Here is a 57,262-nt window from a genome sequence, read left to right on the forward strand (position 1 = left end):
AGAGCTCCGGACACCCCGGCCCTGTTTGTCTACGACGTTTTTTGGCTGCTGTCCTTCGGATTGTACGTGCCCGCTCCGGCCCCTCTAGCCCCTCCGTTCCTCCGGGGCCTGCACCCCGGAAATTCTTCTCCGGCGCTCCTTCGTCGCTGATTTCCTCCGAAGATTTTCCGTGTCTTGCCCTGCGGGTAGACGGGACTCCACGGGCACAGCTCCGCAAGCTTCGCCAGCAGCCAAAAAACAACTGTGAGTCTTTACGTGGCTGGTCTGGGACTAGCTGGCAGTGTTGATGCCGGTCGTTCTGCCTGGCGCGTGACTCGAAAAAACAATTGCCCTTGAGGGTGCGTTTCCCCCGATTTGTCCGCGCTGGGTGGAGCGGCCGGCGCTGACCTGTCCCACGTCGGTGGCTTGATTAGAAGCTTGCCCAGCCGCTGAGGTTGTGGCTCATCACAGTTTTGCCTCGAAGTGACTCTTCCCAGGTCCGGCGCCGGTCGCGCTGCGGCCTGTCTTGTCCGTTCGAAAGGAAGGAGCGTGGCCGCGTTGACTATCGTTGCGCAGACCCGCCCGTTCGTCATCGGCGTGGACTGTCACGCCCGCACCCACACGTACGCGATCATTGAGGCCGGCACTAAGCGACAGGTCGCGTGCGAGCAGTTCCCAACCACCTCCACAGGGATTTCACGCGCACTTGCCTGGGTAGGCCGACGAACAGACGGTGATATGGGGTGTCTATGGGCTATTGAGGGTATCGGCTCATATGGGGCCCGTCTGGCCGGGCAGTAACGGACGCCGGTTACGACGTCGCCGAAGCTCCACGCATGAACGCTCGAGGCCGTCGGGGGCTGGGCAAATCGGACCCATTGGACGCCACCGCCATCGGAGCCGCTGTCCTGGGCTTGGAGGAGTGCCAACTCCGGGTTCCGCGACGGGACGAAGGAACCCGTGCCGGACTCAGGATCCTGAGTGCAGCCCGGGATCAACTGACGCGGGAACGAACAATGAATGTAAATGCACTCATCGCACTCCTCCGGGCACATGACCTTGGAGTCGACGCCCGTAAGCCTCTGGTTCCTGCCCAGATCAAGGCGATCACCAGATGGCGGGAACGGCAGGAGCAGATCGAACTAGCGATCGCGCGCGAGGAAGCGGTTCGGTTGGCGCGCCGCGTTCTCGAAGTGACCACTCAGCTGGCCGCTAATCAGAAGCGCATGACTGATCTAATTCAGCAAAGTCCCGCCGCCCCGCTGCTGGAGGTCGTGGGCGCCGGAGCCGTTTCAGTCGCTGCCGTCCTGACTGCTTGGTCGCATCCAGGAAGGGTTCGCAGCGAAGCTGCCTTCGCGTCACTGGCAGGGGTAAATCCCTTGCCGGCCTCAAGCGGTAACACTGTCCGTCACCGACTCAACAGGGGCGGTGATCGGCGACTTAATCGTGCCCTGCACACCATCACCCTGACCCGGATGGTTCACCACCCTGGAACGCGGGAGTACGTCGCCAAACGCACCCAAGAAGGCCGTAGCTACCGCGAAATCCGAAGATCCCTCAAGCGCTACCTTGCCCGAACCCTCTACCGTCAGCTCAACACCCTTTACGCCTCTACGGATCCAGCCGGCCCACGTGTTTCAGGGGCAGAGCCCAGCCAACTCGTCGGAGCGTATCGCGATTCCGCGCCACGCCTAGGCCTCACCGCCGCCCCAGCGCGCTAGCGCGATGATCGCCTCGCGCAAGGCGAGCCCGCGATCGGTCAGCGCGTAGGCCCTGGTGTTGTGCCGGAGGGGCAGGCGGGACAGTACGCCGGCGGCCTCGAGCTCGCGCAGGCGGGTCGCGAGAATGTTCGTCGGCACTCCGAGGTCGCGCTGCAGATCGCCGTAGCGCTGGGGCCCGTCGAGCAGGCGCTCCACGATGAGCAAAGCCCACCGTGCTCCAACGATATCGAGGGCCGCGGCGAGGTTGCTCACTCGGTCGGATCGGCGTCCGGCTTCATCCAAAACGGCGAGTAGTGGTAGCCATCGGGGTCGTCGAATTGGCGCTGGTACATGAAGGGGTAGTCGTCGGTGTCACCGATCCGCCCGCCGGCGGCGCCGGCGCGTTCGGTGAGCTCATCGACCGCCTCGCGGCTGCCGAGGTCGAATGAGACCGTGACCTTCGATGGGGTGTCGGGTCCGCCGACCAGCTCCTCGGCGCCGCCGACGCTCGCGTACATCTCGCGGCTGCCGAGCATGACGTACTGCTCGGGCGCGATCTCGAAGCACGACACGTTGTGATCGGACATCTTGGCGTTGAGGGTCCAGCCGAGGGCGGTATAGAAGGCTGTCGCGCGCTCGACGCTCTCGACTGGGCAGGTGATGAAAAGGCTCATGCAGCTCATACTTGCAAAATGCAAGTGTGACGTCAAGATCTCGGCCGCGCGGTCCACAACTTGCAGGCGTCTAGGAGCACGTTCAGAGGTACGGGCGAGTAATAGGGACCAGACCGTCCGTTGGGCATTGGTGCAGAGAGGGATGGCTTACGGACAGCCGAACCGCTCCTAGTCCAAACGGATGTGTGGTCATACCCGCGCGCTGGCGGGCGACAACCGATGCGCTGCGTCTGGCAGTGCGTTACTGCCGGTACTTATCGACTAGAAACTTGTCGATTAGACCTTGAATGCCGGTGAGGGCGAGGATCAGGGCCAGCATGAAGAATAGCTCAATCCCAGTGTGACCCATTGCTAGGAGCAAAACGAGAACGGACACCACTGTAAAGAGCAAGAACCCGAACATGGTACGGGTTGATTCTTCTGATCGACGTCGCATCCGGGAAGCCCTTCCGTGATCTCTCCCATTTTATCCCTGCGTCCTGCGAGGCGTCCAAGAAAGCCCCGTCGAAACCGAGCTCACCGGCCAAGCCACGCGTCTCACAACCTCTGCGCCTCAAATCCCAAGGATTCTGCGAGTCCTGAAGGCGAACCCTGACCGGGCCGAATATCGGCTCGACGGGCGCGTGAGTGACAAGAACGGCGAGGAAGAGCCAGCGAGAGGAAAGCTACCCTCAACGGGCCGCAAGGGGTGCTTTTCATGCGGACGTTCCGGTCGCTTGTCTGGCCAGAGCCACCCCGGATTCGCTCATTTCGTCCGCGAGCTTCAACACGTCGTACATCCCCAGCTGAATTTCGCGGCTGAACGCGGTAACCCGGGTTCCGTTGTCGGTGGCATCAACGACGAAACGGATGTGGGGCCGTACCTTCAGGTGTCTGGCAGCGTCGTGGTGGCGCCATTGGCCCTGCCACTGGCCGCTGATTTCCACCCAAACGTCCGAACCCGTGATTTTCGTGGTCAATCCGGGCTGGCCGAACACCCGGGCCATGGCTTCCACCGCGTCTTGGGGGGACAAAGCGGTGAACCATTGCTCCTCGTTCTGGAAGTGATGCCGGCCGGGCCCGAACTGCAGCATGATTGCTATGCCTATCAAGTTGGGCCATGACGCGGCTAGCACCAGGTGGCGGGGATCATCGATCAGCTGCCACACAATCTGCAAAACGCCGAGTAGAACAGTTATGAGGAGAAAGATTCTCCTCCAGATGCCGGGAACCGGAACCAGGTCCGCCGTGCCGCGTTTGCCGGAGGCAAGCCACGCTACGAGGACGAGAGTAAGGAGCGCTTGGACACTGGCGACGATGATCGGAACCATGTCAGATATGGGGTCCGGGGCGGAAACCAGAACAATGATTACCGACGTGACGGCGAGTCCGGCCATGACCAGTCCCGCGCCGATCCGAATCCTTCTATCCCGCGCCGATGTGTCCATGGACCACTGTCAGCGAGCCTTCGTCCACTTGTCAACGAACACCGAGAGCGGCCGTTCCGTAAGTCAATCTCAGCTTGGGCTGGCGGTTCTCCAGTCCGTTCAACCGAACCTTAAGCGGACGGCTTTTTGCCCGAACAGAAGCTGCATGTTCGTTGTACGGCCCGTTAGGATTCGCAGTACCACCGCGGTTCAGGGATGTGTCGATCCGTGCAATGTGACTGTGCCGAGACAAGGGGATCCCGATGGAGAGCATCTACGAGCTAAACGAATCAATTCCAGTCCGAACGACAGCGCCAGAATCGATTGCGGTCCTGATGGCGGGATTGAGGGCTGCGGGCTACAACCCGCGCAACGAAGGCGCCTCGGTCTCCGTGCGTGAGGGATCGAACTTTCCTGTTCGTTTATGGGGCACGATGCTGCCGTGGGGCCGAAGGAGCATTCCAGTGGGAATGACCGTCACGTTCAAGGAGACGACCACGGGTACTGAGGCGGTTGTTCATGCCTATGACCGGCTCGGCTGGTATCTCGATGCAAGAATAAACCCGGTTTTCAAAGAGGAATCACAGCGAAAAATGGCACTTCTCGTCGAACTTGCTCGGAACATTCTTAGTACCTGAAGTCGCTGAACAGAGCGTTGCGCTCCGGTCCGGGGTGTTGACTCGTCAGGCGGCCCGTGGTTGTCCTCGGCCGGGACTGGCGTGTAGGTGGTGCCGTCGCGGAGCATGGCCCAGACAACGGAAGCCATTGGCGCATTGTGCCCAGGTGGGGATCGTGAGCCCAACCCTGACCGGGCCGAAAAGGGGCCGTCTCATGCACCGGACCCAGTAACCGCGAAGAATGCGCGGCCCGAGGGATAGCGACCCCTTGCGGGCATTCCCACGGGAAGGCAGTGGGGTTCACGAATTATCCTGCAGCCTTGTTGGCTGAGGAAGACTCGCGGCGGCCGTCGGTGCTTTCCGGGATCTTGAGAGGTAATCGTTGACACTGGCGAAGCGCGGGCGTTCGATGATCTCACAGGGTCACACCCTGCGAGGAGGCGACCGTCGATGCGGGTGGTTAGCAAGCCTAAACGAGTGGCCGTGATCGTCGGCGGTGCTTTGGTGGTTGCCGGGTGTCTCGGCATATGGCATGCCGCCATAATTTCGAATGGGCTGGAGAGTGGCATGAGGATCGGGCTGTCGTTTTTCTTGGCCATCTTTGCCTTGGTCCGGGGCGTCGTCATCCTGTCCTGGAATCGCCGGACTGAGCCCATGGTCCTTATGCGCGTGCAGGCAGCGGATGCCCTTCTAGGGATTCTTCCTCTGGCCTTCTTCGCTTCCAGTCTTCTGTCCATGCCCGTGCCTGAGCTCGCAGATCCTGCCCAACCGTACTTGTGGATGGCCGGCCTGGTTCTGGCGTCGGCTGCCTTTTCAGTGGTACCGGCGGAAGAGGCGGCGCTCTTGGAGATCCCGCCACTGCGTCCCGGACGTTACCTGGACTGGCTCAGATGGCAGAACTTCGGCGCTGGCACTCTGCTGTTCTCGGTTCTCGTTCCAGTCATGTACTTTTCCTATCCACTGCAGTCTTACGCCTTTGCACCACTGATCGTCGTGTTGGCCCTGGCCCAGGCGACTGTGAGCGTCTGGCGCATCATCGAACACCGCCAGCTTTCAAAAGCCGGGGTGCACCTGTCCGGGCTGCAGATTAGCTGGCTGAGAGTCATCCATATCAAGCGCGGACACGAGGCGGCCGTGAAGGAGCTGCGCACGATGTATCCCAAGATCAGCCCCCTCCAGGCCGGGACCATCATCGAAAACCTTTACCGCACGGAAGAGCAACCAACGGAGGTCGCATGACGGAAGGGGAGCCGGGATGGCCAAGCGGCGGATGCGCGATAACTGGGTGGTGTATTTAATACCACCCGTCGCCGTTGCCGCCGTCTTGGTTTGGCTCATGAGGGACGTCTGGCGCTGGTTCTGACGGCCCGGTTTCGTTATAAGGGAGCATTAAGGCCACAGGGGTCGGCCTGATGACCCTCAAGCCAGACCCTCAGTGAATGGGGTTTCCATGGGAATCTATCGGCATCTTTTCCGCCCCGAACAGCAGACCACGATATAGCTCGGCGTCGTGGACCAGATTGGGCGGCCACACCCCGGGGTTGTTGCTGTAGGTGATGTAGCTGGACGTGTACATAATCTCGGTGTGCATTTTTGCGACTCCAAGCTTGCGCCAAGTGGTTCTCCCGTCCACCATTGCCTGCACTTGGAACGGCACTGATTGGGTGAAGACTGGCATCGCATCCATTGCAAAGTGGGCATGCTTGGTAACGACCTGCCGAGCGGGTATTGCGTAGGCGTGTGCCATATCGTCCATGTCTTCTGCTCTGGGATCGATGGTCTTCCTGAACGACTGGCATTCCAAAATGACCTCTTTGCCGCGTTCATCTGTGGCAACCAGACGAAGCGCTGTCACCACTCTTGGACGGGCGCCTGAGTTGAAGAGGATCACGGGGATTCGCAGGACCATTCGGGTCTTGGTGATGTACCCGCTGAACGTGACCACTGGATATAGTTTTAGACGCCCACGACGCGCCTGCAGCCAGTAAAAAGAGCTGATAGTGAATACCAGAGCAAGAGACGCAATGAACACTGATTCAGTCATACCCAGACGGTCTCACGACTCCACAGCCTTCGTGGGCATCTCCGTACTGCGTGGTCGTGTGTCAATGGCCATTAGGTTCTGCCCATGGGCGGTCAGTTGATGTGCCCGCTGGTGGCCAGTGAAACTGCCCGGTGATGGCCAACAGATCTGCCCACTGATTGGTTTCGGCGAGGTTGGCCATCGTTTGGGTTGGTCAGTTTAGTCGGGTGACTCCTTTTCCGGCGAGGGCCTGGGTGAGGCGGACGGAATCGCCGCTGGTCTGGCAGACGTGGGCGTGGTGCAGGAGCCGGTCCACGGTGGCTGTGGCGAGGGTTTTGGGCATGAGTTCGTCGAACCCGGCCGGGTGAAGGTTGGAGCTGATCGCGACGGAGCGTTTTTCGTAGGCTGCGTCGACGACCCGGTAGAGGCCTTCGGCGGCGTCCGTGGCCACCGGTAAGAGGCCGATGTCATCGATGACCACGAGCTCGGCGCGCAGGATCCGGGCGACGGCGCGGGTGACGCTGTCGTCGGTGCGGTGCGCGCGGATGAGGACGCCGAGGTCTTCGAGCCGGAACCAGGCGACGCGCATCCCGGCTTCGACGGCCTGCTGGCCGAGGGCTTCGAGGAAGAAGGTTTTTCCGGTGCCGGAGGGCCCGCAGAGGACCAGGTTCTCCCTGCGGGTGATCCATTCCAGGGTCCGCAGCGCCTGCTGGGTCGGTGCCGGGATGGAGGACGCTGCCGGGTCCCAGGCGTCGAAGGTTTTCCCGGTCGGGAAGCCTGCGGCTTTGCGGCGGGAGGCGAGCATGGACCGGGCCCGTCCGGCGGCCTCTTCGGTGAAGAGGGCTTTGATGATCTCGACCGGTTCCCAGCGTTGGGCGCGGGCGGTCGCGATCAGGTCCGGGGCCAGGGCCCGCGCGTGGGGCATTTTCAGGGACCGCATCAGGGCCTCGAGGTCCGCCGGCAGCGGCGGGGCCGCGGTGTTGGTGGTGGTGACGGGGCTCATCGGGCGTCCTCCGGCGTGGTCTTCAGGGCGGGGTTGCCGATTGCGGCCCAGGCACCGGTTCCCTGGGTCAGCGAAGTCGACTCGTTGGCGGCGTGCGTGGTGGTGCGGCGGATGTTGGCGTTCAGGATCGAGGCGAGGTCCGGGTGCGCGAAGCGGCCGTGCAGGGCGGCGTCGCCCAGGGCGCGGTCGACCTGGTCGGTGCCGGCGATTTTGGCCAGCGTGACGGCTTCAGCCATTTTCACGTTCATCCGTGCCGTTCCGGCCGCGGCGGCTTCCAGCAGCCAGGTCCGGGCGCCTTCGCCGATGGCCAGGAACGCGGCCTCGTCCGCGCTGCGGGCCCTGACCTCATAATCGCCAGGGAGCTTTGCCCTGGCTCCGGGAAAGTGGTCATCGTTGATGGCGGGGCTGCCGGGCCGCGCCCGGTCATGGCGGGCGACCTCGACCGGACCGGCGGTGCCGTGGTGGACGATGATGACCTGCTCGTCCGGTCCGGTGCCGTGGGTGCGCACGAACACCCGGGCCCCGAGCAAATGCGCAGGGACCGAGTACTGGGCGTTTTCGAAGGTGACCATCGGGGTGTTTTCCGGGACCGTGCGGGCCAGCCCGAACGCGACCGTGTGGGCGGCATCCGGGATCCGGTGCAACCGCGGGGCTTCCTCGGCGAGCATGGCCGCAGGTTTGCGCCGCGTCACCCGGTGCTCACGGTTGTTCACTTCATCCATGAACGCCTGGCAGGCGGCCTCGAGTTCCGCGAAGGTGCCGTACTCGCCGCGGAGGTTGGTGTCCTTGGGGACGAGGTCGGCCTTGGCGAGTTTCACCGACGCTTCGACCCCGCCCTTGGTGGCCGGGTCTGCGGGCTGGCAGGTCAGCACGGTGATCCCGTAGTGCCGGGCGAAGTCCAGGGTCTGCTGGTTCCTGACCGGGACACCGGCAACATGGGCCGTGGTCACGGTCTTTTCGTTGTCGGTGAGCACGTAGGTCGGTGCGCCGCCGAGGATCCGGAAGCACCGGTCCAGGGCCGCGAAGACGCTCGGCGCGGTCCGGTCCCTGAGCGGGATCACGATCCGGAAGCGGGAAAACGCCAGCCAGGCCACGAACAGGATCGTCTTCACCCCGCCGATCCGGGGCCCGTCGCCGAAGTCGTACTGCAGCCACATGCCCGGCTCGGTGATCCAGGGCCGGTGGACGCGGGTATGGCCCAGCCGCCACGCTGCTTTGACCTGCGCGATCGCCCGGCGGGTGGACCGTTCCGAGCCCTCGTAGCCCAGGGCGAGGAGCTTCTCGTGAGCCCTATCGGCACGGATCCGGCCTTTGGAGGTTTCGATCCATTCCTCAATCTTGGGCAGGAACGCGTCCGTGACCCGGCCCCGGGCCGCTGGTTCGCCGATCGGCCGGCCCGCGTCCCTGGCCTGAACGTGTTTGGCAACGGTGTGGTGCGAGCAGCCCGTGAGCTCCGCGGTGGCGCGCAACGACCCGGTCAGATCGTAGGCAGCAAGAATTTCCATGATTTCTCCGTCAGACTTCATACAGGGCCTCTTCCTGGTTCGCTTTTGGTGCGCTTAGACACCGTCATCAAACCCCAGGGAGAGGCCCCCACCGCATAAGGACGCGGTCGGTTCAGTAAGGAAGTGGGCAGATCTCATGGCCACCGGCGGGCAATTCTGCTGGCCGCCAGCGGGCACTTTCGTGGCCGCCTATGGGCAGTTTTTCACGGCCGCTAACAGTCGTGAATCAATCCCGACCGGGCCGAAAATTGGCACCGTATCGCACGATACGCAAGGTCATCGCCGACCTGGGCTTGGAAGCGTAGCAACAGGCTGCGAGCGAGAGGCTCAAAACCATCGTCGCGAATTGGCAGTAGGGGCAAGTAGCGTCCAGCTACAAATTCAGTGCCGGCAGTGCGAGGCTAAGACCTACCGCCGTAGCCAAAAGGATTCCCGCAATAACCCAGTTGCGTGTTGGAATGTGTTTCTTGTCGAATTCTCTTGCACGAATCACGGGAACGAAAATTAGGGCCAGGGCGCCAAAGGCCAACGAAATTAGCAGCAGTACTGCGAAGGTAAACAAAGCATCTCATTGCCTGTGGGCATGTCTTCGGTGCTGTGAGTATTCCCCTCGGGGCCGCACGAAACAATTCACCCCAACGATGGCTCAGCATAACCGGTTGCGGCAACAGGAGGATGTTTGTCGCCCCACAGTTCTGCAGGCTTCTCGGTCCGCTCAAGCTTCGGGACGTTCCGGGCCACAGCCGGAACGGGGATCGAGAAACGGCCGGAAACACCCGAGGTACCCTTCCGGGCACCCGGGCGGGCCCACCACCCACGAAACAGTACGAAACATTTCTCGCATACCCGCCCGTACAAGCTGTCCCGAAAGCCGGTCGATCACCGTACGGGGGAAGCTAGCAGCCACTTCCTGTCGTTTTCAGAAGACGTCTGCACCCCTTCATGGGGAAGTATGGTCCCGGTGCACGGGACTGTTGACAACCCCTTGTCAGAAGTAGCGTGCACTGCCGGCATTTTCATCAGAAGTCGTCTGCACTAGCCTGAATCATGGTCAAGAGTCGTCTGCACCGTCAGCGCCCGTAATGACATCGGATGACCCGCAGATCCTCGAGCGGGGGGTGCTGGGTATGTCGGATAGGGCGTGGGAGCGCCTACGCCGGCAGGACGAGGTAATCGCGCCTTTGGCAGCCCTGGCCACGGTCACTCACGGCGCGGCGGACAGCGCGGCCGAAGAGTTGGGATTGTCGCGGCGGCAGGTCTACATCCTGATCGGCCGACACCGGAAGGGTACGGGTCTGCTGACGGATCTTGCCCCGGGTCGCTCCGCTGGCGGCCGGGGAGGCAGGCGGCTGTCGGAACCTGTGGAAGCCGTGATCAGGGAAGTCATCCGGAGGACTTACCTGACGAAGCAAAAGCCGTCTCTCGCGGTCGTGCACCGCCAAATTGTGCGTGAGTGCAAGACGCTGGGATTGACGGGGCCGGCAAGGAACACTGTTGCCATCCGGATTGAGGCGCTGCATCCGGTGGAAGTCACGCGCAGCCGGGAGGGTAGCGACGCCGCCCGGCCCTTGCAGTCGGCCGGCGGGACGGTGCCGGAGATCATGGCTCCGTTGGACCAGGTCCAGATCGACCACACCGTGATTGACTTGATTGTCGTCGATGACCGGGACCGGCAGCCTATCGGTAGGCCCTACCTGACGGTTGCTATCGATGGTTACAGCCGGTGCATCCTGGGAATGGTTGTGACTTTGGAGGCGCCGTCTGCGGTTTCGGTGGGCTTGTGCATCGCACACATGGCCTGCGACAAGCGGCCGTGGATCGAAGCCTTGGGTGTGGACGCGGCCTGGCCAATGAGCGGTAAGCCCAAGGTTTTGTTCCTGGACAACGCTTCGGAATTCAAGAGCGAAGCGTTGCGCCGCGGTTGCGAACAGCACGGCATTAAGCTCAGCTACCGGCCACTTGGGCGCCCGCACTACGGCGGCATAGTGGAGCGCATCATCGGAACGGTGATGCAGCGGGTCCATGAACTGCCGGGGACGACCTTCTCGAACCCGGGACAACGTGGCGGTTACGATGCCGACAAAATGTCCGCCCTGACGCTTACGGAGCTCGAACGCTGGCTGACCTTAGCGGTCGCCAGCTACCACGGCAGCATCCACACATCCCTGAACCAGACACCCGCCGGGCGCTGGGACGGGGGCGTAAGAGAGTTCGGTGAGCAGCCCGTGGTCTCCCACCCGGCAGCATTTCTCATCGATTTTCTGCCGGTCATCCGGCGCCAAATCACCCGCACCGGTTTCGTCATCGACCATGTCCATTACTTCGCAAACGCGCTCAAACCCTGGATCGCACGGCGGGACCGGGACGAGAAGTTCGTCATCAGGCGGGACCCGCGCGACATTAGCAGGGTCTGGGTGCTGGAACCGGAAGGGACGGCATATGTGGAAGTCCCGTACCGCACCATTTCCCACCCTGCGGTCACCTTGTGGGAGCATCGGCAGGCACTGGTGCGACTCCGTCAGCAGGGACACGATCAGGTCAATGAGGAAGCACTGTTCCGCACGATCGATCAAATGCGCGAAATTGCCGCCGCGGCGCAACGGGCAACCCGCAGATCACGCCGGGACCTGCAGCGAAGGCGCCACTTGCAGGCCTCCGAATCCGTGGCGGAAGCGTCGGCTCCGCCTGATGAAATGCCTCCGCCCGACCGTGACGCGGCGACTGCCCGTCCTTTTGAAGAGGTGGAGCAGTGGTGACCAGCGATGACTACCCGCCCCCGGATCTCTCCCATCTCCAGCCCTGGGCCCAGACCATGGCCCGGCTGCCGGCGGAGGAACGAATCCGGCGCATCCGGGCGGACCGCTGGATCGGCTACCCCTTGGCCGTCCAGACCCTCACCCGGCTAGAAACGCTCTATGACTGGCCCGGCAAACAACGCATGCCTAACCTCCTGCTGATCGGACCGACCAACAACGGCAAGTCCATGATCATCGAACGGTTCCGACGCCAGCACCCTGCGCACTCGGACGACGACCAGGAGCACATCCCCGTACTGTGCGTCCAGATGCCCTCCGAACCGTCCATCCCGCGGTTTTACACGGCCGTACTCGCCGCACTCGGCGCGCCCACGGTACCGCGCCGACGCGTCGCTGACCTGGAACAGCTCACCCTTGCCGTGCTCCGCCGCGTGGGAGTGCGGATCTTGGTAATTGACGAACTGCACAACGTGCTGGCCGGCCGGGCCGACGTCCGGCGTGAATTCTTGAACCTGCTGCGCTTCCTGGGGAACGAGCTGCGGATCCCGCTGGTGGGGGTAGGAACCCGTGAGGCCTATCTGGCCATCCGTTCCGATGATCAGCTCGAAAACCGGTTTGAGCCCGTCACGCTGCCTTTGTGGGAGGCCAACGCCGACCTGTCGTCGCTGCTGGCCAGCTTCGCCTCATCTTTCCCGCTTCATCAGCACTCGAATCTGGCGACCGATGATATGGCCCGTTACCTCCTTACCCGGAGTGAGGGCACCATCGGGGAACTTACATTGCTCCTGACCGAAGCCGCAGTGGCCGCTGTGGACAGCGGTGAGGAATCCATCAATCACCGGACGCTGACGCTTGCCGAATACGACGGCCCCAGCATCCGGCGCCGGAAGTTCGAACGCGAGCTCAGGTGAGACCGCCGGAGCGCTGGCCCTTGCACCCCGCGCCTGCAGAAACGGAATCGTTGTCCTCATGGATGCGGCGGATCGCCGCCAGCTACAGCATGTACTCCTACGAACTGCTCGAACACGGACTTGGCCAGCAGGAACTTCGCGACGCCGAGCTGGACCTGGACCCGCCGGTGCACCTGCTCGAAGTGCTCGCCAAGCGCAGCGGGCTCGATCAACACCGCGTCAGCGCCATGACCATGTCCGGATGGGTGCCATGGCTCTTCGACACCCTCACCCCTGCACCCGATACATACGAAACCTACGTGCACCAGTTCTCGCTGCTCCTGTCGCCCGGGCGGCGAAATATTTATGCTCCGCGAAAGTGGCTGCCGTGGCTCTCGGAAACCGCGGCGAAGCGGGGATGCCGTGAATGCCTGGAGTCCGGCTCGACGCTGCTGCTCTTCTGGCAAGTGCCGGTCATGGCCAGCTGCACGGTCCACCGGCGCCGGCTCGAGACCTATGAAGGACACCCGGCGGACTACATCATGTGGACAGCTCCCGCCTATGACCAGCGGGCGCTTCCGGACTCGTTGTCCATCATGGACCGGCGGACCTGGCAGGCGATAACAACAGGATCCGTTGACCTTCCCCGGTATCCGGTTAACGCCGGCGTCTGGTTCCGGCTGCTGCGGACCCTCCTGGACGAACTCAGCACAGCTCAGGGACGTTACGGGAGGCAGCTGGATGACGTGCGCCGTGTCTGGGAACACTGCGGCCACCCGTTCCGGGCTGGCCTGCATTCATGGCAACCGTTCGAGACCCTGAACTGGACCGTCCAGCAGCAACTGCTCGAAGCGGCCGCCGCGGCGATGGAACTGATCGAGGACGGCTCCCTGACCGCCCGGGGTACCTCCGGGCACCTGCTGCGCCCCGAACCGGACACCGCGATCAGCGATGGAACCCCACCAGGATCACTGATAGGCGCCGACGGCGTGCAGAAGCGGCCGACACTGGATGAACTCTGGAACCAGGCGACGGCTACCTTGGACTCGTGCATCGAAGCAGCCAAGACGGATCCCGTGGTCGCGAAGCACCTCTTCGACTTCGCACGCTACGGGTGCCGCAGTGAAGAATCTCTGCGCGGTCTTCGGGACACCTTCGCCGAGCTTCAGATACCCCTCAACTTTCTGTCACAAACAGAAGGATGACCACCCTTTGACTGACGTAGAATAAATCACGGGTTAAGTGTGACTGTTAGTTCGGAATGGCGGCTTTTCTGCAGGTCGGTTTGGCGGTTTAGGTGATTCCGATGACGAGTGTTGAGCGTGCAGCTTCGATGACGTCGTCGGTGATGGTGTTGAGCTCGTTGATTTTCATGACGCGCTCGACCTGTATGAAGAGCCGGTCGATGAGGCGGAAGTTTCCCCTGGTTATGCGGGCGACGGCGGCAATGGCCTGGGCGTCAGTGAAGTCGTCAGGGTCCAAGGCTTGCCCTAGCTTGTGCCAGCGGCGCTGCAGGACGAAATGCAGTTCTTCCTGTTCGAGGGGCCGGTATTCGTGGGCGAATCCGACACGGCTGTAGAGCTGGGGGTAGCGGCTGAACCATTTTTCGATCCCGGGCATGCCGATGAGGATCAGGGCTACGTTGTCGCGGTCGTAGCGGTCGCGCAACAGTTCAAGGGCTGTGGCGTTGAGGCGTTCTGATTCGTCAATAATGAGCAGCTCGACATATTTATTGACGCGGGTGTGGGGCCCTGTCCCCTTGCCGATGTCTGACAGGTGTTGGTCCACGCAGATCGACACGCGTGTGCTGGTGTGCTCGATGTCCGCGTGTATCTGTTTGGGGGTGGTGAGCACGGCGGGGGTGTAGAAGACGGTGCGGGAGCGGGAGAGTGCGGCGTAGACCTGGTGATCGGATTCTTCCCGGGGTCCCCACTCCTCCAGTAGCTTCTGTGCCTTGTGCCAGTTGGCATAGCGTCTGGCGGAGAGGGTCTTTCCGATTCCGGCCTGCCCGTAGCAGATGCCGATCGTGTGCTGGCGGCGCACCGCGTCCGCGAACTCCACAAACCGGCGGTGCTCTTTGGTGGCGATGAAGCTTTGCGTGGTCACAGGTCATCCTCCAGGTATGTGCGTAGCTTTGGGCGCTTCGTGGGTTGCTCGACAGAGGGCGGCGCCGAAGCTGGCTTCGGTGACGCTAAATCCGGTAAGTGCCGGGCCACGACGGCGATGCGCTGGTTTATTTGTCCGCGCAGTTCGCGGCGTCTGGCCGAGCGTGCGGCCTGGATGTCCTTGAGGGTGAGGGTTGAGGTTTCGTGGTCGGGGTCTACGGCTTTGCAAATGAACTGGTTCTTGTGGAAGATGCGGATCTCTGTGATGTCCCGGGGGTCGTAGCGGACAATGACGGGTTCGCGGACGTAGGCGGCCAGCAGTGGGGAGACGTACCTGAGTCCTTGGAAGTGCACGCCGTCGCGGTGGACGATCCGCGGTTTGGCAACGGTCAACAGGAGCAGGTTCAGTTCGTCCATGGTTGCCGGGAGCCGGGGCAGCCAGCCGTCCCCTACCCAGGCTTGGTGCGGGGTCGCCTTGATCTCTGGATGCTTCCGCTGGTGATAGTCCTCGATGATGAAGCGGCCGATGGCGGCATCCAGCTCTTTGAGGGTCAGCACCGGCGCGGGCGGCGTGTAGCCGCGGGTCAGGTGTCCGGGCAGTTCGGCCAGCAGCTCCGTATTGACGGTGCCGAAGAAGCGTTCAATTTTTCCGCGTCCCTGGGGTCTGGCGACTGTTGAGTAGGTGATTTCGAAGTGGAGGTCCTTCGCCGTCTGGGTGAGGTGGTTGCTGGTGAAGTCTGAGCCGTGGTCAACGTAGAGAACGTCGGGGATCCCGCACATCGGCCACCCTGTGCCGGCTTTGGGCCAGATGGCCTGCCGCAGTGCCAATGCGGTGTTCAGGGCCGATGGCGCCCCGAGGAAGATGGTGTAGCCGCAGATCGCTCGGGAGTAATCGTCCACGATGGTGGTGAGCCAAGGGCGCGCCGGTTTCATGTTCGCGTTCAGCACGAGGATGTCCAGTTCGGTGTGGTCGGCCTGCCAGATCGCGTTCGGCCCCTCGGCCCGGTGCCGCCATGCCAATTCATAGGTGTCACGGTAAGCGGCCGTTCCCAGCTGGGCGAGTGTCTTCATGCCGGGGTCAACGCCCGCAATGATGGAGCGGACGGTGCTGTAGGAGAGGGGTGGCCAGCCGTGGTCGGCGGCGACGCGGTTGGCTTTGCGGGCGATGGCAGCCACAGATAGGGGCGGGTTCACCAAAGCCAGCCCTTCGACGAGTGCGACCAGCTCGGAGGTGCTCCTGCGTCGGGTGGTCCCTCGGTTTGCACTAGCCAGTCCGGCGATGCCGTTGCGTTTGTGGGCCGCGTGCCAGCGCTGCAGTGTCCGAAGTCCGATGCCTTCGTGCTCAGCAAGGGCAGTAAGGGGCACGCCGTCTTCGATATGCCGGCGAAGGATTCGCCAGCGCACCAACGCTGTCTGGTCAGGCATGGAGGCAGTGTTACCGGTGAGGGTACCGCTGCCTCCGGCCGTCACCGGACTGTTTTCTGCCCTGAACGGCGCCGCGGCACGGCAGGGGCCGGTTCGCGCCGGAGTGCCCGGTAGACGGTGGTCCGGCTGACGCCCAGAACCTCGCCGATCTTCTCGACCGTCATGTCCTTTTGCTCATACATCCGGCGGGCGGTCCGGAGCTTGTCCTTGGTCAGCAACGGGGGCCGGCCGCCAACGCGCCCGCGCGCCCGTGCCGCCTGAAGCCCTGCGCTAGTCCGCTCACGGATCAGGTCCCGTTCGAACTCCGCCAGCGCCGCGAACACATGGAAGACGAGACGTCCGCCCGAGGAAGTTGTATCGATCGCCTCCTGCAGGGACCGGAACCCGATGCCACGCTCCTGGAGATCGGCGAGCTGGTCAATCAGATGTCGGATAGACCGGCCAAGCCGGTCCAGCCGCCACACAACCAAAGTGTCCCCGGGCCGCAGCTGATCCAGAACCTTGGTCAGTTCCGGCCGGGACTCCAGAGACCCGGAAGCCGTGTCCGTGAAGATGCGGTAGCAGCCGGCCGCCTTCAACGCGTCCTGCTGCAGAGCCGCGTCTTGGTCCCCGGTCGATACCCGGGCGTAGCCCAACAGATGTCCCATGCGCCCAAATGTACCAATACCCGTCAACCAGCAGAAGAACCGGCACATAGAATTCGGCACTAAGTTCCGCTACAAAATTCGGGGGTGCATTGAACCTCTTCAATGAGTCGGCTGGGTTGTAGCAAATACGGTCGTTTTAGGCAGCCGAACCTCCCTACTTCGCGAAGTCGCCTGGTTTCATGACTTACGGCGGGTGCCGGCTCCCGGGACAGCTCTGGCGGCGATGGCTGCCAGGTCACGGGCCGGGCCGGGCGGTGGTGTGGGGCCGGTCTGCCAAAGGGCGGTCAGGGTGCGGCGCAGGGGTAGCCCGCGGACGGGAACGGCGATGAGCCGTTGCAGGGCGAGGTCGTCGCGGACGGCCAGTGCGCTGAGTACTCCGGGGGCTGTGCCGGCTGCGATGGCGGAGCGGACGGCAGCTGTCGTGGAGAGTTCCACCAGCGGATCTGCCAGGGGCGGGGCCCCTGCGGTGGTGAGCAGGTGTTCGAGGGCGTCCCGGGTTCCGCTGCCGTGTTCCCGGGCGACCAGCGCGGTTGTAGCCAGTTCGGCTGCTGTGACGGGGGTCCGGCGCCGGGCCCAGGGGTGGTCCGGGGCGACGACCACGACCATGTCATCGTTCTGTACCGCCGCTGCGCTCAGGTCCGGGGGAAGGTGCGGGCTTTCGATGAAGCCGATGGCTGCCTGACCGGATCGGACCAGGGCTACGGTGGCTTCACTGTTGTTCACCGTCAGCTCCACGACGGTGGGGACGAGTCCGAGGCTCTCCTGCTGGCGGCGCAGCGCGACCAGCCAGAGCGGCAGCAGGTGTTCGGCGATGGTCTGGCTGGCCGCGACCTTTAGTTGCCGGGCGGTGTCGGATCGGAGCGAGGCGATTCCGGCGTCCAGGCGTTCCGCGGCTGCGAGGACCTCCGCCGCCCACCCTGCGACCAGTGCACCTGATTCTGTCAGGGTGGATCCCCGCGGTGTCCGGGTCAGCAGGGCGGATCCGATCTGGGACTCCAGGGAACGCATCCGGGAGGAGACAGCCTGCTGGGACAGTCCAAGGTGTTTCCCGGCGGCGGAGAGGGATCCCAGATCATGGACCGCGGCGAGCATTTCCAGGGCGGAGAGATCCGGTATCCGGGGGCTGAGCATCGGGGAATCTCCTTCAGAAACGTCACATGTGGTACAAGTCCGGCTTGTACCCTGACAAGTGTATGCCCCCTACTGCGGCAGGTCCCGGTCCGGGAGCATGGAAGGTATGGAATCTCTGCTGCTGACCGCCGACGAACACCACTCCACACCACCGGCACAGACCCGGGGCGGCCGCACCGGGGGCCGGCGCGTCCTGCGCCGTCTGGATAGGCCCTCGGAGCTGTTCGCGAACCTGACCCCGAACTGGTTCGCCTCCATCATGGGTACCGGGATCGTCGCGACCGCCGCCGCGACGCTGCCCCTGCAGTTTCCCGGCCTGCGCACTGGCGCCACCGTCGTCTGGGCTCTGGCGTCCCTGCTGCTGATCCTGCTGAGTGCCGCGACCGGGGTGCACTGGATCCGGCACCGGGAAACCGCCCGAAGCCACCACAGCCATCCGGTGATGGCGCACTTCTACGGCGCACCGCCCATGGCGCTGCTCACCGTCGGCGCCGGTACCCTGCTGCTGGGCAAAGACGTCCTGGGCGAACAGCTGGCACTCGGCATCGATACGGTGCTCTGGATCGCCGGGACCCTGCTGGGGCTGGCCAGCGCCGTCGCTGTCCCGTACCTGCAGTTCAGCCGGCACCAGGTCACACAGGACAGTGCGTTCGGCGGCTGGCTTATGCCCGTCGTCCCGCCCATGGTTTCGGCCTCCACCGGGGCCCTGCTGCTGCCCTACGTCCCGGCCGGGCAAGCACGCCTGACCCTGCTGATGGGCTGCTACGCGATGTTCGGACTGAGCCTGCTGGCCTCCATCATCATCACCACACTGATCTGGAACCGCCTCGCCGGGCATAAGATCGGGGCCGCCGCGGCAGTGCCCACCTTGTGGATCGTGCTGGGCCCGCTGGGCCAATCCATCACCGCCGCGAACCTCCTGGGCGGGAACGCCCACCTCGCCGTGTCCGGGACCCTGGCCCGTGCGATGGAAGCCTTCGGCGTCTTGTACGGGGTGCCGGTTCTGGGCTTCGCGCTCATGTGGGCCGCCCTCGCAACCGCCATCACGATCCGCACCGCCCGTCAGGGCCTGCCGTTCTCCCTGACCTGGTGGTCCTTCACCTTCCCCATCGGAACCTGCGTCACCGGCCTGACCGGCCTCGCCGCCCACACCCACCTCGCCGTGTTCGACGCAATGGCCGTCGCAGGCTACACCCTGCTGGTCGCCGCGTGGATCATCGTCGTCGCGCGGACCTTCCACGGCAGCATCCTCGAAGGCACCCTCTTCCAGAAGCCCGCAACGACCGCACCGTAGGCGGGCCGCAGCGGACCAGCAACCCGTCACGCAAACAAGCAACCGTTAACAGCGCCCGAAGGTGGCCTCATGAAACCCCGGACAACACCCGGTTCACAGCAACGCTCACCCACCAACACAAAAGGGTCCAGGTCGCCCGCCCGATTGCAGCGGCCATTGATCGCCGTCGGCGTGCCACTCCTCCTCGCAGCCGGCGCGCTCACCTACGGGCTCACCGCAAACGGCAGCGGTCAACCGACCCCGTCAGCAGAGAAGGGCCCGACCATGATCGAAGGAGTCATCAGCTATGCCGGCCTGAGCAGGAACCACGTCCAGACCGCGGTGACCTATCCGCAACGTCCCGGCGTCGGCGGAGACCACTCACCGGTGTGGACGAACTGCGGAGCCTACGACCGGCCCGTGCAGGAAACCCGGGCAGTGCACTCCCTTGAACACGGTGCCGTCTGGATCAGCTACCAACCCGGGCTTCCCGCCGATGACATCGCCAAACTCGCCCGGCTTGCAACCAACCAGAGCCACGTGTTGGTCAGTCCCTTTCCCGGACAGGGATCCCTCATCGAAGCAACCGCCTGGGGAAAACAACTAAGCGTCACAGACCCGGCAGATCCGCGGCTGTTCGCATTCATCAAAGCATTTCAGCAGGGTCCGCAGACACCCGAACCCGGCGAGACCTGCAGCGGCGGAGTCAACGGATAAATCAGGAGACATACCGCCGCTCGACCGGTCAGCCCCCAACGCGCGCTGTCCCATGATCTGCCGCTCACCCGTTGATGGCTCCCGGGCGGGACGACAAACCGCCAATCTAAACTGCGATTTAACCGCCAACTCCGACTAAAAGTCACAGGTTAAGTGACGCAATTCGGACTCAGGCGGATTCAGACTTTTGCCGTCACTTAAACGAACGTATAAATGACAGAGGAGAAGTCGGGTGCTGGTCGGATACATGCGCGTCTCGAAAGCCGACGGTTCCCAAACCACGGACCTGCAGCGGGACGCACTCCTGGCCGCCGGTATCGAACAGACTTCGCTTTACGAGGACATGGCCTCCGGGAAAAAGGATGACCGGCCCCACCTGGCCGCCTGCCTGAAAGCCCTGCGACACGGCGACACTCTGGTGGTGTGGAAGCTCGACCGGCTGGGCCGGGACCTGCGCCACCTGGTCAACATCGTCCACGACCTGACCGAGCGTGGCATCGGGCTCAAGGTCCTCACCGGGCAGGGGGCGGCTATCGACACCACGACCGCCTCCGGAAAGCTCGTCTTCGGGATCTTCGCCGCCCTTGCCGAATTCGAACGCGAACTTATCTCCGAACGCACCCTCGCCGGGCTCGCCTCGGCACGGGCCCGCGGCCGCAACGGCGGACGTCCCTACAAGATGACCCCAGCGAAGCTGCGGCTGGCCATGGCCTCGATGGGCAAGGCCGGCACTAATGTCGGTGAACTTTGCACCGAGCTCGGGATCACCCGCCAGACCCTGTACCGGCACGTATCGCCGACCGGAGATCTGCGCCCCGATGGCGAGAAGCTTCTCAATCGGTAGAAGCGGGGCGGCGGTCGCTGGCGGCGGCAATGCTGAGTGAATCCTTTTGCCTGGGGTCGAGTGCACAGGTTCAAAATCCCAGGTGCACAGGTTTTGCGGATTCATTCGGGCCATGTCCGCCTTCGCTGGTCTTCATGGGGCCGCTGCAGCGACGAAAAGGACCCTGACCGGATTCGGTCAGGGTCCTTCAGTCATTCGTGGCGGTTGGCTAGTGGCCTGCGCCGAGTTTCCCGCCGAGGCGTTCGCGCATGAGGATGCTGGCATCGTTGAGGCCGATGATCTTCACGTCCTTGCCGTGGTGGTGGTATTTCTCGGTGATGGCGTCCAGGGCTGCGATGGTGGAGGCGTCCCAGAGGTGGGAGGCGTGCATATCGATGATCACGTGTTCCGGATCGTGGGCGTATTCGAACTGGGTGTAGAGGTCGTTGGAGGAGGCGAAGAACAGTTCGCCGTCCACTACGTAGGTGGCGGTTTCGTGGCCGTCCACGGTCTTGACGGTGCGTTCGACGGTGACGAAGTGGGCCACGCGGCGGGCGAACATCACCATGGCCACGAGGACGCCGACGCCGACGCCGATGGCCAGGTTGTGGGTGGCGACGGTGACGATGACGGTGGCGACCATGACCAGGGTTTCGCTCTTGGGCATCATCTTCAGGGTGCGGGGGTGGATGCTGTGCCAGTCGAAGGTGGCCCAGGATACGAAGATCATCACTGCGACGAGGGCGGCCATGGGGATGACCGAGACTACGCCTCCGAGCGCCACCACCAGGATCAGCAGGAAAACGCCGGCAAGGAAGGTCGATATGCGTGTGCGGGCGCCGGAGGCTTTGACGTTGATCATGGTCTGGCCGATCATGGCGCAACCGCCCATGCCGCCGGTAAAACCGGTAATGATGTTGGCCACGCCCTGGCCCCAGGCCTCCCGGGTTTTGTGGGAGCGGGTGTCCGTGACGTCATCGACCAGCTTGGCGGTCATCAGGGATTCCAGGAGCCCCACGAAGGCCATGGCAAGCGCGAACGGGAAGAGTACCTGCAGGGTCTCCAGTGTGAACGGCACGTTGGGGATGAACAGTGACGGCAGTGATTCGGGCAGGTCGCCCTTGTCGCCTACGGTGGGGACCACGATGGAGGCCAGGACGGTGATGAGGGTCAGGACCACGATGGCGACCAGCGGGGCGGGAACGACGTTGGTCAGTTTGGGCAGTCCGAAGACAATGACCAGGGCCAGCGCCACCAGCGGGTAGACCAGCCACGGGACGCCGAGCAGTTCGGGGACCTGGGACATGAAGATCAGGATGGCCAGGGCGTTGACGAAGCCCACCATGACAGAGCGGGGGATGAAGCGCATGAGCTTGGCCACCCCGGACAGGCCCAGGATGATCTGGAAGATGCCGGCGAGGATGACGGCGGCGATGAAGTAGTCCACGCCGTGGGACTTCACCAGCGGGGCGATCACCAGGGCGATAGCGCCGGTGGCGGCGGAGATCATGGCCGGGCGTCCGCCGACGAAGGCGATGGTGACGGCCATGGTGAAGGAGGCGAAGAGTCCCAGGCGAGGATCGACGCCGGCGATGATCGAGAAGGCGATCGCTTCGGGGATCAGGGCCAGGGCGACGACGAGGCCGGCGAGGACTTCGGTCTTGAGCCGTCTGGGGGATTTGAGGGTTTCCCGGACAGACTGAAGCTGCTCGGGCGTGAATGCCGGGGCATCCGTGGCTGGTTTAACGGCCAATGCTGGCTCCGTTTCAGGCTCAAGAAGACGCGCGGGAGCGGCTTCGACTGTTCAGGGGAAACTGGGGGCGCACCGGAGCGCCGTGAATGAGAACACCAGCAACTAGGCTTGGACGTCTACACCCATTTCCCCCAAGTCTACCCTAACGTGGTGGTAGAGTTTAGGCCGGGCAACGCAGGAGGTCATTCATGACGGAACGGATCAGCAGCCGCACCATGCATATTGGTGAACTGGCTGAAAGGACCGGGCTGTCCCTGAGGACTATCCGCCACTATGACGAGGTCGGGCTTCTGCCCGCCACGGGACGCACCGAGGGTGGGTTCAGGGTCTATGCCGAGAACGATGTCGAGCGGCTGACACTGATCAAACAGATGAAGCCCCTGGGATTCTCTCTTGAGGAGATGGCGGAGATCCTGGACATCCTCTCCGCCCTGGAATCCGGGGCCGCAGAGGGGGCTGGCCGGGAGAAGCTCGCGGAATTCATGGAACGGGCGAAAAGCCAGCGCGCAAAGATCGCACGGAACCTGTCCCAGGCTGATGAGTTCATTGAACGGATGGGCAAGAACAGTTAGGCCCTAGCTGCTCAGCCAGGTGTAACGGGTGGTGAGCGCATGGATCAGATGGTTTTTTGATACCTGCTGCTCCGTTGTCACGACAGGCCTGTGCTGCAGCGCTTCGGTGAACAGCCCGAGCCGCAGGCGGTACCGTGCGGCGAGTTCCGAGGCCGGCTGCTGTCCGAGGGTATCTATGACCCGGACCATGTCGCGCATGTCCTCGATCCGGAAGTTGAGCACGCTCATCGCGCTGAGAATTTCCAGTACCGGGATCTGTTCAACACCGAACAAGGGCCCGTGCTCGGGGTCTTCTTCGAGGGCTTTGATGATCCTTAGGGTGACCAGGTGATGGACTGATTCGGCGGAGACCCCGGCGGCTGCTGCCGCGCCGCGGATGTCCAGCAGGTTGCTGCTGTGGGGTAGGGCCTCAAACGGTGTCACGATACGCTCCCGGGCTCGTTAGTGATGGAAATTCTCTTGACATGGCAGCCGGTCAGCCGCCCCAGCCCGTGGCGGCCAATAAAGTGCGCTTCACGGCCGGGGTCATGGTTTCGACGTAGGTTTTGTTGAGGTGGTCGTGGTCCCGGTAGACGTAGACATTGCCCATGACCGCCGGGCATGTCGTGTCTGTGCAGATGCTGTTGGTGAGGTCCACGGAGTGCAGGAGGGGTTCGCGGGTGGCCAGCTCCTCCAGCGGGTTCACCTCGAGCAGGACCTCGTCCCTGGCGGGGTTGCACTGGTGGGAGTCCTGGCCGTGCAGGCCCACGCAGGCGAACATGTGGAACGGGAACCGCGGGTTGTCGCGTACGGCTGCGACTTCGATGCCGGCATCAAGGAAGGGCCGGATGCCTTGCTCATAGGCGGGGACGAGTCCTTCCCTGGGTTCGTCCTCGTAGCTGAGGGTGCCGTGGGTGATGACGGCGTCGGGGGCCAGGTCAAGGACGTAGTCCCGGGCTGCATCGTTGCGCTCGTTGCATTCGGTGTCGCGTTCGGGTGACTGGGCGCCGTACCGGCAGGCGTTCTTGAGCAGGGAAATCATCCGCCAGTTGTGCTCCTGCGCGGTGGGGACCAGGGCCGGCATGAGCTGTTGTGCATGCGAGTCGCCGATCACCACAACGGTTTTTGTGGCTTCGGTGTCCGGTTCGATCTGCTGGCAGGATTCCAGGGCCGGATGCCCGGGGGCGTAGCCGGGGGTGCAGGAGGGGCCGGCGTTGCCCCATTCATCATCCAGTGCGGTTTCGGCCGGGATGAGCGGGGCGTCGGGAAGGTCCTGGCCGGTATGTCCGGGCTCCAGTACAGCGGCGCCGGGGTTCAGGTTCAGCTGCTCGGCCTGCACGCGGAGTTGGCGTTCGGTGAGTCCGATGCGCGTTTCCCATGCCCCGAGCGGGATTGCGACGCCGATGGCCAGGGCGATGGTCAGGGCGGCGCTGCGGCGTTTACGCCGGTGCATCCAGCCCCACGAGCGCAGCGGGCGCTCCACCAGCCGGGTGGTCAGCCAGGCCAGGATGCCCGAGGCGCCGATGATGAAAGCGCCGGCAGCTGCGGTGACTCCGGCTTCCTGGGTCAGGACCAGGTAGGTGATCAGGACCGACCAGTGCCACAGGTAAAGGGCGTAGGAGATTCCCCCGAGTTTCCGGACCGGCGCGGCGGTCAGGAGCCGGTCAGCCCCGAAACGGTGTCCTGTATTGCCGGCGGTGATGACCATGGCTGCGCCGAGGGTGGGGATGAGGGCGGCCCATCCCGGGAACTGGTTGTCCACCTGGATCACTGCCCCGCAGAACAGGATCGCGGCCAGCCCGGCCCAGCCCAGCACGATCCGGGCCGGCTTTCCCGGGCGGAGGTACGGCAGTACCAGGGCCAGCAAGGAGCCGAGGGCGAATTCCCAGAGGCGGGTGCGGGTGTCGAAGTAGGCAAAGGACTGGTTGGTGGCTGTCTGGTGGATTGAAAAGGCCAGGGAGAGTGCAAAGATCACGCCGAACAGGACGGCGGCGAGAGCGCGGAACGACAAGCCCGTCCGCCGGGCCGCGGCGTGGACGCCCAGCAGCAGGAGGGGCCACAAGATGAACACCTGGCCCTGGATGGACATTGACCAGAAGTGCTGGAAGGGACTGGCTGTTGCTGCCTGCGCAGCCTGGTAGTCCACGGCACCGAAAGCCATCGCCCAGTTCTGTACATAGAACAGGGACGCCCAGGCGTGTTCAATCAGCTCCGCCCAACGGACTTGGGGAAAGAACGCCGCCCCCGCCGCGACGGTGGCCAGCAGCACGATCGCGGCGGGCGGGAGCAGCCGGCTGAAGATCCTCGCCCAGTACCGCCGCAGCCTGAACGGCTCACCCGAGCGCACACGCTCCGCGAATGACAGGGTGAGGAGGAATGCCGAGACCAGCAGGAACACATCCACCCCGCCGGACACCCGGCCGAACCAGACGTGATAGAGCACCACGATGAGCAGCGCGACCGCGCGCAGGCCCTGAACTTCGGGCCGGAACCGCGTTCCGGACTGAGGTTCAGCCATGAGCGTTCTGTGCGTGGGGGTCGGCAAAATACTCCTGCAGGGTCCGGTGGGTGATAACGCTTCGCAACTACACTCTACCCTAACGTTAGGGTAGAGTGTAGTTGACGTAGGAACATCAACGATGGAGCAGCCGGAAGGCCCAGAATGCCCAGGACAGCAAACATCCCCGCCCTGCACAGCCCGCCCGTCCTCGAGGAGGCGGGCAGGCGCCGCACGTTCGCGGTCATTTCCCACCCCGACGCGGGCAAGTCCACGCTCACCGAAGCGCTGGCGCTCTATGCCAGCGTGATCAAGGACGCCGGGGTCACGCACGGCAAGTCCAGCCGGCACGGGACGGTCTCGGACTGGATGGGGCTGGAGCAGGAGCGCGGAATTTCGATCAGCTCCGCCGCCCTTCAGCTGAACCATCGGGGCGCGGTCCTGAATGTGGTGGACACCCCGGGCCACGCGGACTTTTCCGAGGACACCTACCGGGTCCTGGCAGCGGTCGATTTTGCGGTGATGCTGATCGACGCCGCCAAGGGCTTTGAGCCCCAGACCCTGAAGCTCCTGGCCGTGTGCCGGCGGCGGGGGCTTCCGATCATCACGGTGATCAACAAGTGGGACCGGCCAGGGCTTGAAGCCCTTGACCTCATCGACGGGGTTGCCGGGCGGACCGGCATGGCTCCTGTGCCGTTGACGTGGCCGGCGGGCAGGGCCGGGGCCTTTACCGGGCTCTTTGACCTTCGCAGCGGGGAAGCGGTGCGGCTGGAAGCGGTCCGGGGCGGTGCGTTGCCCAGCCTGGAAACACCAGTGCCGGGCGGATCCGGGGCGATGGAGGGGCAGTGGCGGGAGGCGCTGGAGGAGGCCGAACTCGTCGCGGACTCCCATGGAGAATTCGATCGGGAAGCCTTTCACGCAGCACGGCAGACCCCCGTCCTGTTCACCGCCGCCGCCAAAAACTTCGGCGTGCGGCAGCTGCTGGACGTGCTTGCCGAACTCGGCCCGGCCCCGTCGGCCCGCGCCACCGCGGAGGGCGGGCACCAGCCCGTGGATGCCGGCTTTTCCGGGTTCGTCTTCAAGGTCCAGGCAGGCCAGGACGCCGCGCACCGCGACCACATCGCCTTCCTAAGGGTCTGCTCCGGAATTTTTGAACGCGGCATGATCCTGACCAACGCCCGGCTGGGACGCCCGTTCGCCACCAAGTACGCCCACCGGGTCATCGGGCGCAGCCGGGAAGTCATTGATGTTGCCTGGCCCGGGGACATCGTCGGGCTCGTCAACGCCGCCAGCCTGCGGGTCGGGGACAGCCTCTACGCCACCGAACCGGTCCGGTTTCCGGAGATCCCGCACTTCGCCCCGGAACTCTTCACGGTCGCCCGGGCCGCAGACCCGGGGCGGTACAAACAGTTCCGGCGCGGCATCACCCAGCTCGAACACGAAGGCGTGGTCCAGGTCCTGCGCTCGGACCGGCGCGGGGAACAGGCGCCCGTCCTGGCGGCAGTAGGGGCCCTGCAGTTCGAGGTGGCGCAGCACCGCATGGCCGGGGAATTCCACGCCCCGGCAACCTTTGAAGCCCTGCCCTACACCCTGGCGATGCACGTGGACGCGAAGGGCTCCAGCCTGCCCGAAACCTTCCGCGGCGGTGAAATCATGCACCGCTCCGACGGGGAAGCCCTGGCGCTCTTCGCGGACCGGTACAAACTCGCGCACTTCCGCGAGGACAACCCCGGCGTGGAGCTCACGGACATCGGCGCCTGACCGCGCGCGTGCCACCCTGGGGTCAGCCGGCCATCCGGTCGCTGATGACGGCGATGAACTGGTCCGCCCGCCCCAGGTCCGAAGCCAAAGCTTCCCTGCGGGCTGTCGCCTCACGCAGCATCGACTCAAGCTCGTCTCGGGCAGCCTGCGGGGACCTCGATCCGCGGGAGGTCAGGACATCAAGCATCTCCGCGATCTCGTCCAGGCCAAAGCCAAGGGATCTGGCCTGCCGGATCAGCAGCAGACGCTCATAATCCTCTTCGGAATAGACCCGGAAACCACCCTCCGTGCGGGCGCTCGGGTGCAGCAGACCGACCGAGTCATAGTGCCGGATAGTCCTCAGCGACAGTGCGGTGCGTTCGGCGAGTTGCCCAATATGCACAGTAATTCCTTCCGGGGCGGTAACAGCTCCTGATTAGAAGTCTACCATTACGTTAGGGTACAGTTGGTGGTGGGCCGGAAGTTCCCCCTACTTTTACCGGCGCAGCGCGGCGCCTCCCCACACTCGCACCGCCCGGGCATTCGTCTGCCCATAACCCATGAAATGGAGCCCGCATGACTGTTGCCGCCCACGCGCCAACCCTGACCCCGGAGCAACGCCAGTCCGTCTGGCGCACCCTCCGTTCCCCCCGCCTGCTGCGCACTGAGGTCCTCGCCGGGCTTGTCGTGGCCCTGGCACTGATTCCCGAGGCCATCGCCTTCTCCCTGATTGCCGGGGTTGACCCCCGGCTGGGACTGTTTGCCTCGTTCACCATGGCCGTCACCATCGCCTTCCTCGGCGGGCGGCCGGCAATGATTTCCGCCGCGACAGCGGCCACAGCCCTGGTGATCGCCCCGCTGGTGAAGTCCCACGGCGTGGACTACTTCATCGCCGCCGTCATCCTCGCCGGCATCTTCCAGATCATCCTGGGCCTGCTCGGGGTAGCCAAACTGATGCGCTTCATACCGCGCTCTGTGATGGTGGGCTTCGTCAACGCCCTGGCGATCCTGATTTTCACCTCGCAGCTGCCCGAGCTGATCGGGGTCCCGTGGCTGGTCTACCCGCTGGTCGCCGTCGGACTGGTGATCATCTTCCTGCTGCCCCGCATCACCAAGGTGGTCCCGGCGCCGCTGGTGGCCATTGTGGTCCTGACCGCGGCCGCCGTCGTCTTTGCCATCAACGTCCCCACCGTCGGTGGCAAGGGGGAGTTGCCTGAAAGCCTTCCATCGCTGTTTTTCCCCAACGTTCCGCTGAACTTCGAGACGTTCCAGATCCTTGCCCCGTTCGCCGCCGGCATGGCGGTGGTGGGTCTGATGGAATCGCTGATGACCGCCAAGCTCGTGGACGACGTGACCGATACGCACTCGCTCAAGACCCGCGAGTCCTGGGGCCAGGGTGTTGCCAACGTCATCTCGGGCTTCACCGGCGGCATGGGCGGCTGCGCGATGGTGGGCCAGACCATGATCAACGTCAAAGCTTCCGGCGCCCGGACCCGGATCTCCACTTTTATGGCCGGGGTCTTCGTCCTGATCCTGGTGGTGGCGCTCGGGGACATCGTGGCGCTGATCCCGATGGCCGCCCTGGTCGCGGTGATGATCTTCGTCTCGATCGCCACCTTTGACTGGCACAGCATCCAGCTGAACACCCTGAAGCGCATGCCCAAGAGCGAAACGACCGTCATGCTCGCCACCGTCGTCCTGACCGTCGCCACGCACAACCTGGCCATCGGTGTGATCTTCGGTGTGCTGGTCGCGATGGTCGCGTTCGCCCGCCGGGTGGCGCACTTCATGAGCGTGGAGCGCACCATCGAAGAGCACTTCGGGGAAACGTTCGCCAAGTACAAGGTCAGCGGGGAGCTGTTCTTCGCCTCCTCCAACGACCTGTACATGCAGTTCGAATATGCCGAGGACCCCGACCGGATCGTCATCGACCTCTATGATTCCCACCTGTGGGATGCATCCACCATCGCGGCGCTTGATTCCATCGCCGCGAAGTACCACAGCTACGGCAAAGAGGTTGAAGTTGAAGGGCTCAATACGGCCAGCGCGGCCATCCGCGAACGCCTCGGCGGGATGCTCAACGGCGCACACTGACCCCACCAGGAGCGTCTCGTCCGGTGCCCCCGGCCGCCCGCACCCGGGAGGCCGGGGGTGAGCGGGCCTCACGTCGGGGCCGGGCGGAAGTCCTGGGCCGGTACCGTTACCGCGGCCGCGCTGATCACCGCCGCCAGCGCGCCGGGACAAACGGCCGGCCTCTCACCCTTCACCGATCCCCTCATCGACCAGCTCGGGGTCAGCCGGACCGACATCTCTTTCAGCTACCTGGTCGGCACCCTCGCCGGGGCCCTGGCCCTGCCCTTTATCGGCCGGGCCCTGGACCAGTGGGGTGCCCGGCTGGTCATCACCGCAGCCGCCCTGGTCTTCTCCGGGACCCTGCTGGCGATGAGCTTCGTCACCGAAATCCTCGGCCTGACCGCAGGGTTCGTCTTCCTGCGGATGGCCGGGCAGGGCGCGCTCACCCTCGCCGCCACCACAGCGGTCGTCAAAGCCGTCACCAAACGGCGCGGGCTGGCTGTGGGCATCACCGCCGCCGTCGGATCGGCGGGTATTTCCCTGACACCGGTACTGGTGGAGCGGCTGATCAGCGCCGGCGGCCTGCAGCAGGCGTGGCGGCTCGAAGCGGCAGCGGTCCTGCTGGTCATCCTGCCGATGGTGTTGCTGCTGCCGCGGCACCGCCCACCAACAGTCCCCGCCAAGGATCCCGCCCATCCCGATCCTGCCGGGGCAACTGCTCCCGCAGCCGGGCGTGCGGACGGGCGCGCCCATGAGCGGTTATGGAGTGGCAAACAGGCTGCCCGGACGCCGGTCTTCTGGGCCATCGCTGCAGCGCTGGCGGCGACCGGTATGCTCTCCACGGCGCTGGCATTCCACCAGGTGTCCATCCTTACCGCCCGCGGTCTGACCAGCACCGAAGCCGCCGCGAACTTCATCCCGCAAACAGTGACGGGCATCCTCGCCACCATCATCCTGGGCGCCGTCTCACACCGCCTGGACCCGCGCCTGGCCTTGGCAGGTTCCATGGGACTTCTTGCTGCCGCCCTGCTGTTCCTGCCCCTGGTCACCGGAACACTGTCGGGAATCTTTTACGGTCTGCTGCTCGGCGCGGCCGGCGGAGCGGTGCGCGCCGTCGAACCGATCGCCCTGGCGCACTACTTCGGAACCGCCAGCATCGGCGGGATCAGGGGCGTCATTTCGGCGATCAACGTCGGGTCCACCGCACTGGGTCCTATCCTGTTTTCACTGGGCCGTGACGCCAGCGGCGGCTACGTGATGCCTGCCCTGTTTGCCGCGGTAATCCCCCTCGGGGTCGCCGTGTTCGCGCTGCTCTGCCCGGCACCGGGCAGCACCGGCGGAATACTCCGGCGCCGCGCCCCGGCGAAGGTTTAAACAGGTGAAGGCCAGGCCGCGCTGCTGGACCTGGCCTTCACCTGTGGGATCGCCCTTTAGGCGTCCACAACGATGGCGGTTACCACCGGGGCCCGGTTATAGAACCGGCGCATCCAGTCAGCAGTGGCCTGCTCGATCACAGCCTCCGGGTCCTTGACCGGCCCGCGCCCGCCACGGGCCGGGCGGGCCTGCCCGACCGCTTTGCCGACCGCCGCAGCGGCCTTGTCCAGATCCGCGTCGGTGCAGGCGAACCCGCGGGTGAAGAATTCCGCAGGTTCGGCCAGCTCCCCGGTCTCCGCATCGAGGATGGCCAGCACAGTCACGGACCCTTCCTCGGCCAGCTGGCGGCGCTCTCGCAGGGTGTCCTCGGTGGTGCCGCCGACGTTATCGCCATCAACGAAAACCAGGCCGGCGGTCACCCTGCCGGAAATCGTCGCCCGGCCCTTGTGCAGGTCCACGGTGACGCCGTCTTCCGCCAGGACAATGCGTGCCGGGTCGATCCCCGTGCTTTCGGCCACCGCGGCATTGGCTTTCAGGTGCCGCCATTCCCCGTGGACCGGCATGACGTTACGGGGCTTGACGAGGTTGTAGCAGTACGCGAGCTCCCCGGCACTGGCGTGTCCTGAGACGTGGACCTTCGCGTTACCCTTATGGACCACGTTCGCGCCGAGCTGGGTCAAGGCGTTGATGACCGCGTAGATGGCGTTCTCGTTCCCCGGAATCAATGAACTGGCCAGCAGGACAGTGTCACCTTCGGCGATGCTGATCGCGTGGTCCTTCTTCGCCATCCGGGACAATGCGGCCAGCGGTTCACCCTGGGAGCCGGTGCAGATCAGGACCACGTTGGGGTCATCGCTCTTCTGCAGCCGGCGGAAATCCACCAGGGTGTTGCGGGGAATCGTGAGGTAGCCCAGGTTCTGGGCGATGGTCATATTCCGGACCATGGAACGGCCCACGAAAGCGACCTTGCGTTTGTGCCGGTGCGCGGCGTCGATGACCTGCTGGATCCGATGGACATGGCTGGCGAAGCTGGAGACAATGATCCGCCGCGGAGCCGTCCGGAACACGGTATCGATGGCCGGGGCCAGGTCCTTCTCCGAGGTGGTGAACCCCGGGACGTCGGCATTGGTCGAGTCCACCAGGAACAGGTCAACACCCTCAGTGCCCAGCCGGGCGAACCCGGCCAGGTCGGTGATGCGCCGGTCCAGCGGGAACTGATCCATCTTGAAATCCCCGGTGTGCAGCACCAGCCCCGCCCCGGTCCGCACCGCGATCGCCAGCCCGTCAGGGATCGAATGGTTGACGGCGAGGAACTCCAGATCGAACGGACCCAGGGAGAGGGACGTTCCTTCGGCGACCTGGACGGTTTTGGGTGTGATCCGGTGCTCCTTGAGCTTGGCCTCGATGAACGCGACCGTCAGCTTGGACCCGACCACGGGAATATCAGGCCGTTCCCGCAACAGGTACGGGACCCCGCCGATGTGGTCCTCGTGCCCGTGCGTGAGCACCACGGCCACCACATCCTGGAGCCGGTCCCGGATGGACGAGAAATCCGGCAGGATCAGGTTCACCCCGGGCTGGTGGTCCTCCGGGAACAGCACCCCACAGTCGATGATGAGCAGCTTGCCTCCGTATTCGAAGACGGTCATGTTCCTGCCGATCTCCCCGATGCCTCCCAGGGCGACGACGCGCAGGGCGCCGTGCGCGAGCTTTGGCGGCGTCTTATGTTCGATGTGGGCATGGTTCATGGGTGCTGGTTTCCTTAGACTCGGCGGCGTTGTGCTGTTGCCCGCAATGCGCGGGAGGCAGTGCCTAGCGGCGTGGCGGTTCGGTGGCAGTGTAGGACCCGCCCTGGCCTGAAGCGCACTGGCAGTTGACGTCCACTTCGAAATGTACCGTGACTTCATCCGCATGCGCGGCGTTCTCCACGGTAACGGTCTTACGGATGGTCTGGGATACAGACATGGTGCTCCTTCTTTCCTTGTGATGCGCGGCAGCTCCCGCACAGGTCTTGGTCAAAGCGTGGTGATATGACGGGCTGCAGACAACGCAGCGCCAGCCGCCGCGACATCAGCGCCCAAAGTGCTCAGGCTGACTTCTGCACCGTCCCCGATGCCGGGCCTGGCTTCACGGATCAGGGTCCGGCGGAATGGGTCCAGCAGCAACGCGCCCAAGGGACGCAGTGGACCGCCGAGAATGATGTGGCGGGGGTTGATGATATTCGCGGCTGCGGCCGCGGCAAGACCGAGCGCTTCGGCAGCCCCCTCGGCAATCCGTTGGGCTGCAGGGTCACCGGCGATGGCCCTGACCACGAATTCCTGGAGCGTGACCGGTGCGCGACCCGCTGCATAAGCGGCCAGCATCGCGGGGACAGAACAGACCGTGTTCAAACAACCCCTGTTGCCGCAACGGCAGGGAAATCCGTGATCATTGATCCTGATATGCCCGAGCTGGCCGGCCAGTCCGGCGTGGCCGGTGTACGGCTGACCTCCAATAACGATCCCGGCCGTGACCTCAGCACCCACATTCAGGAACAGCAACGCCGCGCTGTTCCCCTCCAGCCTGCTGGCATGAGCAAACGCTGACATGGCAGCGGTCGAAGCGACGGTCACGGGGACACCCAACCCCATACCCAAAACGGCTTGAAGATCTTCTTCCGGAGGGAGGAGGAAGTCAGGGCAGTCTGGCAGCTGCTCCCTGCCGGACCCAGTCAGAGCAGGAAGGGCAACACCCGCCGCGCCCAGAGTGCTTCCTTCAGCTTCAGGGCGACCCAGCAGCAGCGTCAGCACACCTGAAATGACGGCGGACCAATCGGCGCCGGTGACGGGGTCTGAAACCGGGGTGCTGGACCCGGCCAAAACATCCCCGCCGGGCCTCAGAAGGACCGCATGCATCCGGTCACCAGAGACCTCAATCCCCGCAGCGACGAATTTCACGGCCTGCAACTGCACCAGCACCGCCCGCCGGCCGGTGCTGACCGTGAAGTCAGTCCGAACCCGGCCCTCGCGCCTGAGACGGCTTACGACGTTCGACACTGTTGCAGCCGACAAGCCCGTCGAACGGGCCAGCATCGCCTGCGTCGCCGGCCCCGCAGAGAGCAGGCTCTCCACCACCAGTTCACGGTTCCGCAAGCCCAGCGCCTGCTGGGAACCAGGAGGAACCTCTGCGTCCTGTCGTCCCCGGAACGCAGATACGGCAGCGCCTGACACAGTCGGTTGCGCGCCCGGAACCGGGCGGACACTGGTGCGGGGGGAAGCCACGTCGCTGCATCTCCTCGGCGCGGGTGATGGGGAAAAGGAATGGTGGTAGAGGTAGAACACCCATAACTCTACCCTAACGTTAGGTTAGGGTCATAATTGTAGAGTAGGGGTTGCTCGAAGACTCTACTCTTACGTTATGGTAGATATGATGGCGGTTTTGACCCGATCTTCGGACATCGGCTGCCCTTAAGGTCCTGCACAACAAGCCGTCAAGACACGGGGAGTGACCATGCAAGAGTGTTCGGTAAACCGCTGCACCGCACGAGCGGACGAAGTTTTTTATGTCGAGGGCCCGGACGAGCAGGCCTTGCCTGTGTGCGCCTCCCATAAAGAGATCATGGACAGCGGCGAGGACTGGGTCCTTAGGCATCAGGCAGGAAATGCAGGCCACTCCTCAGGCATCCTGACCCTGCACGACGTCCCTTGGCGGGTACTGGCGGTCAGCGCCATGAAAGTAGGGGGAAACAAGCCGGGGCTGATTTTGCACCTGACCCTCAGCCATTCCGGAGAATCAAAGGAAACGCAGCTTCTGTTGCCCTGGGATGAAGCCGAGGTCCTGAAAGGAATCCTGGACTCTTGACTCCCAGGCCGGTTAGACGGGTTCACCCGGTGCGGCGCCCGCCACGAACCGACAATCCAAAGACGGCACAACATCCTGAACTGCTGATTGTCACCGGCATGTCCGGGGCAGGGCGCAGCAGTGCAGCCAACGCACTCGAGGACCACGGCTGGCACGTCATCGACAACCTGCCCCCGGTGCTGCTGGCGGCCCTGACCGAACTGGTCACCAAAACGCCCGATGAACCCCAGAAGCTGGCCGTCGTCATGGACATCCGCGGAGGCGACTTCTTCAACGACCTCCGCACCAATCTGTCAGCGGACCTTCCCTACCGGCTGCTCTTCCTGGACGCCAGCGACGCCGCGCTGGTCAGCCGTTTCGAAAAAGAACGCCGGCCTCACCCGCTGCAGGCCGGCGGAAGAACGCTTGAGGGAATCAATGCGGAACGGGAAGCGCTCCGGCCCATCAAAAGTGCTGCAGACATTGTCCTGGACACCACGGAAATGAACGTCCACTCCCTCTCCACGGCCATCACCGAACTGTTTTCTTCCACCGGAACGATTGTGATCCGGGTGGATGTCATGAGCTTCGGCTTCAAGTACGGGCTGCCGCTGGATGCTGATCACGTCGCCGATGTGCGGTTCCTCCCCAACCCGCACTGGGTACCGGCACTCCAACGACTGACCGGCCTGGAGCCCCAAGTACGGGAGTACGTCATCGAAGCCGTCGGAGCCAAGGACTTCCTTGACCGCTACGTCCAAGCCCTGGTCCCCGTCATCAACGGGTACCGCCGCGAAAACAAACACTTCGTCAACGTCGCAATTGGCTGCACAGGAGGCAAACACCGCTCCGTTGCCATGGCCGAAGCACTCTCAGCCCGTCTCGCTCAATTCCCCAACGTCACCGCCGCCACCCACCACCGCGACCTCGGGCGTGAATAGGCAAGAGCGCCGAGCCGGGCCAATCCAACCGGAGTGCAGGCGGGTTCACTCATCCAGTGCAGACGCCTTCTGAAACTGACACTTCCTCCGCTATTACTGGCCGAGACCATGTACGTAAAACCCGCACGATGCCATGCACGGTGATGGCGGGATTACTGCAACCCTGTTTGTTATGACCGGAATGAAGATCGGCTATGCCCGGGTCTCGACGAACGACCAGGACCTGACCGCCCAACGAAACGCTCTCCTTGCCCTTGGTGTTGAAGAGAAGCAGATCTTTGTCGATCACGGACTGACGGGAGCGAACCGGGTGCGCCCTGGGCTCCGTGAAGCGATGGCGGCATGCCGAGCCGGCGATACGCTCGTGGTAACCAAGCTGGACCGTTTGGCGCGTTCCCTTTCCGATGCCAAGGACATCGCGGATGAGCTGACGGCCAAAGGGGTGGTCCTCAGTCTCGGCGGCAGCACCCACGATCCGACTGATCCGGTCGGCCGGCTGCTTTTCAACGTCTTGGGAATGGTGGCCGAGTTTGAGGCGGATCTGATCCGGATGCGCACCCGCGAGGGCATGGCGGTCGCAAAAGCGAAGGGGCGGCTGAAAGGCAAGCAGCCCAAGTTGTCCAAGACGCAGCGGAAACATCTTCTGATGCTGCACGATGCCGGCGAGCATACGCAGGCCGAACTGGCCGAACTGTTCGGGGTGTCACGGACGACCGTGTATCGCGAGCTTCAAAGGCGAACCGTCTGAAGGCCGATACGGTGCCGCCCGCTGAGAGTGCCATTTAGCGCTGCGGATTTGCAGAGCGGGCGGAAACCTTGGTCGGTCCCCGTCGCGTGGAGCCGTCTCACTGCTAGCTAGGGCCCAGGGCTACTGCCACGGACCTCGCTTCGCTCGGGCTGTAGAAGCGTTTTTCTGTTTTTGCTGCTGTCCTCCGGATCATACGTGCCCGCTCCACCGGCTCAACCGTCCTGCGGACGGTTGCGCAGCCGATGTGTTGTGTCGGCGCTTCGCTTATTTCCTCTCACAACCCATCCGCTGCTTGCCCTTCGGGTTGCCCCGGCTCCGTCGGGCACAGCTACGCGCTGCTCCGCCAGCAGGCAAAAACAACCGGGGGAGAGGGGAAGCTGGCCGGTCACCAAAGCCGCCCCACCCACCGGATCCTCAGCAAAGGACGAGAGAAACCATGAACGATCGCATTGCACGTGCAGCCCTGACCCGACTCTTCGAACCCGGCGACGGTGTCGGTCGGGCCCTGGTGGGCAGGCTCGGCGCGTATGCCGCGTTGAGGCTTGCCACCGGCGCGCAGCCCGTACACGCCATTCAGGAGGCCACGGTCGAAGAACTGTCAGAAGCGTTGAGACGATGGGCTCCGCGGGTTCCGGAGGTCGATCCGGAGAAGGACCTGGCAACCATCGAACGCCTGGGTGGCGGGTTCCTTATCCCAGGAGATGACCGCTGGCCGGAAGGCTTGGACGATCTGCCCGAGGCCCCGTACGGGCTTTGGTATCGGGGCAACATCGACAACGGCATCCCAGCGCCTTCGAAGTGTGTGGCCCTTACCGGTTCCCGGGATTCCACCAGCTACGGCGCCTCCGTTACAGGGGATATGGCATACGGGTTGGCTCAACGTGGAATCTGCGTGATCTCAGGGCTGGCCTATGGCATCGATGCGCACGCGCACCGGGCCGCGTTGGCCGGGAGCCAGGGAGAAGGACCGGCGACCCTCGCGGTACTGGCCGGAGGCCTTGACGGTGACTACCCGTCTGGTAACGCTGACCTCGCGGCCTCCATCCGCGGCAACGGCCTGACGCTCTCAGAGCTCCCGCCCGGTTCCGCCCCGACCCGGTACAGGTTCCTGCAGAGAAACCGCATCATCGCCGCCCTCGCCGGGGTGACCTGTGTCGTGGAAGCGCGCTGGCGCTCAGGGGCGCTGAACACCGCACACCACGCCGAAACCATAGCCCGGCACGTCGCGGCCGTCCCCGGCAGCGTGCACAGCGCCAACTCCGCAGGATGCCACCGGCTCCTGAAAGAAGGCACGGCGGTGCTGGTGTCCGATGCGGCCGAACTGGCCGAACTCCTCGCAGACTAACCCCTTCAGGTGGCCGTCCCGTTGCCGGGGCGGTCACCGCTGGCGGTCCGCCGTCGTGGCCGGCTTGCGCCGTGGGTCGGCTGCGGCGGACCGCCATTCGCACACTCACTGCCGGCGACCGTGGGCGCGCGGCCGCCAATGCCAGGGACGCCGAAAGAAAGACTCGGGGTGCTGATGGAGGGTTCGCAGGGCTCACCAGGAAAGGGCGTCCGCTGGCGCGGCCGGCTGTGGGGCCAGTGACGGCTCCGCAGGGCTCCGCCGTCCCTGGCCCTGTTTGTCTACGACGTTTTGGCTGCTGTCCTGACGGATTGTACGTGTCCGCTCCGGCCCGTCTAGCCCCTCCTTCGTCGGGGCCTGCGGCCCGGGAATTTCCCTGCGGCGCTCCTTCGTCGCTGATTTCCTCCGGGAATTTCCCGCCCCTTGCCCTGCGGGTAGACAGGCCTCCGTCGGCCACAGCTCCGCAAGCTTCGCCAGCAGCCAAAACAACGGGGGGAGAGGGGACGCTGGCCGGTCACCTGAACCGCCCCACTACTGGTCCGCGCCCGCACCTTTCCAGCCGCTTGACAGACATAGAAGCGTCGGGGGGGAGGGGGGAGCTGGCCGGTCACCATTGATCGCCCCACCCACCGGAATCCTCTGCAAAAGGAGCAACACACCATGAACGAAAAACTGACCATCTCCGGCGCCGCTGACCTGCTCGCCACCGTTCCGCACCTGCTCGGCACACAGCCTAAAGAATCCTTCGTGGTTCTCACGGCACGCGCTGGAGCGCTTGGTGCCACCCTGCGCGTGGACGCCCCGGCCGAGTCCTCACCGCTGGACTACGCGCAGATGATGACCACCTACGCCGCCAACGACGAGAAGGCCACGGCCAGCTACATCATCATCTACACCGACGAAGCGGGCGAGGACGGCCAGTTCCCCTACGCCGCTCACGTCGCGGCCCTGGGTAACGAGCTGGCCACCGCACAAATGCCCGTCCGCAAGGTCTGGCTGGTCACCAGCACCTACTGGGTCGCCTACGGCAGCACGGAAACAAACTCTCTGGACACGATCACGGACAGCAACGCCAACGCCACGCTGACCTACTTCGGGTCCGCCACGGATCTCGATATCTACAACCCGGCACTGCTGGGCAACTGGGCACCGCGAGTGGAGGCACCCGAAGGCACCGAGGCGGACCTGCAGGCCGCGTGCAAAGCATGGGCGGCAGCGCTGGACGCCACGGACATGCCGGACAAGGACACCGCCCGCGCACTCGCATCTGCGTTCCAGCACAAGTACATCCGCGATTACCTTTTCCGCGACACGATCAACACCCACAACGGCAGTTTCGGTGACGTCATGACCGGAAAGTTCACCGCCCGCCCGGACTGGAACAGGGTGGACCGCGCCGAGGCAATTGCGTTCGAAATCATGAAAGCCGTACCCGAAGGGCAGCGCGCACCGCTGCTGACCCTCATGGGCTGGCTTGAATGGCTCAAGGGCCACGGCACGCAAGCGGACCGGTACCTGAAACTGGCCGCGGAGGACGTGCCCGCGTTCCGCCTTGCAGTCCTGCTGCGGGAACTGATCAACCGGGGACACATCGCCGACGTCGCCCGGGACCCGGACACGTCCTACAAGCACCCCCTGATCTAACAAAAACCGTAGAGGCCGGGCCGGATCACCACACCGCCCCGGCCTCTCCGACGGCGGGGCGGCCTCCCCCGCTAGCGCTCCTCCGGCCGCCGATAACGCTGACGCGGGCGGAGCCCGGCGCACAGTGAACCTGCAGGATCCCGGACTACAGTGAGAGAAAACCTCCACACGGGAAGGATCGCCACTGTGGGAAACGAATACGTCCTGACCGAGGATGATCAGCCGGCGGCTGACGCCAGCCTGGCCGAAGACATTATCGAGCTGCAGCTGCTCACGGCCGGCGAAAAGACGGGCCCCGTGGACGCGGTGCACGCCCAGGAACATCACAACTTCTAAAGCCAGACGCAGCGAAACTGCTGCGCCTATAGATTCCCTTGCAGAGGAAACAGGAAGAGCCGGCACGATTCAGATGTGCCGGCTCTTCCTGTCTGTGCGCCAAGGTTCACCGAACCAGTGCATCGGTGTACTGTGCGGGTGAGAAGGGGCTGCCGTGGACGCACGGGTCGATGGAGAGGATTGAGTTCCGACCGCATCGTATGGGCCCCTTCTCCTATGTGAAGAGGGCCCTGACCTTCGCTTCGCTTCGGTCAGTTGATGGGCGTCCGCTGGCGCGGCCGGCTGTTGGGTCCAGGGTGCGCCGTCGCAGAGCTCCGGACACCCCGGCCCTGTTTGTCTACGACGTTTTTTGGCTGCTGTCCTTCGGATTGTACGTGCCCGCTCCGGCCCCTCTAGCCCCTCCTTCGTCGGGGCCTGCGCCACGGAAATTCTTCTCCGGCGCTCGTTCCTCGCTAATTTCCTCCGAAGATTTTCCGTGTCTTGCCCTGCGGGTAGACGGGACTCCACGGGCACAGCTCCGCAAGCTTCGCCAGCAGCCAAAAACAACGGGGGGAGAGGGGAGCTGGCCGGTCACCATTGGTCGCCCCGCCCACCGGAAGCCTCTGCAAAAGGACAAAACACCATGAACGCAACACCCACGCTTGAAATGCTCGACCCGGCGACCTTGACCGTTGACATCAACGTCCGGAAGGATGCCGCCCTGACCGCTGACTTCATTGCCAGCATCAAGGAACACGGCGTGATGGAACCCGTGATCGCCCACCGTAAAGACGACGGAACCGTGCACGTGCTGATGGGCCAGCGCCGCACCCGCGCCGCCGTCGAAGCCGCACGCGAGGTTATCCCGGTGATGATCATCAACAGCCCCGAAGAAGCCGAGCGCATCGTGACGCAGGTAGTGGAGAACATCCAGCGCGCCGCACTGACCGAAGCCGATGAAGCGGACGCCTATCACCAGCTGTCCCTGATCGGCGTATCCGCCGCCTCGATTGCCAAGAAGACCGGCAGGACCAAGACCACCGTCGAAAGCGCCCTCAAAGCCAAATCCACCGACACCGGAGCCGCCGCCCTGGGCAAGGGTTACACCGTGGAGGAAGCCCTGATTCTGGCCGAGTTCTTTCTTATGTGGACACTGCGCGCCTCTCAGTCGCGTGGGCCAAGGGGTGTTGCACTGGAGAGGTGACGCAGATGCGGGTTGTTACGACCAAGTCATCCGGGACGGTTTCCGCTGTCTTGCTATTGAGTGCTGATGGTTCAGCGGTGGTCCCGGTCTGCAGGTTTTTGCAACACATCCTGGATTCCGGAGGGAGTCCGAACACTGCTTCTGCCTACGGGTTTGACCTAAAGAACTTGTTTGAATTCTTCAACGAGACGGGCACGGACTGGGGCGAGTTCCGTCCCGCTGTGGCTTTGAACTTCTTGGGCTGGTTGAGGAAGCGACCGAGCCGGAGACCGGCACAGCGGCTTGGTCTTGCCATGACCGGCCCCGAGGGTCGGCTGCTGGCCGCGGCCACTGTTGCCCGTGTGCTGGCGGCTGTATCAAGCTTCTATGAGTGGGCCATCGTCGCCGAGCTGTTCGACGCGGAGAACCCCATGCGACGGCACCCTGATCGGGCATTGGTCATGGTGAGTGAAAGGCACCGGCCCTTTACGGGCGGTGCAAGCAGGCAGCAGCCGATGCGGCGACAGATCAGGGTCAAACTGCCGTTGAGGCTGCCGCGTCCCTTGGCCATACCGGAGGTTGAGGCTCTGCTGAACAGCATGACATGTCTGCGGGATCTAGCCATGGTGCTGCTGATGCTTGACGGGGGACTGCGTCCAGGGGAGGTGTTGAGCCTGCATCTTGAGGACGTATCGTACGGGCATCGGCGCGTGACTATCCGAAAGCGCGATGACCATCCCCGCGGAGCGAGAGGGAAATCGCGCCGGGAACGCGTTGTTGATGTCCTCGAACCCCGCACCCTGGACGCCGTCAACCGATATGTCATGCGTGAACGGCCGTCCCAATCGGAGAGCCCGTTTCTCTTCCTCGTTGGCGGCCGCGGCGCTCGGTCGTGTGATCCGCTGTCGTACGAAGCACTGGTGCGGATGTTCGCCCGCCGACTGGACAGGCTCGGGCTGCGGGCACCTGAGAAGACACCGCATGCCTTGCGTCATACACACGCGACCCTGATGTGGGAAGCTGGCATGCGCGAGTTGGCACTCCAACAACGCCTCGGGCATGCATCTCCTGAGTCGACCAGGATTTATACCAGGGTGTCGGATTCACAGGTCCGCGACGAGTACCGCGCTGCCTTGGGCGCCCTCCAGTGAACTCCGCTGCAAGGGCAACTGCACGGACAACCGTTCCTACCGCACGCCGACACGTCACCGAGGCAGAGTACGCTGCGTGGGTCAAGGCGTTTATCCCCCACTACGCGGCCCGCTACCAGCGAATTGCATCCTATCGCCGGTTTGTTCGGGCTTGGCCTGATCTGGAGGACTGGTTCCAAGCGCCTCTTCTCGTCCGTGCCGGCTTCACAGGTGGACCCCTTCGCGCCACAGGGCGCACTGACACCTTCGACGCCAGCGGCTACTTGGTCTACTTGGCCCTCGTGCATGGCGTCGGACTGGATTACGATTTCCTGTTCGTCCGAAAGTACGCCCGGCTTTTCAGCATCCAAGCAGGCGGCAAGGGGCTCGGAGTGGATCTGGACCTCTTTGAGGCTCACACGACGCGTCTGACTGAGTTGGGATACCGTCCCGATCCATCCCGCACCAACCTAACCTGGGCGGCCGGTCGACTCCTGTTGCATCGCGGCGACCCCGATATCACGGCGATCACCGCCGAGGACCTTTTTGATATGGCTCAGCAGATAAGGTCCTTTGGCGAACGGGAGGATTTCGCACAGCTCCGGGCCGCTCTCTATCAGAAGTCTCCCTGGCAGATGACCGGCGACAACGCCGGCGAACGCTTCGCCAAAGCTCACCTGGCGAAAGTCCACTGCCTGCACGTCCTGCTGTTTAACATCGGGCAGGTCACCGACCCGCCCCTGGCCGGCACGAAGCGCCGCAAGAGCTGGGAAGAAAACCTACTCCCGGAACGCTGCCCACCCCGGATCCGGGCCGTCGTCGAACGCTATCTCCTCATCCGTCTTGAGGCACAGTTCGACCGCCCACAGACGGTCAGGATTGCCAGGGAGGGCCTGCGGCGGTTTGTGAACTGGCTCGGACGTGAACACCCTGACATCACATCCCTGGACCAGCTGGACCGTGCCTTGATTGAGGAATACCTCCGCTGGCTACCTACGTACCCAAGCCAGAACACAGGCCAACCCTTACACGTGACCACCCGCAAGCACGAGATAAATGCCATCGGAGCATTCTGCCGAGATACCAGCATGTGGGGTTGGGACGACGTTCCAGGCGGCCCGCTGCTCACGACGCGGGACGCACCCCGCAGGCAGGAGACAATTCCCCGATACCTGCCTCGGCACGAGCTGGACGCACTAATGACCGCGATAGAAGGTCTAACCGACCCACTGCAGCGGACCGCGTTGCTGCTGCTGAGATGGTCCGGTGCAAGACGGGACGAGATCCGTCGATTGACCTGGGACTGCCTCGATGCCTACACCAGCGGCCACCCTAGGCTGCGGATCCCAGTCGGCAAAGGCCATTCCGAACGCCTCATCCCACTGCATGCCGACGCGGCCGTTGCCCTTCAAGAGACAATCAACCAGGCCAAGGCGATGAAGGCAGTAGCGCGGCGTGATCCCACTACCGGCCGGTTTGAGAACTACATCTTCGTTCGCAAAGGCAAACTCCTGTCATCGGCGACCCTCTTCGATGACGCCTTCGAGAAAGCCTGCACCGCCGCCGGCCTCGTCGACTCCAACGGAACCAGAACCGTCAGCGCACACAGGCTGCGCCACACCCTCGGCACACAGCTTGCCGAAGGGGGAGCGAGGATCCAGACCATCATGGCGATCCTCGGTCACAAGAGCGCTGCCATGTCCATGATCTACAGCAGGATCTCGGATCCCGAAGTCCGGCGCCAATACGAGGAAGCACTCGCTTCCGGCCACCAAATCGCTGGACCGGCGGCGGAAGCCTTGATGAATGGAAGCCTCGACGACGAGTCCATTCATTGGCTTCAAACCAACTTCCTTAAGACCGAGCTCGAACTCGGGCATTGCCTGCGGCTGCCAGCAGAAGGGCCCTGTGAGTGCGAATTGATGCTTAGTTGTCCGAAGTTCCTCACCACGAGCGAATACGCACCGAGACTGAAGGCACGACTCGAACGCGAAGAGGAACTAGTTACCGACGCTGAGGTTCGCGGCTGGCTGCGCGAGGTGGAAAGGCACCGAGCCGTGCAGCGGCGCATTAGGCAGCTTCTCGACGACCTCCAGGCGTAGCGCTACTGGCCCCGGGGAACGTAGGTATTCATGATGCTCGGACCGCCGGGAAATGCGGTTACGGGCGCCGCAGGACAATCGACGTACGTCCGAAAATCCGAGTAGCCTTCGAATAGATCCTTCGGATCTACGTACCAGGCCTTTGTCTTGCGTAGAGTCGATGATGACAGTCCCTGCTCGGCAACCACGTAGGAGAGCATCTCTCCCGGCTGCACGGTGATTTCAGCTGGCCGAGGCTCCCCGGGCGCAGGCTTCCAATCAAACTCAGCGTCAAGGTAGGTAGTTACCCGCCCATCTACATCGAGCCCTTTAACAGATGGTTCGCCACTGAATACGTGGATGGGTGCTGTGGTGTCATTACGTATCGCCCCATGGCCAAGGATGTCCACCACGGTGAAGACGTTCGTGACTGAATCCCTCTCGTTCACCACAGTGATGTCGGTTAGTCCCGAGGAGACAACACCCGACGGACAGATTGTCTTTTGCGCGGCGGGAACAGTAGCGGTTGGCAGCGACGGTGCAAAGGGCGTGCTCGCTGGCAGGGTCTGGACGACTTCGGGTGCCACTGCGGAAGGTTCGCCTGGAGCCGTGCTCGTCGTTGCTACCGATCTCGACGGTGTTGTGTTGGGCGTCGGCTTGGGAATCGACGTGGGTTGAACCGGATCGACTTTCAAGGACGTATGTTGTTCAACCGCCGTGGAGGATGCAGCCTTCACGGGCGCCTTCTTGGTGGATTCTATGATGCCCGCTGCGATGGCTCCGCCCGCAATGGCCACTGCCACAATGGAAAGAATCACGATAAGCAAAATCGGAGCCTTCCCCGTCCCCCGAGGATTCATACCGGGAGTGTACGTGCAAGGAGTCGCCGACGCTAGCTAATCCCCGCGGATTGTCAGTGCCGGCAGGCATGATGGAAGAAGGCTCCACCTCCTGTGAAGCCAATGGTTCGAGGGGACAGACTATGGGATACACACAGGATCTGCTGACCGACGTACGACAGCAGCTGGCACCTGTTGACGAAGTGTTGAAGGAAGCGAGGACGCGAAGGGATTTGGTCCGGACCGCAGCCCTGACGTTTCCCGGAATGCAGCGCTCGTTCCCGTCTGGATCCTTGGCACACGCAACAGCCAACTGTCCTATCCACAAGCGGGACAAGGGGCTGGACGCCGACTGCGGCGCAGTTCTTAGTAGGGTGACTCACCGCGATCTGGGGCCAGACTCTATTTCCGAGCAAGGCCCGGCCGACATCGTGAAGGACGTTCTGGATCACATCCGTTCCACCGTTGTGGCTGACTACCCGGCCGCCACCCTTCGATCTACTAAGCGCGCCATCCTTATAGAGTTCAATGCCCCATTGCCGAATGGTGAAGATCCCACCGTTGATCTGGTGACCGGACTTGAACGGAAGGATAAGCCCGGGCTTTGGATTCCAAACCTCGAAAAGGACCGGTGGGATCCCTCCGACCCAGAAGAGCACACGCGCTTGCTCACTGATGAGCCCAAGTCGTTGCGGGTTACCCGGGCACGGGCAATTCGGCTGGCGAAAGCTGCGAATAAAGCAGATGCGGTGCCGAAACTCTGTTCTTTCAACATCGAGGCGCTGGCGTGGATGTTTGTGAAGCCTGGGATGGGGGAGGCGGAAGCACTGCTCGCCATGTGGTCCGAGGGGACCCGGGATTTGCGCCGCCGAGCTACACCAGACCCTGCGGGCGTCTCCGCTCCCATTAAGTGCGAAGATCGGGAATCAGCCGCGGACAAATTTCAGATCTCGGCAGACAGGCTATCTGCTGCCCTCGCACATGATCACGACGAGTACCGGGTCCATAAGGAACTTTCGGAACTGTGGCCGGACTTTGTCTCAGGATTGCCTGCCCAGGAGTCCAAAGCGCGCATCGCTGCCGCGCTACAGGACTCCCGTCACCTTGCAATTTCCACGGCTGGGGCGCTCAATTCATCGGACCTGGGACAGACGCTGAAGCGTCCGCGGTCCTTTGGCCAATGGCAGGAGCGCTGACTTGGGCTATCCCCGCAAACCTTTTTCCTGGCTTGAGGACTTTCCCAGAAGACGCCGTCTTGAGCAGTCTGCTCGGCTCGCTTTCCCGGACATGTTCATCGGGCGTGCCCGACGAGGGGGAAAGTTGTACGACGTCTACATCCTCACACTGGACGTTCCGGGCTACGACAGCCGCAAGGTACAGATTGAATTCCGGCACAAACTGGGCAGGAACCCTGCCATTTTCGCGGATGGTCCCGCTGGACGGTCATCTTCACCCCACAGATATCTGGAACGCGAGGGCACCCGTCTTTGCATCTGGTATCCAGGGGATCCTCCCGACAGGCAGTGGCTTCCAGAAGATGGCCTGCTGGCTCTCCTTGGCATGATTCAGGAGCATCTCTTCAAGGAAGCATATTGGCGGGAAAATGGAGTGTGGCTGGGTGAAGAAGCCCCGCACTCTCCCGAAAAGGAGAGGGCATGACTTCCGACACTTTGCTGCAGGCTATCCTCTCCGGCTCCGTTCTTGCTGCCGTGGTCGGCTTTGGAGCGAACATCTACTTCGCACGACGGAAATCCTTGGAAGAGGAGCGCAACACGGTTAGAGACCGCTGCGCATCAGCGCAGCAGGCCGTGTTCAACTACAAGGAGCTCCCGTACGCCATCCGCCGGCGAAACGCTGACTCCCCAGCCGAGGAACGTGTAAGGCTTTCTGAGATATTTCGTCTAATCCAAAGCGATCTTGCGTATTACGAAGCTTGGACCATCGGTGAGGCTCAAGCGCTGGGCGAAGCCTTCGACAAACTCTTAGCGCAGCTCAGGCGCCAGGCTGGTGGTGCCTGCCGCGCCGCATGGCAGGCAGCTCCAATAACTGATGACGCTGAGATGAACATCGACGCCTCCCTCATCGATCTCTCAGATCTGCTGGACTACGAAATCGCTTTCGAAGAAGCGGTAAGAGATCACCTAGAGAGTTTTCGTAGACCTAAGGCCCTGTTCGTACGCCCCGGCACAACGTCACGCAGAGGTGCCGCAGCAGGGGCTCAGGACCTCAATCAGGCTCAAGTGCCGGCGGGGGAGTGAAGCTATGCCCGTCTATTTAAAGAATCTTTCAAAGAGACTGGATTCGCAGTTCATATCCGACGATGACGCCTTCGAACGGTTTCAAGTGTTAGCTGACATAGCAGCGCTCAACTGGCCAAAAGGAGTCGTCCGGCAGTGGCTTTGGGATCACGGGTTCAACGACTCATTCCTGAGGGACTACGGCTCCTTGGACATCTACCTGATCACTTGGACGCTGGAGAAAGTACCGGCCAACCACTTCCTGGTCATGGAAACGGGTGCCAGCGACGGCGATTGCATTGAGGAGTATGCCGCCAACCATGGCTACTGGATGGGACTCAAAAGCAGGCCCCATCCTGCTGTTCGAAAGGCATGGGAGGAAGAAGGAACATGGCTGGTCCCCCCAATCGCTCTCGAGCGACGCTTATTGGAGCCATCGGATATTGGACTGCAATTGGTCGAGGGCAGGACACGGGTGGGCATTCTGCGAGGAAGACTTAGAGCAGGGCTGCAGGTGGCCGGAGAGCATGAAACGTGGGTGGGGCGGCGGAATCCGTCGACGGCTTGACCAATCCGAACTGTCCACATAATCGAGGACGACGCGGACGCGACCGAGGAACTGGAATCAGTGATTCGGGACGAAGCTGACATGCTCCTGCACGTCACCCAGCAGCTCCGCGACAAGCGGGACCGCGCCGCCGCGCTGGCCGCGCTCACCGCCGAGCTGGCAGCGGCAGGAACCACCGTTGTTCCCGAATGCGGCTACGGAGAGGACAGCGAAACCCTCAGAGTCACATCGCTGAAAAGGGCAGACGGGGAGCCGGCCACCGACGAAGACGGAAATGCCGTCTACATCGAGACGGACTATAGGGGCGAGCACGCCGCCGTCGCCGTGGTCACCGGCTGGCAGGAACTCGGCCTCACCCTGCGCTACTACAGCGGCTACGGCACGTCATCGGCCCCGAAAGGCCCCATGACCGAGGAACAGAAAGCCGAACGAAAGACCCTGATCGAAAACAACAAGCTGATGCAGTCAGCCACAACGGTCCGCCGCGAATGGGTCAAAAATCTGCTGGCCAGGAAGCAGGCCCCCAAGGGCTGGCAGTACTTCACCGTCCACGCCATCACCCACCACTCGGAAACCGCCAGCGGGTACGAGGGCAAGGTCGCCGCTGAAATGGTCGGAGCGAAATTCGGGGAGTCCAATCAGTGGGCGTGGAACCCGCTGAGGGAGCACGTCGCGAAGACCACCGCACGCCCCGAGTTCGCACTGATCGCCCTGATCTGCGCCGGGTACGAAAAGACCATCCAAAAGGACTCCTGGCGCTCACCCAGCCAGACCCACCGGGACTACCTGAACCAGCTGGTCACATGGGGATACACCGCCAGCGAAGTTGAGCAGATCATCATCGACAGCGGCCAAAAGACGGAAACCCCCGCCTGATCTGAAATCCCCTGCCGGGCGGAACCCCACCGCCCGGCAGGGCCCCGGCCACTCAACCAAAGAGGGCAACGAACCTTCCAGAAGTCGGGCGGTCCGCCGCCCAGGGCGAACCACAGCAGCCACTCACCAGCGGCAGACCGCCGTTCACGCGCCCCCCAAACGAATAACCCTGAGAGCCGCGCCGCCACGGAACAATGAGGTCCCCGCGAGGGGCAGCAATCAATGACTCCACACATACTTCAGCTAAGCCGAACCCATAGATTTCCTTTGCAGAGGGAAACCAAGGCAAGGCCGGCTCGCGCCGGCCTTGCCGCTTTTAACCCTGGTCCCCGAGCATCGAGGGGATTCCAACGCCGTCCGGATCCAGCTCCGGTCGGACACGTAAGAATCTGAGTGCGTGGCGAAAAGACCGGCCGGACCAGGCGACATCTGCCGAAACCTCCACGACTAAAGGTTCCACCAGCGTCAGTCGGACAGGTCCTTTGTCCTTGCTGAACCTGTCCAGAGCGCCCTGGCTGATCTCTTCCGGCCACGGATGGGCCGCTGTCGGCGGCCGCAGGTAGCGGGTCAGCTCACGCCCCGTCTTCGACGAGAGGACCGAGGACCGTCCAACGATCTGGAGCCGCCCGTCAAAGACCAGGCCCGCGACGATGGCTGTGGGCTGTGTCCTGCTGCCGATCACCGCGCCGCACACTCCGTCCAAGACGTTTCTGTGTTTGACCTTCGACCAAAGTCTCTGTCCACCGTCGTAGGTCTGTGCTGCCCCTTTGATGATCAGACCCTCGATGCCCGTCGCCGGCATCTCCTCAAACCAGCGCTGCGCCATCTCCCGGTCCCTCGTGGCGGGGGGAGAGGTTCAACGGAGGGCGCTAATCCGCGGCCAGCGCCTCCAGCAGTTCCCGGCGGCCTGAGAGCGGAACACCGCGAATGTCGCGGCCGGCGACCGCGAGCAGATCGAACGCCGCGAACGACGCCGGGAGTTCCCGTACCAGTGAAGCCAGTTGCGTCTTCGATGTCGTCATACGGCGCTGCAGCGCATCAAAGTCCAGCCGGCCCTTTGACCAGATGACTGCTTCGCCATCCAGGACAACCCCGGGAGGGAGCTGTTCTTCTGCAGCGGCAACCAGCTCAGGGAAGAACCTAGCCAAATCAGTTCCCTGCCTGGACCACAAGGACGCTGCGCCATCGTCCACAGAAATTCCGAGACGGAAGCCATCCCACTTGGGTTCATAGAGACAGCCCCCGGGTAGCGCGCTGGCGGCCGGGATCCGGGAAACCACCTTGGCCAGCACCAAGGGCACCGGCGGGGAAGCCCCGCCGGCATACCCTCAGCCACGACTAGCCCGGAACGTTCCGCGGATCGTTCCCGTAGCTGTTCTTGCTGGCGATCTGCCCGTCCTGGTTCTTGATGACGTGCTCAACCTTGTCCCGCTTCGCAGCTTCCCGCCCCTCAGCGATTGCCTCATCCTTCGTGCCACCGGTCGAAAATGCGCGGTCGGTTCCCTCGCGCTTGTTCTTCCACACGCCGTCTTCGTAGTACGTCTCGATATCACCCTGGGCCATTGAAATCTCTTTCTCTGTCACGGATTACTTACCCCGGACACGCTACACATATGCACCTCCGGAACGACGCAGACGCAACCATCCGCAAGGACGAGCCGCGGCCGAAGGCCGCAAAAGATCAGCCGTGGACGATCAGCTGTGAACGATTAGCCGAGGCCGAAACGGACGCTCCCCTCCACGGGGTTGTCACTTCTACTGCGGCTCTATTCCGAGGACCAGGCACAGGGTGGCTTACGCCAGTCTGCGGACGGTCCCACCGCTCAATTTGCTCATGAAATGGGGACTAAAAACCCCTAGAAATAAGGCCAAAACGTCTATTCATTCAGTTGAATGATTGCTAAAATTGAGGTAGCAAGTCAGCCAGTCGAACCTAACTAAAAGTGATACGAAACCGAGGACTGAAAATGACTCTCACCATCTACACCAAGCCCGCCGGATGCTTTGGATGCGCCAAGACCAAGCAGAAGTTCGCAGAGGCCGGCATCACCGTCCACGAAGTGGATGTCACCACCAGCCCGGAAGCCTTCGAGTACATCACCGAAGAGCTCGGCTACTCCCAGGTCCCCGTCGTCGTTTACGACAAGGACGGCACCGAAAACCACTGGTCCGGCCTGAACCCCGCCGGAATCGACCAGATCATCAGCATCGAAACAGCCGCCGGCCGTCGCGTCCGCGAAGCCTAGAAACAATCACCTGATCCCGCCAAAACGAAACCAGCAGAGAAGGAACGAAACCAATGTCAGGCGAAACCAGCATCACCGTAATCGGCAACCTCACTAACGATCCCGAACTGCGTCGGACCCAGGTTTCCCGTGAGTTCGGGAAAACTGAAGGCATTCCGGTAGCGAACTTCACCATCGCCTCCACGCCCAGGACCTTCGACCGGCAGAAAAACGAATGGGTGGACGGCGAAACCCTCTTCCTGCCCGCCAGCATTTGGCGGGACGCAGCCGAGCACGTCGCGGAATCCCTCACCAAGGGCATGCGCGTCATTGCCTCCGGGTTGCTGAAGTCCCGGACCTACGAGACGAAGACCGGGGAGAAGCGCACCGTGATCGAACTCGAGGTCGAAGAGATCGGCCTGTCCATGCGATTCCAAAACGTGGCGGTCAGCCGCACGCGCAACGCAGGCCAGGGCAACAGTGACGGCCAGGACGACAGGCGGGACGGCGGGGATGACACCTACCGGCCCATCAGTGAACCCGCCCCGCAGTTCGCTGATGATGACCCGTGGTTCGGGAAAGAAGCCAATCCGACGGGGCGGATCAACAGGCCTGGCCCTAACGGTGAACCGGCATACTGGTGAGCTGGCGACACACTGACGCCCACGCACCGATACCCCGCTCAGCCCATCCGGGCCAGCAACCACAACAGGACAGACCATGACCGAGATCCCCACCTTCGATGACACCCGTGGCCGGCGGCACAGCGTGCCGTCTAGCAAGAGGCAGGGGTCCTGATGGCGAAGAAGCCGGGAAGGTATCCTGCGTTCACCCCGTACTACACCGAGGAACAAGCCGGGCAGGTCCGGGCCGCGTACAAAGCGGCGGGCTTGCAGGAAGGCGACGCGAGCGTGTCGGACCTTATTGTCCGGGCGAGCATGCGTGAGGTGAAGCGCCTGCAGCGCAAGTACAACGGCGGCAAGCCGTGGCCGCCGGTGAAGGCCGGCGAACTGCGCCGCGGACAGAGAACCATGAACGAAATGCAGCACCGAAAAGAGGAAACGTAACCGTGGCGAAGTGGACCGACGAAGTGAACAAAACGGCCGTGCCCACGGCCGTGCCGTTTCCGAGGATGCTCACCCTGGACGAGGTCCAGGAAATCCTGAACCTCGGAAAACCACTGGTCTATGCGCTGGTGAAAAGCGGCGAATTGAGGGCCGCCCAATTCGGTGGAAGGGGGATCTGGAGGGTCAGGCAAGACGATCTGGCGGCGTACATTGATGCCGCTTACCAGAAGACCGCAGAGAGCATCGCGTCCGGCCTGCTCCCGGAAGGCGACACTCCCGCAGAGGACACGCAATGAAAGCGCGCGCCGGCTTTCCCGGGAAACGAATCGCAGCGGAGCAGCAATAGGAGGGGATCATGTTCATATTTATCTTCCTGGCAGCTTTCGCATCTGTGGCTCTGGTGGGCTGGATCATCTACGCACTCACCCATCCCGTCCTTGCCGGCCAGGGCATCCTGATCTTCCTCTGCAAGGCCGCCGGCGTCATTGCGCTGCTGTCCGCGTTCGGCTTCTGGATCGGTCAAGGGTTCGCCCAGGCCATCCCCGGCTTCCTCTTCATGGCCGGGTTCTCTTTCGCAGCAAATAAACTCGAACTCCGCTGGCGCGGCTGGTGACGGAGCTATGAGTACTGCGCCGGAGGGTCGATTCTGGTCCAAGGTGATTAGGGGCCCACGCCCCAATGACTGCTGGCTATGGGCCGCGGCCGTGGCTGATGACGGGTACGGGCGGTTCACGCTGAATTCTCACGGACGTACGCAGGCTGTCCGTCCTCATCGGTTCGCGTTCCACCTGATCCACGGCGTTCCCATGGAATCCTTCGGCGCCTTGATGCACCGATGCGACGTGCCCATCTGCGTGCGCGTCACTATGGGTGCTGACACGCACCTGGATCCAGGAACGAACCGGGAGAACATGGCTGACCGCCTTGCCAAAGGACGGGACGCCAACGGTTCCTTGTTCCGCTGGCGTGGCCTCTCCCGCACTCTTTTCGCTGACCGCTCCCGCCTCCTGCGGGATGAGGTCCGCGCTCACGGCTGGGATCGTGAGGAACGCATCCGCGCCCTGATCACCGGGGCCGACCCAGAGGCACCCACTCTGTTCTAGGCAGCTTCCCTAAAGAAGGAAATGGTCCCCGGCAATGTTTGCCGGGGACCATTCTTGGGAGTGCTGGGTGGCGCCTAGGCGGCGTGCGCAGCAGCGGGCTGATCTTCGCCCTGGGTATCGCCGGCGGTTGCGGGCGTTGCCTCACTGCGTTCGGCCGCATGGAGGTCGAGCATCTTCTTCACTTCCGCGCCGGAGAGTCCCAAACGCGCAGCAACTGCGGACTTCGCTTCACCGGCTGCCACCATGGCCGCCACTGTGCCGGCGGCGCTCCGCGTGGCCGCTTCGGCGTCCTCCTCTGCCTTCGCCAGGATCGCGTCAGCCTTGGCTTGCGCCTCGGCGCGCACCTGGTCAGCCTGCTCCTGCTGCTCGAAGAACTCTGCCGCGAGGTCGATCAGTCTCTCGTGGCGGGCGGTGAGCTCCTGGGCTTTGGCCCGCGCCTTTTCACGTGCGGCCAACTGCTGCGCGGACTTCCGTGGTGCTGCCATTTCTTGGTCCCTCCCCTTGGGTTTTTCTGTGGCACAGACCTAACGGCTAGCGCAGGGTCAGGCCCACATCCGGTGTGGCCGCCGCTTGGTCCTCGCTGTCGCGCGAACTGTTCCCAGCGGATTGTCCACTCCCGGACAAACCTACAGGATCGGACCTCGCGATGCTCGGGTTGGCCGTGGAATGTTTCCCCACACCTGGACAGCTCCGAGAGGGACACCTGTCTCTCTGCTGCCCACCTGTGGACAAAACATTCCGTAGCGGTTCCACACAATCGAACGCACTGTGGATAACGAAAAGCGTGTTACCCACAGCCCATTCTCATGTGCAGAACCGCATCAAAATCTTGATGGCCTGATCCTGCGCTTTTCTCCTTGTTTCATCGAGTTTGCTCGTCCCTCCCGTCACCGATTCCACAATCCAAAAACCGCAATATCTGTCACACCTTATGCATCATCGACAAGTGAGGTCCCTCGGCCGCTATGCTTGGGGTCATGATGACCGTGCACAAGCTCAGTGCCGGCGACGGATACACGTATTACACACGTGAAGTCGCCAGCGGTGACGAGCTGCGCACGAAGGACCGTTCCCTGGGCGATTACTACACCGTGGACGGGAACCCGCCGGGTCAGTGGGGCGGCGGCGGAGCTGCACTCTTGGGCGTTTCCGGTGAGGTATCCGAGGCCCAGATGGCGGCCCTGTTCGGTGAGGGGCTGCACCCGGACGCAGCTGCCAAACTGGCAGCTGACCCGTCCGCGAAGGTCGCCCTGGGGCAGCGTTACCGCAAGCCCACGCAGAAGGATAACGAGCTCCAGGAGCGCATCAACACCGCCACCAGTGACTTCCAACGGATGAACCACAAAAAGCCCGACGCGGACAACCGCCGTCTGATCCGCACCAAGGAAGGCGCCCAGTACTTCCGCGACCTCAACGGCCGGAACCCCGCCGACAAGGAGGAACTGGGCAGATTCATCACCGCCCAGACCAAGCCGGCATCACAGACCGTCGCAGGCTACGACCTGGTCTTCGCACCCGCCAAATCCGTCTCCCTCCTGTGGGCCGTGGGCGGAGATGATGCCCGGAAGCAGATCGAAGCAGCGCACCACGAAGCCATCGAAGAGACCATGGAATTCCTCGAAAAGGAAGCCACGTTCACCCGCCGTGGCCGCAACGGTGTCCGCCAGGAAGACGTCGAAGGCGGACTCGTCTACACCACGTTCCGGCACTACGACTCACGCAACGGGGACCCGCAGCTGCACGACCACGTCGTAGTTTCCAACAAGGTCATGGGCGCTGACGGGAAGTGGTCCAGTCTTGACGGACGCCTGCTCTACCAGTTCAACGTCGCCGCATCCGAGCATTACAACCGGACCGTCATGGAGAAAGTCTGCACCCGCCTCGGCGTCGGAGTCACCGAACGCAAAGTGTCCGGGGACCGCCCCGTGATCGAGATTGCCGGGGTGGACGTCGCCGCCATCGAAGCAGGGTCCTCCCGCTCCGGGGACATCAAGCCCGTCCTGGACAACCTGGTCCAACAGTTCACCGAGGACCACGGCTACGCCCCGAACACGAAGCAGATGATCGCCCTCGCGCAGCGGGCCACCCTGGATACCCGGCCCGAGAAGAAGGCCGCCCGCAGGCTCTCGGACCTGGTGACCGAATGGACCGAAGAGTTCTCCCAGGTCCCCGGCATGGTGGTGGGCCCCGCAGCGGTTGAGAAGGCACAGGCCCACCGCCACGACGCCCGTGATGCCGCCGAACGGGAAGGCAAGCCGCTCGTCACCCACGCCGATGAAGTGGACCCGGCCATTGAGGCAGCCGGTGTCATCCACACACTGGAGCGCAGCCGCGGCGTATGGGGAGAACACCACATCGACGCTGAGACGCGCCGCCGGCTGGGATCGAAGTTCGGTGAGCTGCCCATCCCCAAGGACCTGATCGAACAGGTCAAGGCCCGCGCCATTGACCAGTTCTCTCTGCGTATCACCGCCGCCAACCCGGCCTCCGAGATTGAGGCGCTGCGCCTGAAGAACGGTGCCAGCCGGTACGGCAAAGTCCACTCCACCCTCTACACCTCCTCCGGTGTCCTCCACAGTGAAGACCGGTTACTGACCGCCGCCCAGCGCAGCGTCATCCCCGCCGCCACGCAGGAGTCCTTTGACCTCGCAGCAGGGGCACAGGACAAGACTTTCGATGCCGGCCAGCTGCTCATGGCACAGGAGTTCGCGTGCAGCGACAAGCTCCTGGTGGTCGGTGTCGGCCCCGCCGGTGCCGGTAAGACCACCGCCTTGAAACTCGCCGCTGACACGGTCCGGCACGCCGGCGGAAACGTCATCGGCCTTGCCCCCACCGCCGCCGCAGCGGCAGTCATGGGCAAGGAACTCGGGGCAAACGCCAGTACCATCGACTCCTTTGTCCTCGGACACCAGATGCAAAATCCGAACCGTGTCATCCCCCTGCCGGGGGACGTGATCTTCCTTGATGAGGCCGGCATGGTCGGCACACAGCTGTTCGCGGCCGCCGTCACAATCGCTGAACAGCACGGCGCTGTCGTCCGCGCGCTGGGCGATGACAACCAGCTTTCCGCTGTCGGCTCCGGTGGCGCCCTGAGGTACCTGAAGAACACTGTCGGGGCCGTGCACCTGGAGGACCTGCACCGTTTCCGGAACGAGGACGGGACCCCCAACGCCGCCGAAGCCGCCGCCACGCTGGCGCTCCGGGAACCACCGGCCGTTGGCGAAGATGACCCGTGGGAGTTCTACCGGGCCAACCGCCGCGTGGTCGGCGGGGACGCCGAAACGATGACCTCCCACGTCTACGCCGCATGGGAGAAGGACACCGCGGCCGGTAAACACTCTGTGATGATGGCGTTCGATAACGTCACCGTCACCGAACTCAACGCCCGCGCCCAGACCTATCGGCTCGGCACCGGCGCCCTGCCCGACGGCCCGGCTGCAGCGTTGCGCGACGGACTCGCCGCCCGGGCCGGGGACGTCATTGTCACCCGGCAAAACAACCGCCTCCTGAGCGTGAACCGTGGCAAAGACTTCGTGAAAAACAACGACGTGTGGACCGTCGCCGAGGTCCACGCCGACGGGTCCCTGACCGCCAAACATGACGGTCACGCCGGAACGATCACCCTGCCCGCGCAGTACGTGCGGGAGAACACGATGCTCGGATATGCCGCCACCATCCACCGCACCCAGGGCCTGACCTGCGACACCACACACGCCCTGATCGGCTCGGGTCTCTCCCGCTCCCTGGCCTACGTCGCCGCGTCCCGTGGGCGGGACTCCAACAACCTCTACGGCGTAGTCCAGGAAGGCGAAACCCTTGCCGACGTGCTGCGCACCGTCGCCGGGAACCACGACGCGAACCTCACCGCGCACGAACAGATCGACGCCGCCCGGGCAGCAGCCCGTGCGCTCCCGGACATGGTCAACGTCTACAAAGACATTGATGACCAGGCCAACGAACTGCGCATGGCCAACACCGCCCGCAACATCCTGGGCGAAGGTCAAGCGCAGCCGTTCATCGCCTCCGACGCCTGGGGTGCAATCGCCACCCACCTGCGCAAGGCCGAGAACGAAGGCTTCAACATTGCCAACCTCCTGACCGACGCCGCACGGGACCCGTTCGAGGAATCCCAGGACGTCGGAGCAGTGCTGGCCTGGCGGGTAGAGGACAAGCTGGACTACTGGCGCACCCGCGCCGAGGCACCCGTGCGCCGGCCACTGGAAGCGGTCAGCGACGAAGCACTGACACGCCTCCAGCGCCGGGCCGTCAGTGAACTGATGCGCGCCCAGGCCAACGCCGGACAGAACCCCGCCACCGCCGCGCCCACTGCAAAGGACCTCGCCCGACAGTGGCGGAAGGAAACCACGGAAACGCCCTGGCAGTCCCGGCTCCACGGCCACGTCACCGACGATGACCTGGAGGTACGGATCACCCGCGCCAAGGAACAGCTGCGCACCGATGCCACGATCAACGATGCTCCCG

The 57,262-nt window shown here is 63.5% G+C and carries 53 protein-coding genes and 3 pseudogenes (1 of these 56 cut by a window edge); 34 read left to right on the plus strand and 22 right to left on the minus strand.

Translation table 11 applies throughout. From position 1 onward, the window contains the following. Nucleotides 1-537: 537 nt before the first annotated feature. Nucleotides 538-1,580 (plus strand): annotated as a pseudogene (locus ACFVWT_RS18220) (IS110 family transposase); the annotation flags it as partial. 90 nt (nt 1,581-1,670) lie between these two features. On the opposite strand, the gene ACFVWT_RS18225 reads toward ACFVWT_RS18220, so the two are convergent. From ACFVWT_RS18225 to ACFVWT_RS18235, 3 genes are all read right to left on the minus strand, one after another. Further along, complete coding sequence (locus ACFVWT_RS18225) at nt 1,671-1,952, minus strand: winged helix-turn-helix transcriptional regulator (RefSeq protein ID WP_390250306.1); 282 nt, start codon at nt 1,950-1,952, stop codon at nt 1,671-1,673. Further along, nucleotides 1,949-2,353: a VOC family protein gene (locus ACFVWT_RS18230; protein WP_390250308.1), complete on the minus strand. Its 405-nt coding sequence runs from the start codon at nt 2,351-2,353 to the stop codon at nt 1,949-1,951. The genes ACFVWT_RS18225 and ACFVWT_RS18230 overlap by 4 nt, the downstream gene beginning before the upstream one ends. A 695-nt stretch (nt 2,354-3,048) precedes the next feature. Next, nucleotides 3,049-3,780 carry a hypothetical protein gene (locus ACFVWT_RS18235; RefSeq protein WP_390250310.1) on the minus strand — a complete coding sequence of 244 codons (732 nt, stop codon included), beginning with the start codon at nt 3,778-3,780 and terminating at the stop codon, nt 3,049-3,051. 242 nt (nt 3,781-4,022) lie between these two features. On the opposite strand from ACFVWT_RS18235, the gene ACFVWT_RS18240 reads away from it, so the two are divergent. Then, on the plus strand, nt 4,023-4,397 hold the full coding sequence (locus ACFVWT_RS18240) for a hypothetical protein (protein ID WP_390250312.1): 375 nt from the start codon (nt 4,023-4,025) through the stop codon (nt 4,395-4,397). 456 nt (nt 4,398-4,853) lie between these two features. Further along, nucleotides 4,854-5,615, plus strand: coding sequence for a hypothetical protein (locus ACFVWT_RS18245; RefSeq protein ID WP_390250314.1), 762 nt, complete (start codon nt 4,854-4,856; stop codon nt 5,613-5,615). Nucleotides 5,616-5,808: 193 nt separating this feature from the next. Here the strand turns inward: ACFVWT_RS18245 and ACFVWT_RS18250 are convergent, their stop codons facing one another. From ACFVWT_RS18250 to istA, 3 genes are all read right to left on the minus strand, one after another. Continuing rightward, nucleotides 5,809-6,420 (minus strand): hypothetical protein, encoded by a 612-nt coding sequence (locus tag ACFVWT_RS18250; RefSeq protein WP_390250316.1) that lies wholly within the window; start codon nt 6,418-6,420, stop codon nt 5,809-5,811. 193 nt (nt 6,421-6,613) lie between these two features. Further along, complete coding sequence (gene istB, locus ACFVWT_RS18255) at nt 6,614-7,402, minus strand: IS21-like element helper ATPase IstB (protein ID WP_390250318.1); 789 nt, start codon at nt 7,400-7,402, stop codon at nt 6,614-6,616. Next, a complete protein-coding gene (gene istA / locus ACFVWT_RS18260; protein WP_390250320.1) occupies nt 7,399-8,928 on the minus strand; it encodes an IS21 family transposase in 1,530 nt (509 codons plus the stop codon). The genes istB and istA overlap by 4 nt, the downstream gene beginning before the upstream one ends. Before the next feature lie 1,061 nt (nt 8,929-9,989). Between istA and ACFVWT_RS18265 the strand changes: the two genes are divergently transcribed. The 3 genes from ACFVWT_RS18265 to ACFVWT_RS18275 are packed head-to-tail and all read left to right on the plus strand — an operon-like array spanning nt 9,990 to nt 13,758. Continuing rightward, a complete protein-coding gene (locus ACFVWT_RS18265; protein ID WP_174177459.1) occupies nt 9,990-11,663 on the plus strand; it encodes a Mu transposase C-terminal domain-containing protein in 1,674 nt (557 codons plus the stop codon). Between the two features lie 56 nt (nt 11,664-11,719). Continuing rightward, nucleotides 11,720-12,574: a TniB family NTP-binding protein gene (locus ACFVWT_RS18270; protein WP_174177599.1), complete on the plus strand. Its 855-nt coding sequence runs from the start codon at nt 11,720-11,722 to the stop codon at nt 12,572-12,574. Next, on the plus strand, nt 12,571-13,758 hold the full coding sequence (locus ACFVWT_RS18275) for a TniQ family protein (RefSeq protein ID WP_306971292.1): 1,188 nt from the start codon (nt 12,571-12,573) through the stop codon (nt 13,756-13,758). Before ACFVWT_RS18270 ends, ACFVWT_RS18275 begins: the two co-directional genes overlap by 4 nt. Before the next feature lie 88 nt (nt 13,759-13,846). Here ACFVWT_RS18275 and ACFVWT_RS18280 read toward each other — a convergent pair whose 3' ends face one another. The 4 genes from ACFVWT_RS18280 to ACFVWT_RS18295 form a co-directional block, all read right to left on the minus strand. After that, a complete protein-coding gene (locus ACFVWT_RS18280; protein WP_193594591.1) occupies nt 13,847-14,659 on the minus strand; it encodes an AAA family ATPase in 813 nt (270 codons plus the stop codon). After that, nucleotides 14,656-16,083: a Mu transposase C-terminal domain-containing protein gene (locus ACFVWT_RS18285; protein WP_193594590.1), complete on the minus strand. Its 1,428-nt coding sequence runs from the start codon at nt 16,081-16,083 to the stop codon at nt 14,656-14,658. The genes ACFVWT_RS18280 and ACFVWT_RS18285 overlap by 4 nt, the downstream gene beginning before the upstream one ends. 41 nt (nt 16,084-16,124) lie before the next feature. After that, entirely contained in the window at nt 16,125-16,730 is a 606-nt protein-coding gene (locus tag ACFVWT_RS18290) for a recombinase family protein (RefSeq protein WP_193594589.1), read from the minus strand. A 177-nt stretch (nt 16,731-16,907) separates the two neighbouring features. Next, a complete protein-coding gene (locus ACFVWT_RS18295) occupies nt 16,908-17,861 on the minus strand; it encodes a LysR family transcriptional regulator (RefSeq protein ID WP_316963964.1) in 954 nt (317 codons plus the stop codon). Nucleotides 17,862-17,967: 106 nt separating this feature from the next. On the opposite strand from ACFVWT_RS18295, the gene ACFVWT_RS18300 reads away from it, so the two are divergent. The 3 genes from ACFVWT_RS18300 to ACFVWT_RS18310 all read left to right on the plus strand — a co-directional run bounded on the left by ACFVWT_RS18300 (nt 17,968) and on the right by ACFVWT_RS18310 (nt 20,695). Next, nucleotides 17,968-19,155: a TDT family transporter gene (locus tag ACFVWT_RS18300; protein WP_346958967.1), complete on the plus strand. Its 1,188-nt coding sequence runs from the start codon at nt 17,968-17,970 to the stop codon at nt 19,153-19,155. A gap of 69 nt (nt 19,156-19,224) precedes the next feature. Then, on the plus strand, nt 19,225-19,851 hold the full coding sequence (locus ACFVWT_RS18305; RefSeq protein ID WP_316963966.1) for a DUF3105 domain-containing protein: 627 nt from the start codon (nt 19,225-19,227) through the stop codon (nt 19,849-19,851). A 232-nt stretch (nt 19,852-20,083) separates the two neighbouring features. Further along, nucleotides 20,084-20,695 carry a recombinase family protein gene (locus ACFVWT_RS18310; protein ID WP_174177455.1) on the plus strand — a complete coding sequence of 204 codons (612 nt, stop codon included), beginning with the start codon at nt 20,084-20,086 and terminating at the stop codon, nt 20,693-20,695. A 208-nt stretch (nt 20,696-20,903) separates the two neighbouring features. Here the strand turns inward: ACFVWT_RS18310 and ACFVWT_RS18315 are convergent, their stop codons facing one another. Beyond that, nucleotides 20,904-22,427: a SulP family inorganic anion transporter gene (locus tag ACFVWT_RS18315; protein ID WP_174177453.1), complete on the minus strand. Its 1,524-nt coding sequence runs from the start codon at nt 22,425-22,427 to the stop codon at nt 20,904-20,906. Between the two features lie 188 nt (nt 22,428-22,615). Between ACFVWT_RS18315 and ACFVWT_RS18320 the strand changes: the two genes are divergently transcribed. Next, nucleotides 22,616-22,999, plus strand: coding sequence for a MerR family transcriptional regulator (locus ACFVWT_RS18320; RefSeq protein ID WP_174177451.1), 384 nt, complete (start codon nt 22,616-22,618; stop codon nt 22,997-22,999). 3 nt (nt 23,000-23,002) lie between these two features. Here ACFVWT_RS18320 and ACFVWT_RS18325 read toward each other — a convergent pair whose 3' ends face one another. Beyond that, nucleotides 23,003-23,422, minus strand: coding sequence for a hypothetical protein (locus ACFVWT_RS18325; protein WP_174177449.1), 420 nt, complete (start codon nt 23,420-23,422; stop codon nt 23,003-23,005). Nucleotides 23,423-23,474: 52 nt separating this feature from the next. Then, a complete protein-coding gene (locus tag ACFVWT_RS18330) occupies nt 23,475-25,496 on the minus strand; it encodes an acyltransferase family protein (RefSeq protein WP_174177447.1) in 2,022 nt (673 codons plus the stop codon). Between the two features lie 144 nt (nt 25,497-25,640). Here ACFVWT_RS18330 and ACFVWT_RS18335 point away from each other — a divergent pair, with 144 nt between their 5' ends. Beyond that, entirely contained in the window at nt 25,641-27,236 is a 1,596-nt protein-coding gene (locus tag ACFVWT_RS18335; protein WP_306971291.1) for a peptide chain release factor 3, read from the plus strand. Nucleotides 27,237-27,258: 22 nt separating this feature from the next. Here the strand turns inward: ACFVWT_RS18335 and ACFVWT_RS18340 are convergent, their stop codons facing one another. Then, the gene (locus ACFVWT_RS18340; protein WP_306971290.1) at nt 27,259-27,618 is read right to left on the minus strand and encodes a MerR family transcriptional regulator; all 360 of its coding nucleotides are present in this window, start codon (nt 27,616-27,618) and stop codon (nt 27,259-27,261) included. A 173-nt stretch (nt 27,619-27,791) separates the two neighbouring features. Between ACFVWT_RS18340 and ACFVWT_RS18345 the strand changes: the two genes are divergently transcribed. Together ACFVWT_RS18345 and ACFVWT_RS18350 are read left to right on the plus strand one after the other, a co-directional pair. After that, a complete protein-coding gene (locus ACFVWT_RS18345; RefSeq protein WP_174177443.1) occupies nt 27,792-29,309 on the plus strand; it encodes a SulP family inorganic anion transporter in 1,518 nt (505 codons plus the stop codon). Between the two features lie 57 nt (nt 29,310-29,366). Then, on the plus strand, nt 29,367-30,662 hold the full coding sequence (locus tag ACFVWT_RS18350; RefSeq protein ID WP_174177441.1) for an MFS transporter: 1,296 nt from the start codon (nt 29,367-29,369) through the stop codon (nt 30,660-30,662). A 56-nt stretch (nt 30,663-30,718) separates the two neighbouring features. Here the strand turns inward: ACFVWT_RS18350 and ACFVWT_RS18355 are convergent, their stop codons facing one another. The 3 genes from ACFVWT_RS18355 to ACFVWT_RS18365 all read right to left on the minus strand — a co-directional run bounded on the left by ACFVWT_RS18355 (nt 30,719) and on the right by ACFVWT_RS18365 (nt 33,793). Beyond that, complete coding sequence (locus ACFVWT_RS18355; RefSeq protein WP_174177440.1) at nt 30,719-32,410, minus strand: ribonuclease J; 1,692 nt, start codon at nt 32,408-32,410, stop codon at nt 30,719-30,721. A gap of 64 nt (nt 32,411-32,474) precedes the next feature. Continuing rightward, nucleotides 32,475-32,627: a hypothetical protein gene (locus ACFVWT_RS18360; RefSeq protein WP_174177438.1), complete on the minus strand. Its 153-nt coding sequence runs from the start codon at nt 32,625-32,627 to the stop codon at nt 32,475-32,477. A 50-nt stretch (nt 32,628-32,677) separates the two neighbouring features. Then, complete coding sequence (locus ACFVWT_RS18365) at nt 32,678-33,793, minus strand: ROK family transcriptional regulator (RefSeq protein ID WP_306971289.1); 1,116 nt, start codon at nt 33,791-33,793, stop codon at nt 32,678-32,680. A gap of 352 nt (nt 33,794-34,145) precedes the next feature. Between ACFVWT_RS18365 and ACFVWT_RS18370 the strand changes: the two genes are divergently transcribed. The 9 genes and pseudogenes from ACFVWT_RS18370 (at nt 34,146) to ACFVWT_RS18410 (ending at nt 43,886) form a co-directional block, all read left to right on the plus strand. Beyond that, a complete protein-coding gene (locus tag ACFVWT_RS18370; protein ID WP_174177434.1) occupies nt 34,146-34,502 on the plus strand; it encodes a hypothetical protein in 357 nt (118 codons plus the stop codon). A 98-nt stretch (nt 34,503-34,600) separates the two neighbouring features. Further along, nucleotides 34,601-35,422, plus strand: a complete 822-nt coding sequence (gene rapZ, locus ACFVWT_RS18375) for an RNase adapter RapZ (protein ID WP_174177432.1) — start codon at nt 34,601-34,603, stop codon at nt 35,420-35,422. 181 nt (nt 35,423-35,603) lie between these two features. After that, the gene (locus ACFVWT_RS18380; protein WP_390250734.1) at nt 35,604-36,170 is read left to right on the plus strand and encodes a recombinase family protein; all 567 of its coding nucleotides are present in this window, start codon (nt 35,604-35,606) and stop codon (nt 36,168-36,170) included. 436 nt (nt 36,171-36,606) lie between these two features. Next, a complete protein-coding gene (gene dprA, locus ACFVWT_RS18385) occupies nt 36,607-37,515 on the plus strand; it encodes a DNA-processing protein DprA (protein ID WP_390250328.1) in 909 nt (302 codons plus the stop codon). 657 nt (nt 37,516-38,172) lie between these two features. Next, nucleotides 38,173-39,156, plus strand: a complete 984-nt coding sequence (locus ACFVWT_RS18390) for a DUF4192 family protein (RefSeq protein WP_390250330.1) — start codon at nt 38,173-38,175, stop codon at nt 39,154-39,156. Nucleotides 39,157-39,342: 186 nt separating this feature from the next. Continuing rightward, nucleotides 39,343-39,492, plus strand: coding sequence for a hypothetical protein (locus ACFVWT_RS18395; RefSeq protein WP_390250332.1), 150 nt, complete (start codon nt 39,343-39,345; stop codon nt 39,490-39,492). A 622-nt stretch (nt 39,493-40,114) separates the two neighbouring features. Beyond that, nucleotides 40,115-40,609 (plus strand): annotated as a pseudogene (locus ACFVWT_RS18400) (ParB/RepB/Spo0J family partition protein); the annotation flags it as partial. 71 nt (nt 40,610-40,680) lie between these two features. Then, nucleotides 40,681-41,805, plus strand: coding sequence for a tyrosine-type recombinase/integrase (locus ACFVWT_RS18405; RefSeq protein WP_390250736.1), 1,125 nt, complete (start codon nt 40,681-40,683; stop codon nt 41,803-41,805). Beyond that, nucleotides 41,802-43,886 carry a tyrosine-type recombinase/integrase gene (locus ACFVWT_RS18410; protein ID WP_390250334.1) on the plus strand — a complete coding sequence of 695 codons (2,085 nt, stop codon included), beginning with the start codon at nt 41,802-41,804 and terminating at the stop codon, nt 43,884-43,886. The genes ACFVWT_RS18405 and ACFVWT_RS18410 overlap by 4 nt, the downstream gene beginning before the upstream one ends. 2 nt (nt 43,887-43,888) lie before the next feature. Here ACFVWT_RS18410 and ACFVWT_RS18415 read toward each other — a convergent pair whose 3' ends face one another. Continuing rightward, nucleotides 43,889-44,692: a hypothetical protein gene (locus tag ACFVWT_RS18415; protein ID WP_390250336.1), complete on the minus strand. Its 804-nt coding sequence runs from the start codon at nt 44,690-44,692 to the stop codon at nt 43,889-43,891. A 155-nt stretch (nt 44,693-44,847) separates the two neighbouring features. On the opposite strand from ACFVWT_RS18415, the gene ACFVWT_RS18420 reads away from it, so the two are divergent. From ACFVWT_RS18420 to ACFVWT_RS18440, 5 genes and pseudogenes are all read left to right on the plus strand, one after another. Beyond that, on the plus strand, nt 44,848-45,900 hold the full coding sequence (locus tag ACFVWT_RS18420) for a hypothetical protein (RefSeq protein ID WP_390250338.1): 1,053 nt from the start codon (nt 44,848-44,850) through the stop codon (nt 45,898-45,900). A 1-nt stretch (nt 45,901) separates the two neighbouring features. Continuing rightward, a complete protein-coding gene (locus ACFVWT_RS18425; RefSeq protein ID WP_390250340.1) occupies nt 45,902-46,363 on the plus strand; it encodes a hypothetical protein in 462 nt (153 codons plus the stop codon). Then, nucleotides 46,360-46,962: a hypothetical protein gene (locus tag ACFVWT_RS18430; RefSeq protein WP_390250342.1), complete on the plus strand. Its 603-nt coding sequence runs from the start codon at nt 46,360-46,362 to the stop codon at nt 46,960-46,962. The genes ACFVWT_RS18425 and ACFVWT_RS18430 overlap by 4 nt, the downstream gene beginning before the upstream one ends. A 4-nt stretch (nt 46,963-46,966) precedes the next feature. After that, on the plus strand, nt 46,967-47,509 hold the full coding sequence (locus ACFVWT_RS18435; protein ID WP_390250344.1) for a hypothetical protein: 543 nt from the start codon (nt 46,967-46,969) through the stop codon (nt 47,507-47,509). A 24-nt stretch (nt 47,510-47,533) separates the two neighbouring features. After that, nucleotides 47,534-48,385, plus strand: a pseudogene (locus ACFVWT_RS18440) (chromosome partitioning protein ParB); the annotation flags it as partial. A gap of 316 nt (nt 48,386-48,701) precedes the next feature. On the opposite strand, the gene ACFVWT_RS18445 reads toward ACFVWT_RS18440, so the two are convergent. From ACFVWT_RS18445 to ACFVWT_RS18455, 3 genes are read right to left on the minus strand one after another with little or no spacing between them, the layout of a single operon-like run. Then, entirely contained in the window at nt 48,702-49,211 is a 510-nt protein-coding gene (locus tag ACFVWT_RS18445; protein ID WP_390250346.1) for a hypothetical protein, read from the minus strand. Nucleotides 49,212-49,254: 43 nt separating this feature from the next. Next, nucleotides 49,255-49,686 carry a hypothetical protein gene (locus tag ACFVWT_RS18450; RefSeq protein WP_390250348.1) on the minus strand — a complete coding sequence of 144 codons (432 nt, stop codon included), beginning with the start codon at nt 49,684-49,686 and terminating at the stop codon, nt 49,255-49,257. Between the two features lie 37 nt (nt 49,687-49,723). After that, entirely contained in the window at nt 49,724-49,948 is a 225-nt protein-coding gene (locus ACFVWT_RS18455) for a DUF2188 domain-containing protein (RefSeq protein WP_390250350.1), read from the minus strand. Between the two features lie 404 nt (nt 49,949-50,352). Between ACFVWT_RS18455 and ACFVWT_RS18460 the strand changes: the two genes are divergently transcribed. The 6 genes from ACFVWT_RS18460 (at nt 50,353) to ACFVWT_RS18485 (ending at nt 52,780) form a co-directional block, all read left to right on the plus strand. Further along, a complete protein-coding gene (locus ACFVWT_RS18460) occupies nt 50,353-50,631 on the plus strand; it encodes a glutaredoxin family protein (protein WP_390250352.1) in 279 nt (92 codons plus the stop codon). A gap of 53 nt (nt 50,632-50,684) precedes the next feature. Beyond that, nucleotides 50,685-51,254 (plus strand): single-stranded DNA-binding protein, encoded by a 570-nt coding sequence (locus tag ACFVWT_RS18465; RefSeq protein ID WP_390250354.1) that lies wholly within the window; start codon nt 50,685-50,687, stop codon nt 51,252-51,254. Nucleotides 51,255-51,407: 153 nt separating this feature from the next. Beyond that, entirely contained in the window at nt 51,408-51,677 is a 270-nt protein-coding gene (locus tag ACFVWT_RS18470) for a hypothetical protein (protein WP_390250356.1), read from the plus strand. 2 nt (nt 51,678-51,679) lie between these two features. Further along, entirely contained in the window at nt 51,680-51,973 is a 294-nt protein-coding gene (locus tag ACFVWT_RS18475; RefSeq protein ID WP_390250358.1) for a helix-turn-helix domain-containing protein, read from the plus strand. Nucleotides 51,974-52,032: 59 nt separating this feature from the next. After that, on the plus strand, nt 52,033-52,290 hold the full coding sequence (locus ACFVWT_RS18480) for a chemotaxis protein (RefSeq protein ID WP_390250360.1): 258 nt from the start codon (nt 52,033-52,035) through the stop codon (nt 52,288-52,290). Between the two features lie 298 nt (nt 52,291-52,588). After that, complete coding sequence (locus ACFVWT_RS18485; RefSeq protein ID WP_390250362.1) at nt 52,589-52,780, plus strand: hypothetical protein; 192 nt, start codon at nt 52,589-52,591, stop codon at nt 52,778-52,780. A 74-nt stretch (nt 52,781-52,854) separates the two neighbouring features. Here the strand turns inward: ACFVWT_RS18485 and ACFVWT_RS18490 are convergent, their stop codons facing one another. Beyond that, nucleotides 52,855-53,265, minus strand: a complete 411-nt coding sequence (locus ACFVWT_RS18490; RefSeq protein ID WP_390250364.1) for a hypothetical protein — start codon at nt 53,263-53,265, stop codon at nt 52,855-52,857. Between the two features lie 492 nt (nt 53,266-53,757). Between ACFVWT_RS18490 and mobF the strand changes: the two genes are divergently transcribed. Then, nucleotides 53,758-57,262: the 5' portion of a MobF family relaxase gene (gene mobF / locus ACFVWT_RS18495; protein ID WP_390250366.1), read on the plus strand. The gene runs 1,100 nt beyond the window's last position; only the first 3,505 of its 4,605 coding nucleotides appear in the window; it begins with the start codon at nt 53,758-53,760; its stop codon lies off the right edge, out of view.

The organism is Arthrobacter sp. NPDC058288 (assembly GCF_042880995.1).
Classification (GTDB): Bacteria; Actinomycetota; Actinomycetes; order Actinomycetales; family Micrococcaceae; genus Arthrobacter.

Bases quoted from the DNA above. Each gene is read 5' to 3' on its own strand.
- ACFVWT_RS18490 (WP_390250364.1), bottom strand. From the start codon at position 53,265: ATGGCAGCACCACGGAAGTCCGCGCAGCAGTTGGCCGCACGTGAAAAG.
- ACFVWT_RS18480 (WP_390250360.1), top strand. From the start codon at position 52,033: ATGTTCATATTTATCTTCCTGGCAGCTTTCGCATCTGTGGCTCTGGTG.
- ACFVWT_RS18330 (WP_174177447.1), bottom strand. From the start codon at position 25,496: ATGGCTGAACCTCAGTCCGGAACGCGGTTCCGGCCCGAAGTTCAGGGC.
- ACFVWT_RS18270 (WP_174177599.1), top strand. From the start codon at position 11,720: ATGGCCCGGCTGCCGGCGGAGGAACGAATCCGGCGCATCCGGGCGGAC.
- ACFVWT_RS18465 (WP_390250354.1), top strand. From the start codon at position 50,685: ATGTCAGGCGAAACCAGCATCACCGTAATCGGCAACCTCACTAACGAT.
- ACFVWT_RS18405 (WP_390250736.1), top strand. From the start codon at position 40,681: ATGCGGGTTGTTACGACCAAGTCATCCGGGACGGTTTCCGCTGTCTTG.
- rapZ (WP_174177432.1), top strand. From the start codon at position 34,601: ATGTCCGGGGCAGGGCGCAGCAGTGCAGCCAACGCACTCGAGGACCAC.
- ACFVWT_RS18435 (WP_390250344.1), top strand. From the start codon at position 46,967: ATGCCCGTCTATTTAAAGAATCTTTCAAAGAGACTGGATTCGCAGTTC.
- ACFVWT_RS18250 (WP_390250316.1), bottom strand. From the start codon at position 6,420: ATGACTGAATCAGTGTTCATTGCGTCTCTTGCTCTGGTATTCACTATC.
- ACFVWT_RS18390 (WP_390250330.1), top strand. From the start codon at position 38,173: ATGAACGAAAAACTGACCATCTCCGGCGCCGCTGACCTGCTCGCCACC.
- ACFVWT_RS18470 (WP_390250356.1), top strand. From the start codon at position 51,408: ATGGCGAAGAAGCCGGGAAGGTATCCTGCGTTCACCCCGTACTACACC.
- istB (WP_390250318.1), bottom strand. From the start codon at position 7,402: ATGAGCCCCGTCACCACCACCAACACCGCGGCCCCGCCGCTGCCGGCG.
- ACFVWT_RS18345 (WP_174177443.1), top strand. From the start codon at position 27,792: ATGACTGTTGCCGCCCACGCGCCAACCCTGACCCCGGAGCAACGCCAG.
- ACFVWT_RS18460 (WP_390250352.1), top strand. From the start codon at position 50,353: ATGACTCTCACCATCTACACCAAGCCCGCCGGATGCTTTGGATGCGCC.
- ACFVWT_RS18445 (WP_390250346.1), bottom strand. From the start codon at position 49,211: ATGGCGCAGCGCTGGTTTGAGGAGATGCCGGCGACGGGCATCGAGGGT.
- ACFVWT_RS18360 (WP_174177438.1), bottom strand. From the start codon at position 32,627: ATGTCTGTATCCCAGACCATCCGTAAGACCGTTACCGTGGAGAACGCC.
- istA (WP_390250320.1), bottom strand. From the start codon at position 8,928: ATGAAGTCTGACGGAGAAATCATGGAAATTCTTGCTGCCTACGATCTG.
- ACFVWT_RS18485 (WP_390250362.1), top strand. From the start codon at position 52,589: ATGGCTGACCGCCTTGCCAAAGGACGGGACGCCAACGGTTCCTTGTTC.
- ACFVWT_RS18235 (WP_390250310.1), bottom strand. From the start codon at position 3,780: ATGGACACATCGGCGCGGGATAGAAGGATTCGGATCGGCGCGGGACTG.
- ACFVWT_RS18285 (WP_193594590.1), bottom strand. From the start codon at position 16,083: ATGCCTGACCAGACAGCGTTGGTGCGCTGGCGAATCCTTCGCCGGCAT.
- ACFVWT_RS18240 (WP_390250312.1), top strand. From the start codon at position 4,023: ATGGAGAGCATCTACGAGCTAAACGAATCAATTCCAGTCCGAACGACA.
- ACFVWT_RS18380 (WP_390250734.1), top strand. From the start codon at position 35,604: ATGAAGATCGGCTATGCCCGGGTCTCGACGAACGACCAGGACCTGACC.
- ACFVWT_RS18305 (WP_316963966.1), top strand. From the start codon at position 19,225: ATGAAACCCCGGACAACACCCGGTTCACAGCAACGCTCACCCACCAAC.
- ACFVWT_RS18455 (WP_390250350.1), bottom strand. From the start codon at position 49,948: ATGGCCCAGGGTGATATCGAGACGTACTACGAAGACGGCGTGTGGAAG.
- dprA (WP_390250328.1), top strand. From the start codon at position 36,607: ATGAACGATCGCATTGCACGTGCAGCCCTGACCCGACTCTTCGAACCC.
- ACFVWT_RS18230 (WP_390250308.1), bottom strand. From the start codon at position 2,353: ATGAGCCTTTTCATCACCTGCCCAGTCGAGAGCGTCGAGCGCGCGACA.
- ACFVWT_RS18335 (WP_306971291.1), top strand. From the start codon at position 25,641: ATGCCCAGGACAGCAAACATCCCCGCCCTGCACAGCCCGCCCGTCCTC.
- ACFVWT_RS18295 (WP_316963964.1), bottom strand. From the start codon at position 17,861: ATGCTCAGCCCCCGGATACCGGATCTCTCCGCCCTGGAAATGCTCGCC.
- ACFVWT_RS18300 (WP_346958967.1), top strand. From the start codon at position 17,968: ATGGAATCTCTGCTGCTGACCGCCGACGAACACCACTCCACACCACCG.
- ACFVWT_RS18355 (WP_174177440.1), bottom strand. From the start codon at position 32,410: ATGAACCATGCCCACATCGAACATAAGACGCCGCCAAAGCTCGCGCAC.
- ACFVWT_RS18290 (WP_193594589.1), bottom strand. From the start codon at position 16,730: ATGGGACATCTGTTGGGCTACGCCCGGGTATCGACCGGGGACCAAGAC.
- ACFVWT_RS18320 (WP_174177451.1), top strand. From the start codon at position 22,616: ATGACGGAACGGATCAGCAGCCGCACCATGCATATTGGTGAACTGGCT.
- ACFVWT_RS18265 (WP_174177459.1), top strand. From the start codon at position 9,990: ATGACATCGGATGACCCGCAGATCCTCGAGCGGGGGGTGCTGGGTATG.
- ACFVWT_RS18430 (WP_390250342.1), top strand. From the start codon at position 46,360: ATGACTTCCGACACTTTGCTGCAGGCTATCCTCTCCGGCTCCGTTCTT.
- ACFVWT_RS18420 (WP_390250338.1), top strand. From the start codon at position 44,848: ATGGGATACACACAGGATCTGCTGACCGACGTACGACAGCAGCTGGCA.